We start from the raw sequence: 57,671 nt of genomic DNA, 5'->3' as shown, positions 1-57,671 counted from the left end.
ATTGGTGTTATTACCGCAAGCACATGAAGCTTGAAGGTTTCGGCCCGTTGAATCAGGACCGTATCGCCATCCAGCAAATCCGTGAACAACGGGCGTTTGCCTTTATTCAGTCGGGCCACCTGTCAGTGGCGATAGCCCGGTGCTCCAACATCTGGGCGAGTTTGCCGGGAAATCACTACGACCAGCATCAGGGATCCTTCAGCAGCCTCATCAGGGCTTATGAAAGCGCTGGCGGCACAAGGGTTTGATCGTGTCATGACCAGAGAGTGAGCTATTGGTCTTTACCACTTGCTAATGAGCGGGTGCGCTGCCATTCGCGCACCCGCCAGCAATTATGAGTGCATGTCAGATACGCACTGGGCGCGCCCTGAAACTGCATCGTCACGTTTTACCCGTTTCATCGCCGGCACCAGACTCAACAACCCCACAAGCGCCATCGCGGCACCGACCCAAAGGGGCGAGCGCAACCCATAACCGGCATCAATCACCGCACCGCCGGCCCAGCTGCCAAACGCCAGGCCAGCCGTGATGACCGAGGTATGCAGAATGTTGACCATTGCCGCAGGCTCCGCGGCCTTCATGACCCGCGCGACCATTGCCGGGTTCAAGGCGACGCCCGTCAGGCCCAGTGCGAAGAAACAACCCAGGTTCAGCCACGTATGGTCACCGGCCAGGGCAAAGCCGCCCAGTGCGAGCACCATCAGTGCCAGTCCCCAGGCAAGTGCCGGGAAGGTGTGGCGATCCGCGAAACGGCCGACGATCATGTTGCCCATCAGGTTGGCGACGCCGTAGACCGCGAGCACCGGCGCAACCAGGCTCGGCGCGATGCCTACTTCATGGATCAGGATCGGCGTGCAATAACTGAACGCTGCGAATGTGCCGCCGATGATCAGGCCGCTGGTGACATAGGCGCCCCACAGCGTGGGATTTTTCAAGCCCGCCCATTGCTGACTCAATGGCGGTTCACCGCCTTTTTGAATGGCAGGCAAACGCCTTGTGGCCAGAACCGTACACAGCAATGCGAGCGCAACCACCGCCCAGGAACTGGCACGCCAGCCGACATGCTGCTCCACCCAGGTGGTCATCGGCACGCCAACGACAGGAGAGAGCATCAGCCCGGCCAGCACCACGGACACCGCACGACCGCGACCTTCGGGCGCCACCAGCCCGGCGCAAATGGTCATGCACAAACCGATGCAGACGGCACTGGAAATGCCCATGATGATGCGTGCAACGGCCAGCACCGGATAGCTGGGTGCTGCCGCAGCAACGGCTCCCGCGATCACGTAACACGTCAGCAGCCAGACCAGCGCACGCTTGTTGCTGATACCTCTGGACAGCAGCAATACCGTGACAGGCGGACCGCCCAGCGCCATACCCAGCGCGTAATAGGCGATCAGATTGCCGACCTGCGCCAGGCTGACGGAGAACGCCTCCGCCAGCGCAGGCATCATTCCGGCAACCATGAACTCGGCAGTGACCAGAGAAAATATCGTCAGACCCAGCAGGTAGACGGTTGGAGGCAGTTTGGAGCGGGTAGTCATCAGTGTCTCGGGCTGGGGAAAGGGTCGGCCACGTTAGGGAATGTTGACCGGATGGTCAAATCAACATCAGGCATATTGTTATTCACCCGGCATCATACTGGTGCGATGGCCGGCCCGACGGCATGATCCATGCCTGCTGCCAGACGCATCCGGGCACTAACCGTCGAACCAGCCCTTCAATCGATCGCGAAAGCTCTGAATCAACGGCTCTCTCGCTCGTCCACGTCGCAAGGCCAGTGAAAAGGGTGCCTGATGACCGAATGTGGTGGGCAACAACACTTTCAGTCGCTTCTGATCCACCCAGAATTGCGCGTAATGTTCCGGCAGATAGCCGATGTAGGCACCGGACAGCACCAGAATCAATTGCGCCTCCATGGACTCCACGGTTGCGGCGCTGTCCTTGAAACCGTGACGAGCCAACTCAGCCTGGCTCCAGTAACCGCGCCCGACCATGCGCTGCTGGGTGATGACTTCTGCCGGGATGCGCCGCTGCTCGAACAGCTCGTGCCGGTCACTGCAGTACAGCCAGTGTTGCTCGCGATAGAGCGCTTGATACATCAAACCATTCATGCGGATCGAAAAGGAGCCGATGGCCAGATCCACGCGGTTTTCCAGTACGCCCAGTTGCAGTTGCGCGGGGCTGAGTACCGAAAGGTGCAAGTGCACCGCAGGATGTTCCTTGCTGTAGGCACCGATGACATCGGCCAGCGGCAAGGCCGGGTCGCTGACCGTCGAGTCGAGTACGCCCAGGTTCAGGGTGCCGCGCAGTTCGCCCTTGAGCGCGGCGCTGTAGCGTTCGAAACCTTCCAGTTCCGCCAGCAATCGCAAGGTTTCCTGGTGAAAAAGCTCGCCTTTGCTGGTCAGGTTGAATCCGCCACGGCCGCGATGACACAGTACAAGACCCAAGTGGGTTTCGAGCTGACTCATGTAAGTGCTGATCGCCGAAGTGGAAAGATTCAGTTCCTGTTGCGCTGCCGCAAAGCCTTGGTGACGTACCACGCAGGCAAAGATGCGCAGCAGCTTGAGGTCGGGCAGGGCAGAAGACATAGGCGCTCCAGGGGTTAGGTGTGCAGGCAGTCTATTGAAGGCGGCTGAGCTGGCAAGTGTTGTTTTGGCGGATGTCGGGCCAGCAACGCCGCAAAAGGGCGCTGCGTTCAGGTCGGCGCGCCGGACGCGATAGTTTAGAAAACTCTGAACCAAATATTTGCTGGCAGCGATTCTTCTGGCCACTTGCCCTCACCAGAATGGCCTCACATTTATCGAACAACGTGAGGCCACTCGTGGACCAGACTTTCCACCAGCCCCTGGGCGGCAATGAGATGCCCCGCTTTGGCGGTATCGCCACCATGCTGCGCCTGCCCCATGTGCAAAGCCCTGAAGAACTGGATCGCCTGGACGCCGCTTTCGTGGGCATTCCGCTGGATGTCGGCACCTCGCTGCGCCCCGGCACCCGCTTCGGGCCGCGAGGCATCCGTGCCGAGTCGGTCATGATTCGTCCTTACAACATGGCCACCGGAGCCGCGCCGTTCGATTCGCTGAACGTGGCTGATATTGGCGACGTCGCGATCAACACCTTCAACCTGCTGGATTCTGTGCGCATCATCGAAGAGGCTTACGACCGGATTCTGGGTCACGGCATCATCCCGCTCACGCTGGGTGGCGACCACACCCTGACCCTGCCGATTCTGCGTGCCATTCACAAGAAACACGGCAAGGTCGGGTTGGTGCACATTGATGCCCATGCTGACGTCAACGATCACATGTTCGGCGAGAAAATCGCCCACGGCACGACCTTCCGCCGCGCTCAGGAAGAAGGCTTGCTGGACAGCGAGCGCGTGGTACAGATCGGCCTGCGCGCACAGGGTTATACCGCCGAAGATTTCAACTGGAGCCGCAAGCAGGGTTTTCGCGTGGTGCAGGCCGAGGAGTGCTGGCATCAGTCGTTGGCACCGCTGATGGCTGAGGTGCGCGAGAAAGTCGGCGGTGGCCCGGTATATCTGTCGTTCGACATCGACGGTATCGACCCTGCCTGGGCACCGGGCACGGGCACGCCGGAAGTGGGTGGCCTGACGACCATTCAGGCGCTGGAGATCATTCGCGGCTGCCATGGCCTGGACCTGATCGGCTGCGACCTGGTGGAAGTGTCGCCACCGTACGACACCACCGGCAATACCTCGTTGCTGGGTGCCAATCTGCTTTATGAAATGCTCTGCGTGCTGCCCGGCGTGGTGCGCCGATGAACGCTCGGGCTGAAGTCCTTCACGCCGCCGAGCAGTTGGTAAAGGCATTTGCCAGTAATGACACCGCGCGCTATTTCGCCTGTTTCAGTGAAGACGCGACCTTTGTGTTCCATACCCTGGCAGCGCCACTCAATTCCCGCGCCGAGTATGAGGCGTTATGGCGTCAGTGGCAGGCAGACGGATTCGCTGTGCTGGCGTGTGAGTCGAGCAACGCCAGTGTCAGCGTGCGGGGGGATGTGGCGGTGTTCATTCATGATGTGGCTACCCGCGTGCGAGTGGCTGGCGAGGAGCTGGATCTGCAAGAGCGAGAAAGCATTGTGTTCCGCCACGAAGGTGGGCGTTGGCTGGCGTGGCACGAACATTTATCGGTGGCGACGTCGGCTTGACGTCCCCCGCAGGCGGATGTAACCGCCGACGCGCAATTCGCATGGGATTGTGACGACACAAGAAGAATCAGATCGACCCTCCGCCCGGGGTTAACGGGCGGCCATAAAGGGTCAGCGTGCCTGCGCTGGCCTTACAACAACCGTGACAGGTGCTGGAGCAACACATGAGCCATTCGACGCATCCCGAAAACCGTGCTGCAACCCGCGTGCAAACGCACATCGAGACCTGGGGTGTCGAGCAGATACCCGACAGCCAGCGCAACGCCCGCCCGCTTGATCTGTTCCGTCTGATCTTCGGCGGTGCCAATACGTTTTCGACTGCCGTGCTGGGCAGTTTCCCCGTGCTGTTCGGGTTGTCGTTTCAGGCTGGACTCTGGGCGATTGTGCTCGGGGTGGCCGTAGGTGCTTTGATCCTCGCGCCGATGGGGCTGTTCGGCGCACTTAACGGCACCAACAACGCAGTGTCTTCCGGCGCACATTTCGGGGTCCACGGGCGCATTATCGGATCGTTTTTGTCGCTGCTGACGGCCGTGGCGTTCTTCTCTCTTTCTGTGTGGAGCTCAGGTGATGCACTGGTTGGTGGCGCACAGCGCCTGGTCGGCCTGCCGGAAAACGACTTCAGCCTGGGGCTGGCCTATGGACTGTTTGCCGTGTTGGTACTGGTGGTGTGCATCTTCGGCTTCCGCTTCATGCTGTGGGTCAACAAGATCGCGGTGTGGGCGTCCAGTCTATTGTTTCTGCTGGGCATCTTCGCATTTGCCGGGCCTTTCGATTCGGGCTATGCAGGCAGCGTCAACCTTCAACAGCCCGGTTTCTGGGCCGCTTTTGTCGGCGCAGCGCTGCTGGCGATGAGCAATCCGGTGTCGTTCGGTGCTTTTCTGGGTGACTGGTCGCGATACATTCCGCGTGAAACGTCGCAAACGCGAATCATGCTGGCCGTTTTGGCCGCGCAAGCCGGTACGCTGATTCCCTTTCTGTTCGGGCTGTGCACGGCGACGCTGGTGGCCAGTCAGGCACCGCAGTACATCGAAACCAATAATTACGTCGGCGGTTTGCTGGCCATTTCACCGGGCTGGTTCTTCCTGCCGGTGTGCCTGATTGCCGTGATCGGTGGACTCTCCACCGGGACCACGGCGCTGTACGGCACGGGACTGGACATGTCGAGCATCTTCCCGCGCCTGCTGAGTCGCGCCGGGGCGACGTTGTTGATCGGTGTGGCCGCCATCGCCTTTATCTTCGTCGGTCGCTTCACCTTCAATCTGGTGCAGAGCGTGTCGACCTTCGCGGTGCTGATCATTACCTGCACCAGCCCATGGATGGTGGTCATGATCCTCGGTCTGATCAGCCGCCGTGGTTTCTACCACTCGGATGACCTGCAAGTCTTCACCCGTGGTCAACGCGGCGGGCACTACTGGTTTCAGAATGGCTGGAACTGGCGCGGGCTGGGTGCCTGGATTCCCAGTGCGGTCACAGGCCTGTGCTTCGTCAACCTGCCGGGGCAGTTCGTTGGCCCGCTGGGCGATCTGGCAGGCGGCATTGATATCAGCCTGCCGATCACGCTTGGCCTGGCAACGCTGCTGTACCTGACCCTGCTGCGCACGTTTCCCGAGCCTGCCGGCGTGTACGGTCCCAAGGGTGCTCACCCGATGCTCGGCCACAAGGCCATGAGCAACGCCGCGCAACCGGCTCCCGTCCATTCGTGATCAGCGCTGTGCCCGATCGGGCACACATGGTGAGGTGAACCCATGAAACTGGAAATATTTCGTACGTTGTGGGGTTATCGCGGAACGTGGCAGCAGGCGCTGGACGAGGCCCACGAGGCAGGCTTTGACGGGTTCGAAGCCCGTATCCCCGAACAGGATTCAGAGCGTGCCGCGTTCGCCGCGTTTTTGCGTGACAACCGTGTGCCCTACATCGCCATTCTGTTCACCTCGACACCTGTGCTGCCGCTGCAATCTGCAACGCCTGCCGAACACCTGGCAGATTTTGCCCGCAAATTGCAGCTGGCGACGGAGCTTGAGCCGCGTTTCGTCAACGTGCTGGCTGGCAACGATCGCTGGCCTTTGGCGCAGCAAGTGGACTTTTTCGGTGAGGCGCTTCAGATCGCCGCTCGCAGCGGCTTGATGTGCAGCTTCGAGACACACCGGGCGCGTTCGCTGTTCAATCCCTGGCTGACACTGCAGTTGATCGAGCAAGTGCCGGACCTGCGTTTTACCAGCGACATCAGCCATTGGGTGGTGACGTGCGAGCGCCTGTTGAATGACCCGGCCGACGATCTGCGCGCCTTTGTCGAGCGTGTGCACCACATTCAGGCGCGAGTCGGTTATGACCAGGGCCCTCAAGTACCGCATCCGGCAGCGCCCGAGTATGCCGGGGCGCTGGCGTTCCATCAGCAACACTGGGCCGATATCTGGAAATCCCAAGCGGCGCGTGGTTACACCGGCACGACCCTGACCCCGGAGTTCGGCCCTGATGGCTACCTGCATCACTTGCCGTTTACCGATGTGCCGGTGGCCGACCTATGGAGCCTCAACGCCTGGATGGGACGCACCGAACGCGAGGATTTCAACACCGTCTTCCATCAAACCGTGAGGCCGCAGTCATGAGTGAACGTCCCGCTTTCACCCGTATTCCGGTGGTCGATATCCAGGGCTTGTTCAGCGAACGCCTTGAAGATCGCCTGGCCGTGGCTCAGGCGTTGGGCGAGGCTGCCCGCCAAGTGGGTTTTTTGTACATTACCGGTCACGGTGTCGAGCCTGCGCTGATCGACAACCTGCACCGCGCGGCCGAACAGTATTTCGCCCAGCCGATCGACGCCAAGATGCGTCACTACATTGGCTCCTCGCAGACCCACAAAGGTTTCGTGCCGGAAGGGGAAGAGGTCTACGGCACTGGAAAACCTGACCACAAGGAGGCGTTCGATATCGGCTTCGAAGTGCCCGCCGATAACCCTTTGGTCCTCGCAGGCACGCCGTTGCTGGGGCCGAACGACTGGCCGACCTTGCCTGGATTCAAGGTCGCCGTGCAGGCCTATTACCAGGCGGTGTTCGCCTTGGGGCATCAGCTGTTTCGCGGCTTTGCGCTGGCCTTGGGCCTGAACGAGCATTACTTCGATGAGATGGCCTGTTTCCCGCCTTCAAAACTGCGCCTGATCCATTACCCGTTCGACGCCACGGCCGAGGACGCTCCGGGCATAGGCGCGCACACCGACTACGAGTGCTTCACCATTCTCAAGGCCGATCAGCCCGGGCTTGAAGTCATGAACGAACGGGGCGAGTGGATCGACGCGCCTCCGCTATTGGACGCCTTCGTGGTCAACATCGGCGACATGCTTGAAGTCATGACCAGCGGCACGTTCGTCGCCACTGCGCATCGAGTGCGCAAGGTCCGACAAGAGCGCTATTCCTTCCCGCTGTTTTACGCCTGCGACTACCACACGCTGATCAAGCCCCTGCCGCAGTTTGCCGCTGCCGGGGAGGGCTACGAGGAAATCGCCATCGGCGAGCACATGTGGGCCCAGGCTTTGCAAACCTATCAATACCTTCGCCAGCGCGTCGCCAGCGGGCAACTTGCCCTGCCGGAACGGGCCAGAAAGCCATCAAGCTTCGGGCACCTGAAAAACCAGAGCGTGACTTCGTGACCTGCCGTTTCCCTCAATCTGGAATGACTACTATGCAAAACACCACGCTTTCGCGCCTTGCCACTTCGGTTCTAGGTCTGGCCCTATTCGCCGGTGCCGTTCATGCAGCACCCACCGCCACACCCGGCACGCTCAAGGTGGGTATGGAGATTTCCTATCCGCCGTTCGAATCCTACGATGGCGACAAGGTCGTAGGCTTCGACCCGGAGGTTTCCACGGCGCTGGCCAAGCAGTTGGGTGGCCTGAAGGTCGAGTTTGTCGATACCCGTTTTCCTAACCTGATCCTGGGGCTGAACGCCAACCGCTTCGACACCATCATTTCCGGTATGTACATCACCGATGAGCGTACCAAGCAGGCCGACGCGATTCCGTACGCGCAAGTCGGTGCCGCCATCATGGTGCGCAGCGACAACACCAGCAAACCGCAGCAGCCGGAAGACTTGTGCGGTATGAAAGTCGGCCTTCAGCAAGGCACCAACTGGATCAACCAGCTAAAAGCGGTGTCTGCCGATTACTGTGCAAAACAGAACAAGGGCGAGATCGCAATCAGCGAATTCCCGACCACCGCCGAGGCGTCCCAGGCGCTGATGTCCGGCAATATTCAGGCACACCTGGAAATCTCCGCCGCCGCGCAGATGATCATTGATAAAGCCCGCGGCCGCATCCTGATCAGCTCGCAGAAATCGCTGTATCCACAAACGCTGGGTATCTATGTGAAGAAGGGCAATGCGGAGTTGGTGGAGCACATGCGCAGTGCAGTGGACGCCTGGAAGAAGAGCAGCGAATACACCGAGCTTCTCAAAAAATACAACCTTGAGCCTGCGTGACTCAGTAGCGCTGTGGTCCTGAGACAACCAGGTCGCACAGCAAACACCCACTGTGGGAGGCGGCTTGCCGGCGATGCAATATTGAAAGCGACTTTGCAGTGACTGGACTGACGCCATCGCCGGCAAGCCGCCTCCCACGGGAAATGCGTTTGCACAGTGGATTACGCATTGTCAGCTGAGCAGCAATCTTGCGCTCGACGCGACATTCGCTCCTTAACGCCACAGCTACACCGGCCATCACCTTCACCCGCTGCACCGAGGTCAACATGGCATTCGATTGGGCTTATTTTTTCTCACTGTTTTCGTTCTCCGCTTTCTGGAAAGCCTGCCTCACCGTGGTTCAGTTGAGCACGCTGTCGTGGACGCTGGGGCTTGCGCTGGGCTTCGTGCTCGCCAGCGCCAAACTGTCCAGCCACGCCTGGCTGCGTTTGCCGGCAAGTTTTTATATCTGGCTGTTTCGCAGCATTCCGCTGTTGGTGTTGCTGGTGTTCGTCTACAACCTGCCGCAGCTGTTTCCATCGGCGGGCAGCGTGCTGTCTCAGCCTTTCTATGCAGGGCTCATCGCGCTGGTGCTGACGGAGACGGCGTACATGGCCGAAATCCATCGCGGCGGATTGCTATCGGTGCTCAAGGGGCAGCGTGAGGCCGCCAAAGCCTTGGGTGTGCGCGGGCTCGGCGCGCAACGGCTGGTGATCATTCCGCAGGCGATTCGCATCGCCTTGCCGACACTGACCAACGAATACGTGACCATCGTCAAACTCACCTCGCTGGTCTCGGTGATTTCCCTGAACGAACTGTTGCTGGTCGGTCAGCGCCTGTACGCGCAGAACTTTCTGGTGCTCGAAACCCTCGCCGCCGTGGCCGTGTATTACGTACTCATCGTCACGGTGTTCGGTTGGGTGCTTCAGTGGGCCGAGCGGCATCTGGACCTGGCGCGCAAGAACGCCCAGACCATGAATGACAGCGAGGTCGCTGCGTTGCGTCAACCGGCCGCACAGGGCAAACCGCGTGCGCAAAAGATCGCAGGCCAGGCCGACGCCTTGTCGCTGCGCTGCATTCACAAACGCTACGGGAGTCATGAGGTGCTCAAAGGCATCGATCTGTCCGTACGTCCAGGTGAGGTTATTTCCATTATCGGCCCCTCAGGGTCCGGCAAGACGTCGCTGATTCGAACGATCAACACCCTTGAGAGCATCGACAAGGGCGAGATTGTGTTATTCGGCAATGACTACATCGCCGCTGGCAAGCACCCAGACTCGCCTGTCATCCGCCAGGGCATCCGACGCATCGGCATGGTGTTCCAGAACTTCAACCTGTTCCCGCACCGCACCATTCTCGACAACGTGATTCTGGCCCCGCGTTACCACGGGCTGGCCAGTACCCGGGAGCTGCGCCGCAAGGGGCATGCGTTGCTTGACCGGGTCGGCCTGCTGGCCCATGCCGACAAATACCCGCATCAGTTGTCGGGCGGCCAGCAACAACGCGTTGCCATCGCCCGCGCGCTGGCCATGGAACCGGACATCATGCTGTTCGACGAGCCGACCTCGGCGCTTGATCCTGAACTGGTGGGCGACGTACTCAACGTCATTCGTGACCTGGCAGAAGAGGGCATGACCATGCTGATCGTCACCCACGAGATGGATTTCGCACTGTCGATTTCCGACCGCATTGTGTTCATGGAAAACGGTCACGTGGCCGCAGATGCATCACCCGCCGACATCCGTAGCAAGGGTCACGAGCGGGTGCGGCGCTTTATCGGTCTGGAACAGGAGGCAACTGCATGACCACCTGTGGAGAGTTTCTCGTCAAACAGTTGCAAGCCTGGGGCGTCGAAACAGTGTTCGGCATCCCCGGTGTGCACACCGTTGAGCTGTATCGAGGTCTGCCCGCCAGCAGCATTCGCCATATCACCCCGCGTCATGAGCAGGGCGCAGGGTTCATGGCTGACGGTTACGCCAGGGTCAGTGGCAAACCCGGCGTATGTTTTATCATCACCGGGCCGGGGATGACCAACATTCTCACGGCCATGGGGCAGGCCTACGCCGACTCGATCCCGATGCTGGTGATCTCCAGCGTAAACGAACGCGCAAGGCTCGGACTGGGCAACGGCTACCTGCACGAACTACCCGACCAGCGCGCAATGGTCGCGGGCGTCAGCGCCTTCAGCCATACACTGATGAACGTCGACGAACTGCCCGATGTCCTGGTCAGGGCGTTTGCGGTGTTCGACAGCCAGCGACCGCGACCGGTACACATTGAGTTGCCGCTGGACATCATCACGACGGCTGCCGATCACCTGCAGGTGCGCCCGCGCCAGGTGATTGCCCGCCCAACACCCGACCCGGCAGCGATCCAGGAAGCGGCCACTCGCCTGCAGAACGCCAAACGACCACTTTTGCTACTGGGCGGTGGTTGCGTGGAGGCCACGCACGAAGCGCGCGAGCTGGCTATTCGTCTCGATTCCCCCACGGCGCTGACCATTAATGCCAAGGGGGTGTTGCCGAGTGATCATCCGTTATTGATCGGCAGCAACCAGTCGCTGATTCCCGTACGACAACTGGCGCTGGACGCCGATGTGGTGCTGGCAATCGGCACCGAGCTGGGCGAGACCGATTACGACGTGGTGTTTGACGGCAACTTTCGCTTGGGCGGCGAGCTGATTCGTATCGACATCGATGCGACGCAACTATCCCGCAACCATACGCCGAGCCTTTCGATTGTCAGCGATGCCCGGCACGCCATGCAGGCACTGCTGGACGCTTTGCCACCGCGCACCGCAAGTGCCGACAGCCCTGGCGCGCAACAGGCCGCCGAGGTGCGCAGGCAATTGGCCGAAGACTTCGGGGGGTGGGCGCATTACCGGACGTTGTTCGACTGCATTCTTGAGGTGTTGCCCGAGGCGCGCTTTGTCGGCGATTCGACCCAGACCGTTTACAGCGGTAATCACCTGGTCGACCTCGACGGCCCGCGACGCTGGTTCAATGCATCGACCGGCTACGGCACGCTGGGTTACGGCCTGCCTGCGGCGATCGGCGCGAAACTTGCCGACCCGACGGTGCCTGTGATCAGTCTGATGGGGGATGGCGGCATTCAGTTCACGTTGCCTGAACTGGCCAGTGCGGTGGAAGCGCAGGTGGGAATCATTGTGCTCCTGTGGAATAACCAGGGGTATGGCGAGATCAAGCGCTATATGGAGCGTCGCGCTATCACGCCGCTGGGCGTAGACATCTACACACCGGACTTTTTGACCATCGCCCGGGGGTTCGGCTGCCTGGCCGAGCGCGCCCGCGATCATGCGCACCTGCAAACGCTGCTGCGCGAAGCACCGAGCGACCGGCCGCTGATCATCGAAGTCAACGAAGCGCCACCCTTTGCCCCATAAATCCTGAGTGACAGAGCCTTGTAGAGGCCTAAATCGTTGTTTCGAGGAGCACAGCTCGATGAACACCCCGCATTACATTAACGGTCAATGGCTGGCAGGCGAGGGCAGTGATGTTCTCACTGTGTACGATCCGTCCCTTGGCGAGCCCTTCGCAGAGCTGGTTTCAGCCAGCACGGCGCAGGTTGATCACGCCGTGGCAGCCGCGCGTGCTGCGCTGCCTGACTGGAAGGCGACGACAGTGGCCCATAGGGCTGCTGTACTGCGCAGCTTTGCCGCACAGCTCTTTCAGCGCCGCGAGGCATTGATCGTGCTGCAGATGCGCAACAACGGCAAACCGCGCCATGAAGCCGAAGTGGATCTGGACGATGCTGTGGCGACTTTCAACTATTACGCCAACCTGATCGAAACCCAGGCCTCGCAGCGCAACGTTGAACTGCCGGTGCCCGGCTTCATCTCTCGCACGCGCCTGGAAGCGGTGGGCGTGGTCGGCTTGATCGTGCCGTGGAATTTTCCATTGGTGACCAGCGCCTGGAAGCTCGCACCGGCCTTGGCCGCAGGTTGTACGGTGGTGCTCAAACCATCGGAAATCACGCCACTGATCGAGCAGACCTATGGCCAGATCGCCGAACACGTGGGGTTGCCGTGCGGTGTGCTGAACATCGTCAATGGCAAAGCCCAGATCGGCGCGGCGCTGAGCAATCACGCGGGCCTGGACAAACTGTCGTTCACGGGGAGCAATGCCGTCGGCACGCAGGTGATGCGCAGCTCGGCGGCCCACTGCCGGCCGGTGACCCTTGAACTGGGCGGTAAATCGGCGTTCATCGTGTTCGATGACTGCGACCCGGATCAGGCCGTGGAATGGATTGTGGCGGGCATCTGCTGGAACGCCGGGCAAATGTGCTCGGCCACCTCGCGTTTGCTGATTCAGGACGGCATCGCGGAAGCGCTGATCCCGCGTCTGCAGGCCGCTTTCGAGAACCTGCGGGTAGGTAATCCTATGGTCGGTGAAGTGGACATGGGGCCGCTGACCAGCGAGGCGCAGTTGCACAAGGTGCGCGAGTATTTCGCCGTCGCTAAAGAGGAAGGCCTGAATTGTCTGGCAGGCGCACGTACCGAACCGCAAGGTCAGGGCTGGTTCGTCAGCCCGACGCTGTACACCGATGTGCCCGATGGCAGTCGGTTGTGGCGTGAGGAGATCTTCGGGCCGGTGCTATGCACCCGACGTTTCAGCACTGAAGACGAGGCCATCGCCCTGGCCAATGACAGCTGCTTCGGTCTGGTGGCCACCGTTGCCAGTGCGGACATTGAACGTGCCGAACGGGTCGCTGATGCACTGGACGTCGGCCATGTGTGGATCAATTCGATTCAGGCGGTTTTCGTCGAAACGTCCTGGGGCGGTACCAAGGGCAGCGGCATCGGACGTGAGCTGGGGCCTTGGGGGCTGGCTGCCTATCAGTCGGTCAAGCACGTGACGCGGTGTGTGGGGCAGTAGGTCAGCGCACAACGCCAGCACAAGCGCGAAAGGTTTCAGGAACGCCGACGCTCGAAGTTCGCGCGCAGCAGCTTCGTGCTCAAGTCTTCCCAGTGCTCGACGAACGCTGTGCGAGCGGTTTCGAAATCCCTGCTGCGAAGGCACTCGATCAAGTGCTCGTGATCGGCAATGATCTGCTGGGGGTCTTCGTAGCAAGGCTGCTGCAGAACGAGCAGCAGCTCAATCTCGCTTTCCAGCATCGCGTAGCTTCGCTGCAAGCGCGGACTGCCACTGGCGCGGATGATTGCCCGATGGAAATCGCCATCTGCCGTAACGATTTCTGAACGTGGCGCGTCAGCGCGCGCGCTACGCAGTTTCTCCACAGCGCTCAGGGCGTCGGCTGGAACGACGCCATTGAGGATGATCATCCGTACCGCTTCTGTTTCCAGAACACCTCGCAACCTGGCGATATCCACGATGTCGTTCGGCCCAAATTCAGGGATACAGAACCCGCGATGAGGCACCTTCAGCAGTAAGCCCAGCGCGACGAGCAGTTGCGCGGCGCTACGGAAGGTGTTGCGCGCGACCTCGTACTCGTCGGCCATTTTCACATCACGCAAAAATTCGCCTGGCTCGAAGTCGCCGTTCAGGATTCGGGCTTTCAGCTTTTCGGCCAGCGCCTCGACCGCCGAAGGCCTGGGCGAGTACGTTTCAATGGGTTCGTGAACAGACGTCATTTTATACAAGACCAAAGTGGAGGCTCTGCCAAGCGCCGATTCTAATACGGTTTGACAACGTCGTGCCAGATGCCGGCCTGATCATTTGAATAATTGTCCAACAATCTACAAGCTCGATCTAAAAAAATGAAAATATTTTCCCCATATAAAACAGTTATATATCAAGCTTTTTGAGCTTTATTCATACGAATCCCGTAAAAAATCTGCTTGATCATCTTTCAATTTAAAAAGTTGTAGCACAATATCTAGGCATCGAGAGCCGCAGTACAGGGCTTGCTCAAGGCCTGGAGTTCAGCGATGCAAGTGATTCGGAAAGATACAATCAGCGATGGCCTCAAGAGCCTGCAAGGAGACCTGGCGGCTCCTTTCACGGCGGTTTCGCAGGAAGAGGGAGGGCGAATTCTCAAGAACCTGTTCGGGATCGATGCTGTTCTGACACGATTTGCGACGGAGAAAGACGATACGTTTCGATGCGACACTAAAAGCGGCCAATCCTGCGTTCTTAAAATCGCCAACCCTCAGGAGGCAACGCAGGAGCTTTCCCTGCAAATCGAAGTGCTGCGGCATATCGAGCGCAAGGCTCCGCAGCTTCCGATCTCTCGGGTTTATCAGTCGCTTGATGGCCACTACCTGACGCAGGTGACAACGCAGCACGGAGAGTCACGGCACGTCCGGCTGATGAGCTTCCTTCCGGGAACGCCGCTGGATAAAACCACGATGAATGCGCAAGGCCGCGAGCGCATTGGTGAACTGCTGGCTCACCTGCGCCTGGCCACCGCAGATTTTTCTCATCCGGCAGAGTCTCGCAAGGTGTGTTGGGACGTCCAGAATCTCGGCATGCTTGAACCACTGATGAGGTGTGTCGCCGAGCCGCAACGCCGCCAACACCTGGAGAAGGGGCTGGTGCGTTTTTTCGACATCGAGGAACGCATCGCCGGCTCTAGAAAGCAGGTGCTGCATAACGATTTCAACACTTCAAACATCGTGGTCGATGCGCACCAGCAGCAGTGTGTCAGTGGAATCATTGACTTCGGCGATACGGTCAAGACCGCCATCGCGATCGACGTATCTACGGCCATGATGAACCAGCTGGCCATCGTAAGCGTGGATAACGAGGCCGATATCTTCGCGCCGGCCAAAGATCTCTTGACGGGGTATCTGCGCGTCGCCGACCTGACCGCTGAAGAACTCTCCCTCATCCCGCACCTGGCCATGGCACGCCTGGTGGCCAGAGCGTTGCTCACCACATGGCGATCGCAGCTCTTCCCGCAAAACAGTGCCTACATTCTGCGGAACGCAGCGCCAGGCTGGGCGCAGCTCGACTGGATGCTCAGCCGTTCACCGTCGCACCTGTCAGAACTGCTGATGTCGTTCGCCGATTAATTCACACAAGTGAGTGAGTATTAAATGAGCAATGTAAAAATCGAGGCTGTCCGTGGTGACATGCCCAACGGATTCAATCCTGCCCATCTTGATCACCTGGATGCCGCGGCACGCGAGCACATTCAGCGAAGGGCCAACCTGTTGGGTCCGGCCTACCGATTGTTCTACAACGAGCCCGTGGGTGTGGTGCGCGGCAAGGGCGCTTACCTTTACGACAAGCAAGGCAATGAGTACCTGGACGCCTACAACAATGTGGTCTCGGTCGGGCACTGCCATCCTCGGGTGATCGCAGCGATAACCGAGCAGATGGGCATTCTGTGCAGCCACACACGCTACATGCAGGACGGCATTCTGGATTACGCCGAGCAGCTGCGTGCCACGGCTGACGGTGAGATGGGGGCTGACGGGCACCTCATGTTTACCTGCAGCGGTTCGGAAGCCAATGACCTGGCCATCCGTATTGCACGTCATCACACCGGTAACACCGGCGTTATCGTGACCTCGGAGGCTTACCACGGCAACTCTGCAACCGTGGCTGCGTTTTCACCTTCGCTGGGAGCCAATGCCAGGCTTGATCCCTACGTTCGCTGCGTGCCAGCGCCCGATTCCTATCGTATCCCGCGTGAAGCGCTGGGTCGCTACATGGCGGATCAGGTCTCGGCGCAGATTCAGGACATTCAACGTCATGGCGGCGGGGTGGCGGCGTTCATTGCCGACTGCCTGTTTTCGTCCGACGGCGTGTTCTGTGATCCGGTGGACCTATTCGCCCCGATCGCCGAGGTCGTGCGCAAAGCCGGTGGTCTGTTTATCGCCGACGAGGTTCAGTCGGGGTTTGGCCGTAGCGGAACACACTTCTGGGGGCATCAACGTCACGGCGTCGTACCGGACATCATCACCATGGGCAAACCGATGGGTAACGGCTACCCCGTGGCAGGCTTGATGGTGCACCCCGAAGTGGTTGCCGGATTTGGACGCGACATGCGTTATTTCAATACCTTTGGCGGCAACAGTGTCGCGATTGCTGCGGCACAGGCAACGTTCGACGTTATCCAGGAAGAGCAGCTCATGCTCAATGCCAACCGGATCGGAGGCCTGATACTGGCCGGCCTGAAAGACCTGGCACGTCGATATGAACAGATCGGCGATGTGCGCGGCACCGGTATGTACTTCGCAGTGGAACTGGTCACTGACCGGGCGAGCAAGATCCCGGACATGAAGACTGCGCTGCAACTGGTCAACCATTTGCGCGAACAACGCGTGCTGATCTCCGCCACCGGCCCGCAGGCGAGCATTCTGAAGATCCGTCCTCCCTTGATATGGACTGAACGAGAAGCGGGTCGCCTGCTCGATGCGCTGGAAAACGCGTTCCGCGCACTGTGAAAACACCGGCCTGCCTCGTCAGCAAAGTCTGCCGGGGCAAGCCTGTTAAACGGTGTTTCGTACCAGAAAGTCCGCACTTTCAACCGTTTATGCATGGCTTCATGGTGGTGTAATAAATCCATGCAGCACAGGCGCTCTGGTCCCCAGTCGTTGCTTGCCTCGTTATGACTTCACTCTTCACTCAGGACTGCATTCATGAGCTTTCTTCGCCCCAAATACATTACCTTCGACTGCTACGGTACCTTGACCAACTTCAAGACGGCAGCCCTGACGCGAGAGTTGTTTGCCGACCGCGTCTCCTCTGAGCGGATGGATCAGTTCATCAAGGACTTCGCCGCCTACCGTCTCGATCAGGTCATGGGCGACTGGCAACCTTATGGCGAGATCCTCAAGACTGCCCTGGCACGCACCTGCAAGCGCTGGGGCATCGAATACCGGGGCGAAGGTCAGGTGTATTACGATGCTGTGCCGACCTGGGGCCCGCATGCCGACGTGCCGGCCGGGCTTGCGAAAATTGCCGACAAGATTCCGTTGGTGATCTTCTCGAACGCCATGGACGAGCAGATCATGTCCAACGTCGACAAACTGGGGGCTCCCTTCCATAAAGTCTTTACCGCCCAGCAAGCCCAGGCGTACAAGCCGCGCCTCGCTGCTTTCGAGTACATGCTTGATAGCCTCGGCTGTGGGCCAGAGGATGTCTTGCACGTGTCTTCAAGCTTTCGTTACGACTTGATGTCGGCCCATGACATGAAGATCAAGCACAAGGCTTTTGTTGCCCGTGGGCATGAACAGCCCGCAAACGCCGCCTTCGGCTATCACCAGATTCCCGACATTGGCGGACTGCCAAGTTTGGTCGGCCTCTGACGCCTGCGGACTTTCAACGCTACAAGCAGGCAGGCCGGGTCGATATCAAACCTGGTCCTTCTTGATGAACATCGACTGTGCCTTTACCGTCCCGAAGGAATACCCAAAGCATGCCAGCGCCTTTAACTGCTGTAGAAACGTCGCCCGAACTGCCTGCGGACGCTGATGTGGTCGTGATCGGCGGCGGCATCATCGGTTCGTTTACCGCCTACTATCTGGCCAAACGCGGCATGAAAGTCGCCCTGGTCGAAAAAGGTCGTATCGGGGCGGAGCAATCGAGCCGTAACTGGGGCTGGTGTCGTCAGCAGAACCGCGATGCACGCGAATTGCCCATGGCCACCAAAAGCCTGGAGTTGTGGGAGCAGTTTGGTGTGGAAACCGGCGAGCAGACGGGCTTTACCCGATGTGGTCTGCTTTACCTCAGCAATGACGAAAAGGAGATCGCCGGCTGGGCGCGCTGGGGGGATTTTGCCCGTACGGTCGGTGTCGAGACTCATACGCTCACTGCACAACAGGCTGCTGAGCGAGGCCGGGCGACTGGCCGGCAATGGAAAGGGGGCGTTTTTTCACCCACCGACGGTATTGCCGATCCATCCCGCGCAGCCCCTGCGGTCGCACGAGCCATCATGGCGCTGGGCGGTACGGTGCATCAGGGCTGCGCGGTACGAGGTATCGAGACCCAGGCCGGTCGATTGTCCGGAGTGGTGACTGAAAAAGGTGTGATCCGCACACGGCTTGCGGTGCTCTCGGCTGGTGCATGGGCGTCATCGTTCTGCCGCCAGTACGGCATTCGCTTTCCACAGGCCACTATTCGCCAGACCGTGCTGTCGGTCACTGCACCCAACGATGAAATCCCCAGCGCGCTGCACACCACCAACGTATCCATGACACGCCGCTTTGACGGCAGCTACACGCTTGCTATCAGCGGGAGAGGGCGCGTCGACCCAACGCCACAACTGCTCCGTTTCTCCCCGCAGTTCCTGCCTATGTTTCATCGCCGGTGGCGAAACCTTGCACCCGGTGGGCTGGAGGGTATGCGTGCAGGCCATGAAGGCTGGAAACGCTGGAGTCTTGACCAACCGACGCCGATGGAAAAGATGCGAATTCTCGACCCCACCGCCGATGCGTCTGCTGTCGCGCTGACCTACAAGCGGGCTCAGGAGCTGGTTCCGGCGCTAAGAGAGTCGTCCATCAAGGCGGCCTGGGCGGGTTACGTGGACAGCACACCTGACGGCGTTCCCGGCATTGGCGAAATGGCCAGCCTGCCAGGCCTGATCCTTGCTGCCGGGTTCAGTGGACACGGCTTCGGGATCGGTCCAGGCGCAGGGCATTTGATTGCCGACATCGTCAGCGGCGTGGCACCTATCGTTGATCCGAAGCCCTATCATCCTGATCGGTTCAAACGTTCTGCGTGGGGGAAGGTGGCTGACTTTTGAAGCGACGCCAAGCGCAGAGGCTGGCGTATTCAGGGATGTGCAGGTCTGCGGATGCGGATACGGCTTTGGGATTTCTCGCAGTTTGCTATGCGATGGCGATGCCGTTATCGCGGTCCTGCCCCAAGAAAACATCTCGTGTAGGATGAGTCGTGAACACCTGGATCAGAGACTGCACTGTCGCCATATTTTTTGAAGTGCGACACGTGTCGTCCTCCGCACACCGATACAAGGACTCATGTGATGAAAGCTTTTCAGATCGGGAACCAGCAAGGCCTGGGTTCGCTGACCGCAACTACCCGTCCCGAGCCGTTGGCGGGGCCAGGAGAGGCCATCGTTGCTCCGCGCCTGGTGAGCCTCATAAGTCGGGATGTTCAAATCCTGCGTGGGGTTTACGGTGCCCTGCAGGCACCTGATCGTATTCCTATGTCAGAAGGCGTGGGAGAGGTTATCTCGGTAGGCGAGGGTGTGAGTGAAGTCAAAATAGGCGACCGGGTCATCTGCGGCCATTTCCCTGGCTGGCTGGAGGGTGAGTTTCGTGGCAGCGTCTTTGCCCATGACGTCGGCGTCACTCATGACGGCTGGCTGGCCGAGAAGGTTCTATTGCCTGCCAACGCATTGATCCGCGTACCTGACGCCTTGGCCGACAAAGACGTTGCAGCACTGGCATCAGCGGGCCTTACAGCCTGGAATGCGCTCTTCGAAGTCTGCAAGGTCAAGCCTGGCGATCTTGTCCTTTGCCTTGGGACGGGTGGGGTGGCGTTGGCTGCGTTGAAATTAGCCAAGCTTCACGGTGCGCGAGTGGCTATTACCTCATCGAGTGATAAAAAGCTGGAAATCGCACGTGAGTTGGGTGCCGACATCACAATCAACTACAACCGGTATCCTGACTGGGCGGCTCAGGTGATGGCCCTGACGGGTGATGCTGGTGCCGACATCATCATCGAAACCGGTGGTCAGGATACGTTGGGGCAGTCCATTGCAGCCAGCGCCGTGAATGGTCGTATTGCAGTGATCGGTGTGACACCGGGTCAGCATTCGCCCATTCCTGACTACCTGTCGCTCATCATCAAAAACGTCACCATCAGGGGGATCGCCAACGGCAATCGCACGATGTTCGTCGACCTCGTCCGCGCGATAGAAGCGAACGGGATCGAGACGGTGATCGCCAAGACGTTCAAGTTTGATGATGCCCCTGCTGCCTATGCGTATTTCGCGGCTGCCGAGCATGTCGGTAAGGTACTGATCGAGTTCGACTGATCATGAATTCGCGAGCTTTTCGGCGAGACTGAAAAGCTCGCGACATAACTGCCTACCCCTCACCACTCAATCGACTTGATTGAAGCGCGCTGAAACCAGGCGCATACGGGCGGCTTGATCATGTTGTTGCCGGATTCACCCCGCCAGAACACGCTCGTGGAAAATCCTCGGTCCGTGTTTGTTATCTATCCTTCGGGTGAATCCCATGCTCGTGGCCAGACCGTCCATGGCCAGGTTGGCCGAGGCGTCCATTGACGAGATTTTGCTGAATCCCTTGCGGGCTGCTGTCTCCATAAGATGGTGCATCAGGGCTGTGGCGACACCCCGGCGTTGCCAGCGCTCACACACGGCTACAGCAAACTCGCAATGCGCGTCATGCTCAAAAGCCCCGTAGCGTGCTGCGCCGATTTCAACGAGCTTGGTGTCTTCGAGGACCAGCGCGATGTAGGCCACACGATTCTGCAAGTCGACGTCCATCAACTGATCGTGGACCTTCTTCAGTTCGCTGAAGGTTCCCAGAAATCGAAAGTGCGGAATGCCCTTACCCAGATTATTGAAGAAAGTGAAATCGCGGTCGCGATCCTTGTCCGCCAACTCGCGAATGAGCATCGTCGTTCCATCCCGTAAGGTCTCGATCCAGTAATCGCCGGTCAGGTCCTCGATTTCATCATTGAAGTGCTTGATGTTTGCTTTGTGGGACATAAGAAGAACTCCGGCTGAGCGATAGGCTTGCCCATTGCAGCCTAGCCCCATCAGCGCGAGGCAGGGTTAATACCCGTCCGCTGACAGGATTAAGAGACAGCCGGTCGCGTTAACGACTGACGGTGCTCAAGAAGAGAGACTGAAGCGAAACCGCAGCAAGGTCATCCACAGGAAAACCGACTCTATAACCCGTGCGCAATACCGTGCGGCGTCCCGTCAAGTGATCAGCAGATGGTTTTCTACGTGCTTGACGCCGGGTACCGCCCAGGCAATATGTTCGACTGCTTTGCGCTCACGCCATCGGTGAACGGTTCCTTCAAGCTTGACCTGATTACCGTCGGCGCAGACGCGGATTCTGGTGGGGTCCAGTTCCGAACTTCTCGACAGCGCTTCCTCGATAAGCCTCTTGATGTCTTGACTGTCGACTTTGGGTTTTATGACCAGCAGATTGTCGAGGCCCACGACGCCGTCCAGTTTCTGGATCGCGTTTTGCGCCGCTTCTTTCTGGTATTGCCACTCGACGTCGCCCTCAAGCGTAACCCAGCCCTGCTGCACTTTGATCTTGATCTGTTCGTCGGGAACCACACTGTTCCAGCGCATCAGCTCCAGGCATCGCGAGGCGATCACCTCGTCATCGAGCCCCTGTACACGGTTTACCCGCACTTTCAGTTCTTCGGCGATGGCCCGCACGCCTTTGACGCGCTTGACGGCCCGTTCTGCAGCGATTTTTTCCGCGTAGGTACCCACATGGCCATGCAGGATGACAACGCCGTTCTCAATGCTGACGCCAATAGCAGCGGCATCTATGTGCGGTAAAAACTCAAGTTCATCCAGAATGCTTCGGCGCAACGTCAAGTCACTCATGGTCAATCCCTTTGGCTGCAGGCAATGGCGAGCGGCCCGATCACCCTGAGCCACACCTTGATCATTGAGCGCTCGCTGGGAAATCAAACATTGAGGTTTGTCAGGTAAAGACGCTTTAGGCACCAGTCGATGCGACTTTCCAGACGAATCATTTGGGTGCACTTGAGAAGGCAATGCCTTGGTGCCCCAGTACTTCTGCATCTCGATGAACAGAAACGAGGCGGTCCAGGTGATCAGCACCAGCCCGGTAAGCGCTTCCAGCCCGGTCAGGTACTTGAGGGGACCGCTCGGGGTGATATCGCCAAAACCAATGGTGGTGAAGGTGGTGAACGAAAAATATACCGAGTCCATGAAGCTGCCGTCGAACTCGCCGTCCAGACGCCCCAACGTTTCAGAACGGTTCATCAGGTAGTAACCCAGCGCAAATATCCAGACTTCAATGGCATGGGCGATCAGGGCCCCCAACACCCCGAAGACCATTCTGAAGCGATGCCAGAGATTGAGCCGGGGCATCAGCAGGTTCAGGCGCAGCAGGCATTCGTAATGAACGACCACCGCCGTGGTAATGATCAGGGTGTTAATCAACGTGATGGTGATCATCGGGGTCTCTCCGCAGAGGCTTGATTGTGCATCGACGCTGCGAGGCGGCGTTTGATACACGTCACTGCATTGCACAGTACGCCCAGCGGCAACCTCTGATCTGCATCAGATTCACGGTGTGATGAACGTTCACACTCCACCCAAGGCACAAAGCCCTGGCAGATCGCCCATCGCGCATCAGTGGCAGCCTCTGTCCAGCCCACGGAGAGATGAGTGAGGTCCATGTGAAAGACTCTGCGTACCTTTTATTGATTGCCTCATCGAGGCACGAGCGTACGCCTGCGTTCGAGCGCGCCATTGCATTGGCCAAGGCCTGCGGCGCTCGATTGCGTATCGTTGCTTTGGACCACGTGAAACAGTTGGAGGTGATGGGCGTTTTTAATCCTGCGTCTCTGGCGATGCTGCGTGATGGACACCTGCAGGCTCATCAGCGCTGGCTCGATGCGCAGGTGGAACAAGAGCGTAGTAAGGGCCTGGATGTTTCTGTGCATGCGCTATGGACAGACCATGTGTTCGACGAAATACAGCACCACGTCAGAACACTCCGACCGATTATGTTGATCAAGGATGTTCATCATGAACCCTCGCTTCAGCGACTGTTTTCGACGCCTCTGGACTGGAAGCTGTTACGCCATTGTGCGTGCCCCGTCCAACTGGTGACCCGCTCCACGCATCCCTTGCCAGTCAAAATGCTGGCCGCAGTCAATCTTTATCGTTCCCACGACGCCGACCTGCGCCTGAACGACCAGATACTCAGCGCTGCGACCCGTCTGGCCGCGCAATGTCATGCCATTCTGCACGTGGTGTATGTCTACAATTGGGCCGCGATTTATGCTTCAGGGACGACCCTGTCGGGGTCCATGCCTGTCGAGTTCGGGTTCCAGGAAGCCCTGAGTGACGCACACGAAGAATCGTTTTCGTTGTTATGTGCCAGGCATGGGATTGAGCAACAGCGTCGCCATTTCATGACCGGCACCCCACAGCCCACGCTTGAAGCATTCGCCCGGCAACACGACGTTGATCTACTGGTGATGGGAACATTGCCGCGCCACGGTCTGGAGAGGGTCATGGGTGACACGGCAGAAACGGTGCTGACCCACGCGCCTTGTAGCGTATTGGTGATCAAGTCCGATACGGTCGCAGTGGCGTGATAGCCAGCCGATTCAGAGCGTTTTTGGCCCGCAGCCGCACCCGTTTATCAACGCTTGCAGGCGTTTTAGGTCGAGAATCTCAACAGCGCGTCCCGAGATTCTGACAATGCTGTGATCGCGCAGATTGGCGATGGCACGACAGATCGTCTCCAGTCGAAGCCCAAGGTATGAACCAATGTCTTCTCGCGTCATGCGCAGCACGAAGGCGGTGGGGGAGTAGCCTCGGTTGGCCATTCGACCCGAGAGATTGAGCAGGAACGCAGCCATGCGCTCATCCGCGTTGAGATTGCCCATCAACAGCAACATCTCATGATCACGAACGATTTCTCTGCTCAGGACGCGATTGAGGTTGTGCTGCAGCGAGGGCAGGTCACGTGATAACCGTTCCAGGTGTGTGAAGCGGATAGGGCAGACCTCACTGTCTTCCAGTGCGATGGCATCACACACGTGGCGACTGTTGCTGATCGCATCACAACCCAGCAACTCTCCGGACATCTGAAACCCCGTCAGTTGATCGCGCCCGTCTTGCGAGGAAATCGTCGTCTTGAAAAAACCATAGCGCACCGCGTAAAGCGATCGCAGCGGATCACCCGCGTGATAGAGCGCCTCGCCTTTTTTGACCTTCAGGGGCTGGGGAATGATGGCGGACAGACGATCGGTATCAATGACACTCATACCCATCGACAGGCACAGCCCACTCACACCGCAATTGGCGCACTCAGCCTTGAGAAACAGATCGGGGGCAGCGGCCAGATGGGCGCTCATAGGGATCTCCTTATTCAATTCAGCATAGGCGCACCGGGATAACACTAACAGCGGGCATTTCGAATGTGGATGAGCGGGGCTGTATTTATGGATAAAGCCGGCAATTTTCCAGCCGTTCCACGCGAACGGATAGAAGTTGCTGGCTAACAAGCGACGCATGTACGTCTTTTCAGATCTCTGCACCATCCTTGATGTAAATCAAGCCCGCTTCTGATCGACCAACGAGAATCAAAAGACTATCGCCCATCACACCTTCAACGAGAAGGCTCTCAGATGGTGAGCACGATGTATCGCAATCGCTTGAGTGAGCGACCGGGAAGCACCGCAGAACAAGTGGCCGGTCACGTGACCGGCGGCCTGCTGGCGGTTAATCCGTGCAGTACCCGGCCCCAGGCTCGGGTCCCCATCGAATAACGCATCCAACGGAGTCACCATGTATCGGTTCAATGCACAACTTTCCAGTGCTGATCTTTCAAGTGCTTCGTTATCCGAAATGGCCCCCGACACCCACCAGGTCGGGCCTCTGAACGCGGAACTGCTGTCACGTTTGCATCGATACTGGAGCGCGGCGAACTATCTGTGTGTCGGGCAGATTTACCTGCAGGCCAACGCTTTGCTGCGCGAACCGCTGCGCCCAGAGCACATAAAACCCAGATTGCTGGGGCACTGGGGCACGTCGGTGGGGCAGAACTTTATTTATGTGCACCTGAACCGGCTGATCAGCGAGCGTAGTATTGAGGTCGTATTTATTTCCGGGCCGGGGCACGGCGGTCCGACCATGAATGCCTGTGCCTGGCTTGAGGGGACTTACAGCGAGGTTCATCCTGATATCGGCCGCGATGAAGCCGGGATGCTGCGCTTTTTCCGCAGCTTCTCGACGCCCGGCGGTATTCCAAGCCATTGTGGACCGCATACGCCTAACTCAATGCACGAAGGCGGGGAACTGGGTTATTCGTTGTTGCATGCCTTCGGCGCGGTGTTCGATAACCCGGATTTGTTGGTGGCGTGTGTTGTCGGTGATGGCGAGGCCGAGACCTGTCCGCTGGAAGGCAGCTGGAAGAGCATTCATTTTCTGAATCCGCGTCGTGACGGTGCGGTACTGCCGATCCTGCACCTCAATGGCTACAAGATTTCCGGTCCGACGGTCGAGGCACGGTTGCCCGACGAAGACTTGATCGCGCTCTATCGGGGTCGTGGTTACCTGCCTGTGATTGTGTCTGGCGATGACGTGCCGGGCATGCACCAGCGATTTGCGGCTGCACTGGATGCCTGTCACGACGAGATCGTGGGGATACAGGCCCAGGCCAGAAACGAAGCTGCCCCGGTCCGTCCTCGCTGGCCGATGATCATCCTGCGCAGCCCCAAGGGCTGGACCGGACCTAAAATGGTTGACGGCCTGCCAGTGGAAGGTACGTTCCGGGCGCATCAGGTGCCCTTGGCGAACGTCAGAAACAACCCCGAACATCTTCAGCAGCTGGACATCTGGATGCGCAGTTACGCGGTAGCCTCGCTGTTCAGCGAGGCTGGGGAGTTGCTGCCGGATCTTCAGGCCCTGACTCCGCCGACCCATTTACGCATGGGCGCGGTACCGCATGTGAATGGCGGGCGACGGCTGGTCGCGCTGGATCTTCCGAACTTTGCCGATTACGGGCTGCAGGTGCCGGCCCCCGGTCAGGTCATTGCCGAAGCGCCCCGCAAGCTGGGCGAGTACCTGCGTGACGTGATGCGCTACAACCCTCATGACTTCCGCGTGTTTGGCCCCGACGAAACCAACTCGAACCGCCTCAATGCGATATTCGAAGCCAGCGATCGCTTCGCACCCGGACCTTGTCTGTCGATCGACGATCACCTGTCACCAGAGGGCCGAGTCATGGAAGTGCTCAGCGAGCACCTGTGTGAAGGCTGGCTGGAGGGCTATCTGTTAACCGGCAGACACGGCATGTGGTCCACCTACGAGGCGTTCGCCCAGGTGGTCGACTCGATGGTCACTCAACACGCGAAATGGCTGCAGCAAAGCAAGGAATTTGCCTGGCGTCGGCCGCTGGCGTCACTGAATATCCTGATCACCAGTCATGCCTGGCGTAACGATCACAACGGCTTCAGTCACCAGTCCACCGGTTTTGTCGATAACGTTCTGCAACGTCGCTCGGACGTGGTGCGTGTGTATTACCCGCCTGATTCCAACTGCCTGGTCAATGTTTTCGATCACTGTCTGCGCAGCCGCAATTACATCAACGTCGTGACCTGTGGCAAGCAGCCAGATTTTCAGTGGCTGGATTTCGATGCCGCGCTCAAGCATTGCTCCCAGGGTGCATCGATCTGGTCTTTCGCGAGCAATGACCAGGGCCAGCCACCTGACGTGGTGCTTGCCTGCGCAGGCGATGTACCTACCACCGAAGCCGTCGCCGCCAGCTGGCTGTTACAGAAGCATGTTCCTGGCATCCGGGTAAGGCTGGTGAATGTGGTCGATCTCGGCATTCTCAGCGCCCCGCAAGATCGCCCGCACGGCATGGACCATCTGTCGTTCGAAGCGCTGTTCACCCATGACGCGCCGGTGATGTTCGCCTTTCATGGCTCAACGTGGGTGATCCATTCCATGGTCCATGGGCGCGCCAACGAAGCTCGCTTTCACGTGCGCGGTTTCAGTGACCGAGGCACCACGACTACGCCGTTCGACATGGTGGTGCTCAACAACATGAGCCGCTACCAGTTGGCGATCGATGCATTGAGTCACCTGCCGCGCTTGCGCGACCAGAGTCAGGAAGCCATGCGCTTTTTCGAGAGCCAGCTGCGTCGGCATCACGTCTGGATTCGCGAGCACTTCGAAGACTTGCCCGAGATTCGCAACTGGCACTGGACGACTGATTTCAGCGAGCCGCAAACACCGCCGCTGCTGGCAGAAGGTCATGTCAGGGGGCAGGTCTTTACCGACGCCTGACGGCGGTCAATTCATCCTCATGACATCTACGTTTCGGTTCAATAAGGAGCATCCCATGAAAGGTAAAATGCAGGCAGCCGTGGTTGAAGCATTCGGCAAGCCTTTGGTCATGCGTCAGTTGGACATTCCCGAACCGGGTCCTGGCCAGATATTGATCAAGACCGAGGCGTGCGGCGTGTGTCACACCGATTTGCATGCGGCGCGGGGCGACTGGCCGGTCAAGCCTTCGCCACCGTTTATCCCGGGGCATGAAGGCATCGGCGTGGTGGTCGCCCTTGGCGCGGGTGTCACCAGCGTGCAGGAAGGTGAGCGCGTCGGCGTGCCATGGCTCTACTCCGCCTGTGGTCACTGCGAGTATTGTCTGAGCGCTTGGGAGACGGTCTGCGCCAGCGCACAGTTTGGTGGTTATACCCAAAATGGCGGATTCGCGGAGTACATTCTGGCCGACCCGGACTACGTCGCTCACATCCCGGCAGGGCTTGACCCTCGTGATGCGGCACCGATCATTTGCGCCGGGCTTACCTCTTACAAAGGCATCAAGGAAGCCTCGGTCAGGCCGGGACAATGGATCGCCATTTCGGGTGTCGGCGGGCTCGGGCATCTTGCGGTGCAGTACGCCAAGGCCATGGGGCTACGAGTGTGCGCCGTTGATATCGATGACGGCAAACTGGCCCACGCCACCCGGCTCGGTGCCGACGCGGTGGTCAATGCCCTGCATGGCAATGCCATTGAAGCGGTGAAAGAAGCCACCGATGGAGGAGCCCACGGTGTGCTGATCACTGCGCCTTCATTGAGCGCTTTCAAGCAGGGCGTCGGCATGACGCGCAAGCGGGGGACCTGCGTGCTGGTGGGCTTGCCTGCGGGCGAGTTCCCGATACCGCTGTTCGACGTCGTTGCCAACTGCATCACCGTGCGTGGCTCCTTTGTCGGCAACCGCCAGGACATGGCTGAAGCGCTGGCGTTCGCTGCTCAGGGCAAGGTCAAGGCTGACATTGAGTTGCAGCCGCTGTCAGCAATCAACCAGATCTTCGAACGACTTGAGCACGGCGAGGTGCCCGCGCGCGTGGTGATTGATTTCAGCGCGAGCTAAGGGCTGTGCAATACGGGCGTCTCGGCCGTGCGAAGGACGATGATCACAAAGAGAGGTATCGGAAAGCCGAAGACCGTCGCGGCGTTTTGATCCAGATCAATAGCGCCCGTGCGTGGCGGATCAAACTGACGCCACTTGATTCGCCTTGATCAGGACAATGCTCAAACGGATATCAAGCCATTATCGGAGCACTGCATGAACGATCAATCGCCGGCTTTGCTTCTGGTCCTCAACGCGGGGTCTTCCAGCATCAAGTTTTCGTTGTATGACGCATCCAGGCACGTGGTGGGCCTGCAATGCGTTGGCAATGGCACTTTTGAGGTGCGTGAGGACACTGAGCGCTTGATCTTCCGTCACAGCGGCCACGATGCGGAAAAACGCGAGGAGTGGCCGCGTAACGATTCTTCTCCGGACAGCGGAACGTTATTCAATCTGATGGACTGGGTCGAACGCCATATGGGCGGCGAGATTTGCGCCGCCGCCCACCGGATCGTTCACGGCGGCAACCGCCGCGAGGTGGCGATGCAGGTCACTCACTCACTCATGGATGAGATGCAGGCATTGGTACCGGTCGCTCCCTTGCATCAGCCGATGTGCCTGGCGCCCATCACCTATCTGGCGCGGGAACACCCCGACATGCCGCAGTTTGTCTGTTTCGACACTGCGTTTCATCACAGCCTCGACCCTCTGGAAACCCGATTCGGACTGCCCCTGGCGTTGACCCGACAAGGCCTTCGCCGGTATGGATTTCACGGCCTGTCGTACGAATACATTGCTGGCGTGCTTCCTGAATACGATCAACGTGCAGCGACGGGGCGCACGATCGTCGCTCATTTGGGTAACGGCGCAAGCCTTTGCGCACTGCATGATCGCGTCAGCCGCGGTACGACGATGGGCTTTAGCACGCTGGACGGGGTGCTGATGGGCACGCGTCCCGGACGTATTGACCCCGGCCTTTTGCTTTACCTGCTGCGCGAGCGCGGCATGACCACGCAGGCGTTGGAGCACATGCTGTATCACGAGTGTGGATTGCTTGGCGTATCCGGCGGGATTGCCAGTGATATGCGCGCACTGTCCGCCAGTGACGCGCCCGAGGCCAAAGACGCCATCGCGTTGTTCGTGCGCAGCGTGGTGCGAGAGATAGGAAGTCTGGCGGCTGTGCTGGGCGGCGTCGATGCACTGGTCTTCACGGGCGGCATCGGCGAACACTCGGTGGCCGTGCGCAACGCCATTCTCGACGGCTGCGCCTGGCTTGGGCTCGAACACGAACACGCTGATCTGGATAACGGAGAGGCACGCTTGTCATCACCGGGTAGCCGCGTCTCGGCGTGGGTCATTCCCACGGATGAGAACGCGGTCATCGCCCGGCATGCCTTGGGGTTACTGCACGGCAGCCCTTGAAACAACCGCTCACTGAACAGGCTCGTGCGTTGACTGATGCATGAAGCGCGCGCCTGCCTGCATTCCTGTTGCTACAGAAGGATCATTGCAATGAAAAGACTCAAAGTCGCCGCAAGCCCTGGCGCTCGAAGCAGCTTTCTGACCGACCGCGAAGTCGTGGACTTCAGCGCCACCGACCTGACTGACGTCGCCGCAGTGGTGATCACGGCTGCTGACTGGCGTGAGGGGCGGGTGGACGATATCAGCCGCTCAGGCTTCGACATTCCGGTCTTTTTTGCGGTAGAAAAACACGATGAGTTGACCCGCGAAGCGATTGCCGACATCGAAAAGGTGCTGCTGCAGATCAGCGGGGTATTTGACCTGGGCGCCGATAACGCAGAGTTTTATGGCCACAAGCTGGAGCGGGCGGCGACGTTATACGAAGAAGCCTTGTTGCCACCGTTTTTCGGCGCGCTCAAACACTATGTGGAGCGCGGCAATTCCACGTTCGCCTGCCCGGGGCATCAAGGCGGTCAGTTCTTTCGCAAGCACCCGGCGGGACGACAGTTTTTTGATTTTTTTGGCGAAACGCTGTTTCGAGCAGATCGCTGCAATGCGGACGTTGAAATGGGCGATCTGCTGATCCATGAGGGCGCGCCACTGGAAGCGCAGAAGCGTGCCGCCAAGGTCTATAACGCCGACAAGACTTACTTCGTGCTCAACGGTACGTCGACCTCTAACAAGGTAGTCACTCAAGCACTGCTCACCCCTGGAGACGTGGTTCTGTTTGATCGAAACAACCATAAATCCATCCACCAGGGCGCGCTGTTTCAGGCAGGAGCGACACCGCTTTATCTCGAGACTGCGCGTAATCCCTACGGCCTCATCGGCGGTATTGACGCGCATTGTTTCGAAGAGGCTTATCTGCGTGAGCAACTGCGCGTTGTCGCGCCTGCCAAGGCCGATGACGCGCGGCCGTTCCGGCTGGCGATCATCCAGTTGGGCACCTACGACGGTACGGTCTACAACGCTCGCCAGGTCATCGACCGCATTGGTCATTTGTGTGACTACATTTTGTTCGACTCGGCATGGCTGGGTTACGAGCAGTTCATTCCGATGATGAGAGATTGCTCGCCACTGCTGTTGGAGTTGGGCGCGGACGATCCCGGCATCTTCGTTACCCAGTCGATTCACAAACAGCAGGCCGGGTTCTCCCAGGCCTCGCAGATTCACAAGAAGGACCGCCACATCAAGGGGCAGGCCCGCTACTGCAACCATTTACGCTTGAACAACGCATTCATGGCCCAGGCGTCGACCAGCCCGTTCTATCCGTTGTTTGCCTCTCTGGATGTCAATGCCCGCATGCACAGCGGTCGTAGCGGCCAACGGTTATGGGATGAATGTGTTCGCGCCGGCATCGAGGCGCGCAAACTGATGCTGGACAACTGCACATTGGTCAAACCCTTCGTTCCGCCCACAATCGATGGCCGCTACTGGCAGGACTATCCCACCGACGAAATCGCCAAAGACCTGAGGTTTTTCCGCTACCACCCGGGCGAGCGTTGGCACGCATTCGAAGGCTATATCGAGAATCAATACTTCATCGATCCGTGCAAGTTGCTGTTCACTACGCCAGGCATTGACGCAGAGACAGGCAATTACATGGACTTCGGCATCCATGCCGGCGTGCTCGCGACATTCCTGCGTCAGTACGAAATCATCCCGGAGAAGAACGACCTCAATACCATCCTGTTTCTGCTCACGCCCGCCGAAGGCAAAGCAAAAATGGACCATCTGGTGGCGCAGATCGGACGATTCGAGCGTTTCATCAAGGATGACGCGCCCTTGGCGGACGTGCTGCCAGGCGTCTACAACGCCCATTCGACGCGCTATCGCGATTACAGCATCCGGCAACTGTGTCAGGAAATGCATTCGTTGTACGCACGTCATGACGTCAAGCAATTGCAGAAAAACATGTTCCGCAAGGCAGGTATGCCTGCAGTAGCCATGGATCCGCGGGAAGCCAGTCTGGAGTTTGTGCGGGGCAGGGTAGAGCTCATTCCCTTGGAAGACGCACGGGGACGCATGGCAGCAGAAGGGGCATTGCCTTATCCGCCAGGAGTGCTGTGTGTGGTGCCAGGCGAGATCTGGGACGGCGCGGTGCTGGATTACTTCCTCGCGCTGCAGGATGCGATAAACCGTTTCCCGGGATTCAATCCTGAGCTTCAGGGTGTGTACCTGCGCACTGAGGACGATGGCCGCATCCGAGCGTATGGCCACGTCATCAAGCCTTGAGCACTACCCGGTGACGCTGGATGCGCCGTGCATTATCAATTTCATCAAGAGCCACCAGAGATGGCAGGCTTTTGGAGCACAAGATGGCCACTGACACAAAGAAAATGAGCGTGCTGCAACTGACCGTGCTGACGGGCATCAACATGCTGGGCTCGGGCATCGTGCTCCTGCCGGCGAAACTGGCCCAGGTCGGCACCATTTCGATCGTTTCCTGGATCGTGACAGCTGTGGGTTCACTGGCGTTGGCGTACGCGTTTGCAAAGTGCGGGCGTTTCAGCCGCAAGCCTGGCGGCATGGGCGGCTACGCCGAATACGCGTTCGGCCGTTCAGGCAACTTCATGTCCAACTACACCTACGGCGTCTCTCTGCTCATTGCCAACGTCGCCATCGCCATAACGGCAGTGGGTTACGCGACGGAGCTCTTTAATAGGCCGCTGTCTCCCATGGGCGTTGCGGTGGCTACCATTGCCTTGCTCTGGTTAACGACCGTGGCCAATTTCGGCGGCCCGCGCATCACCGGGCAGATCGGCAATATCACCATTCTGGGAGTGATCGTTCCTGTTGTTGGCGTGTCATTGCTGGGTTGGTTCTGGTTCAAACCCGCTCTGTATATATCGGCATGGAACCCTCATGACATGCCGTTTTTTCAGGCCGTTGGAGCCTCCATTTCGATCACGTTGTGGGCGTTTCTGGGGCTTGAGTCGGCTTGCGCCAACACCGACGCGGTGGACAATCCCGAGCGCAACGTGCCGATCGCAGTCATGGGAGGCACCATTGGCGCCGCCGTCATCTATATCATCTCAACCAATGTGATTGCAGGGATCGTCCCGAACGCCGAACTGGCCGCCTCGACTGCGCCTTTCGGGCTGGCATTCGCCATGATGTACACACCGCTGGTGGGTAACATCATCATGGCGCTGATGATCATGGCCTGCGTCGGTTCATTGCTGGGCTGGCAGTTCACCATCGCTCAGGTGTTCAAAAGTTCTGCAGATGTCGGCTATTTCCTGAAGGTATTTGGAAAAACGACTAAGGGCGGTGTGCCGGTTTTCGGCATGCTCATCCTGGTCGCTTGCCAGACGGCCTTGACCTTGATGACCATCAGTCCAGATCTCAGCAAACAGTTCAACATGATCGTCAACCTGGCGGTGGTCACCAATCTGGTGCCTTACCTGATGTCGATGGCCGCGCTGATGACGATCCAGAAAGCAGCGGGTATCACCCCGCGAAAGGCATTGCCGACCAATGCAATTGCCTATATCGCAGCGGCCTACAGCTACTACGCGCTTTACAGCTCAGGGGCTGAAGCCATGATGCTCGGCGGTATCGTGACCATGCTGGGATGGACGTTGTACGGCACTGTCAGCAGACGGTTCATGCCTGTGACTGACAGTCCGCCGGTGGCACTCGTTGCTGCGGGTGTGACGAAGGATGCGCACCCTGAAGTGCGTCGGGCAGGATAAGCACTGATTCGAGCTGTGCTGGAGATACCAGGAGAGTCGATTGCAGGACTCGTGACACGTTGCAACGACGTGGCAGTGGTGTCAGTCAATCCAGCACGCCTTGATCAACCTGGCTTCGCGGAACACGCATGACCATTGCGAGAAGTGATGGCAAAGAGCTTTATCAAGGTGTCATAAAGTTCAATTGTTGTACAAAAATAAAAGCATGTACAACCTTTGCTAAAGTTCTTAGCATCCCCCCGCAGATTGATGACATAGAACGGTAAATCGTGGGCAATGCCCTCGATTTACCGTGTGAGCGATGCTCCCGTTGATACGACCCGGTCGCGCGTCAGTTTCGCGCAGTGCCTGCGTAAGCGCTTCGTTAAGCTGGGTAAGTTGGAACTGACCCTAAAACCTCGCCTTGGATGACAACCCTTGACTCTTCAAGGCAACCACGGTTGCCAGAACTATTTGTGCCTCGCGGATTGATCACGTGAAGGCGTTTGAGGCTTAAAAATGGCAGTGACAGTGGGATATTTAGATAATTTTAAAGTGTCCAGGAAACTGGGGATCGGCTTCGGTGTTCTTTTGCTGGCTGTGCTGGCCGTTGCTTTTGTCGGTTATAGCAGTAACAACATTCTCATTGACCGTTTGGAAACGACACGCCTGATCGGTACGCTCAATGATGCGGCTCAGGATATGCGTCTTTCGGAGAAGCAGTACGAAGCATCCGCCGACCAAGCGGCCCTTGAGGTTTACCGGACGCAACTAAGCGCCCTGCAAGGACTTATCTCCAAGGCGTTGATTTCACTTGTCCGTGCGGAGAATCAGCAAGCGCTGACGCAGTTGCAAGCCAGGACCGCGTCCTATGATCAAAAGGTCAATCGTCTCGTCGACACGGACAAGTCCACCAGTGGCGCGCTGAAACCGCTGGGCGCTTTGTCCGATAAGTTCGTCGCTACATTTTCTCAACTGCTTGAAACCACCACGGCCACTGCCTTGGAGCAACCAGGGCCTGAGCGTGTGGCTGAACTACGCACGGTGTCTGACTTGCGAAATGGAATAACCATGTTTCGTCTTGTGCTGCGTCGCTACATCGCAGTTCCTGATTCGGCCAACAAAAAGTTGCTGATGGACACAACGGACGGGTTCCTGAGCGAAATCACCAAAGCGCGTGCCAGTCTGCCCGCAGCACTGTCTTCCCAGTTGGAGGAGGCCTACGCTGGCATGCGTCAGTACCGCGATGTGCTTGTTCAGGTCTCTGCTTTGTTTGAGCAAAAACAGAGTTTGCGGCAGCAGGTGGACCAGGAAAGTGAAGTCATGGATAAAATCATGACGGGCTTGATGGACACCCAGCAAAGACTGGCACGTGCCGATCAGCACGATGCGTTTATCCAGGTGGCTATTTTGACTTTGGTCGCCTTGGTCGTGGGGCTGTTTGCCTCCGTCGTCATCTCCCGCCAGATTACCTCGCCACTCGCGCTGACCGTCGAACTGGCTCGCCGTATCGCCAAAGGCGACCTCACCGTGCAGGCCAAGTCGACTCGCCGTGATGAGCTGGGTGACCTTCAAAATGCAATGCAAGAAATGGCGCAGAATCTGAACACCTTGGTGCAAGGCATCGGCAGCGGTGTCACGCAGATATCGATGTCTGCTGAAAAGCTGTCAGCCATGAGTGAACAGACAAGCGCAGGTGTTCGTCAGCAGAAAATCGAAGTTGATCAGGTGGCCACAGCCATGCATGAGATGGCCTACACGGTTCAGGAGGTGGCGCGCAACACCACGGATGCATCGGCTGCCGCAACTTTGGCCGAAGAGCAGGCACGTCATGGTGGTGCAGTGGTCAAGCAGGCCACAATGCAAATCAGCGATCTCTCCGTGGCCATCGAAGAGCTGGGGGCCGCCATGAACGTATTGACTCAGGACAGTGAGCAGATTGGCAAAGTCATTGACGTGATCAAGGCCGTTGCCGAACAAACTAACTTGCTGGCTCTTAACGCCGCCATCGAAGCCGCACGGGCAGGTGAGCAAGGCCGTGGTTTTGCTGTGGTCGCGGACGAAGTGCGCTCACTTGCTCAACGTACGCAAGACTCCACCAAGGAAATCGAAACACTCATCCTTGCCTTGCAGGAAGGTACCCAAGCTGCCTCGACCCTGATGGTGTCAAGCCGCGAGCGTACATTGGACACCGTCGAGTTGGCGCATAAAGCCGAGCAGGCAATTACCCAAATCAACCACTCAATTGGCACGATTCAGGAAATGAGCCTGCAGATATCCGCTGCAGCGGAGCAGCAAAGTGCCGTGGCGGATGAAATCAATCGCAGCATTTTGAGTGTTCGTGACGTGGCCGATCAGTCCGCGACAGCCAGCGAGGCGAGCGCCACTGCGACGATTGAGCTGGCATCCTTGGGGCATGATTTGAAAAAAATGACATCGCACTTCAAGACATAAAATGGCGGGCTAATATAGTCGCGTTCAAACGGTTGGGTTGCGCAAGAGGGGGGGCGTGCTGGAAGCGAGCTGAGCGATCTCCGCGCGCGTGTTCAAGCGGCCACGATCACCCCTTGAGGTCAGCGATACGCTGTGCCAACCGAGCTTAGCTGTATTCCCTGACCCTTCAGCACACACCGCAAGGCGCCCAGTGAAACTGGCTCCGGCGTGGGCCCAACAGGAGTATTAGAGATGGCCATCCAGTCGCGACTCAGTCCACTGTCTGAAGAACAGATGGATGAATCACAGAGAGCGGTCCTCAGCGATATTTTAAGTGGCCCACGAGGCAACCTGGACGGCCCGTTTTTAGCGTGGATTCACAGTCCCGAGCTTGCAAACCATGCCCAAAGGCTTGGCGCATTTTGCAGATACGGTACTCGACTGGAGCTTCGGTTAACCGAACTGGCTATCCTCTTCACTGCGTCCTGGTGGCAGTCCCAGGCGGAGTGGCAAATTCACGAGCCCATTGCCCGCAGTGCCGGTGTGTCAGACAGCGTCATAGCGTCTCTCAAGCAGCAACTCTTGCCGGAGTTTCAGAGCGATGACGAACGTATTGTCTATCGTCTTGGGAAGGCACTTTACGAGCATCGTCGTGTGGATGATGCTTTGTACGCCGAAGCCATCACTATGCTTGGCGAACCCGCTGTTGTTGAGTTGATCGGTGTCTACGGGTACTACGCGTTGGTGGCAATGACGCTCAATGTTTTTTCCGTGCGGCGGGATGGAAATACGCCACTGCCATTCCCGGAGCCATAGCGGTTGCCCGGTTCGTGCACGTGATGGAGAGTATCAACTATCGTTGATAACGCCTTTTTGGAGACCAGAACGGGTATCAAGCCTTGAATTCGCTTAGCGCAGCCTTGCCAGCAATCGCTTGTCGTATCTCGCGCACGTCGCGGGCTGGCGAAACACCGAATTGCCTTACGTATTCGCGGCTGAACTGTGATGCGCTTTCATAGCCGACAGCAAATGCCACATCTGACGCGCGATGTTCGCCAGCAAGCAATAGCTGGCGGGCTTCCTGCAATCTAAGCTGCTTCTGATACTTGATTGGACTCAGGCCAGTCATCGACAGAAAGTGGCGATGCAGGCTCGCGCGGCTCATGCCACTTGCATCGCACAACGCCTCGATGCGAAGTCGAGTGTTGTAATTGTCCCTGATCCAGGCAACAGCACGACGGATACCGCCAAGTGCGCCATCGGGTTGCGCAATCTGCCGCAGCAGCCGCCCCTGAGGACCCAGCAGAAGACGATAAAGCAATTCCCGTTCAATCATCGGGCCTAGGACCGGGATATCGGCAGGCGTGTCGAGCAATGACAACAGGCGCAGCAACGTATCGCGAACCAAAGCGGTCATCGGATTAATCGTGATGCCAATTCCTGTCTGCGAACTCTCGCGAACCTGTGGCATGTTCGCTGCCAGCTCCGCCAGTATGGCGGGATCAAGCACGAGCGATACCGCGACATAGGGTTGCCCGTCTTCATCATCAAGAATCTGGCCGATCAGAGGCAGATCCAGAGCGCTGATGAGATAGTGTTCACTGTCGTAGCTCAGAAGATGTTCGTTAAGTGCGACCCGCTTCGAGCCTTGCAGGATGAAGCAGATCATCGAGCGATATAGGCACGGTGCCTTGTCTGTAGAGCCTTGTCCGATACAGATATCGACGCGCGGGATCGGTGTCGCAGTCAAGCCCGGTGGCGAATTGCGCAGAGCGATATCAAGGTGCGGAGCGAGATGTTTGTTCATAAAGTGATTATGCCGACGGCCGCTCACCACGCAAACTGATTGATACAATCAGGCAATAAATTGAGATTATTGGGCGTGGGGTGCAAACCGGTTATTGCTTATCTTGGGCAGGTCAACAGAGCGCCAAAAGGCGTGCCTGAATTAGCAGAGACAGCCCATGACCAATCAGATCGCACTCATAACCGGCGCCAGCCGTGGCCTTGGCCGCAATATGGCTCTTCACCTGGCCAAACGCGGCATATACATCATTGGTACCTATCGCAGCGGCGCAGCAGAAGCGGAATCGCTTATGCGGGAAATCGAAGCGCAAGGCGGCAAAGCCGTCATGCTTGCGCTCGACATCACCGATACCGCCAGCTACCAGGATTTTTCGAGCGCATTATCTAATGTCCTGAAGAGCGACTTCAGTCGCGAGCGCTTCGACTTCCTCGTCAACAATGCGGGTAATGGTCTGTTTTCGAACTTCATTGACGCGACCGAGGAGCAGTTTGCTTCACTGGTCGCCACGCACCTTCGCGGCCCGGTTTTCCTGACTCAGAAGCTGTTACCGCTTCTGGAGGATGGCGGTCGCATCCTGAACGTTTCCTCCGGCTTCTTGCGTTTTACGTTGCCGGGGTACAGCGTTTACGCGGCGGTAAAGGCCGCCGTTGAAGTGCTCACCCGTTACATGGCAGTAGAACTGGGTTCGCGCCAGATTCGGGTGAATGCAATCGCACCGGGTGCCATCGCAACCGACTTCGGCGGTGGCGCAGTGCGCGACAACAAGGATGTGAACGCCTACGTGGCACAGGGCATCGCACTTGGGCGTGTGGGCCTGCCAGACGATATCGGCGGTGCGGTAGCCGCCATCCTTTCCGATGACATGGCCTGGGCTAACGGGACGACTTTTGATGTTTCGGGCGGGCAACTGTTGTAGCCAAAGCCGGACTCACTCTACCCGTCGCCGCCCAACCGAGAGCCCTCCCATGCCGCACGCTCAACTGACACTCATCAGCCATCCTCTGTGCCCTTTCGTTCAACGAGCAGCTATCGTGCTCCTGGAAAAACAGCTGCCCTTTGAGAGGATCAGCGTCGACCTCTCTGCCAAGCCAGACTGGTTCCTGGCGCTGTCGCCAATGGGAAAGGAGCCTTTACTCAAGGTGGAGCTGCAAGACAGAGCAGACACGATACTGTTCGAGAGCACTGCCATTTGCGAATATCTCAACGAAACGCAGGGTGGCGTTAGCCTCTATTCCGACGACGCGCTTGTACGCGCACAACAGCGTGCCTGGGTGGAGTTCGGAGTGGCGGTGCTCGCTGATACCTGGCAATTTCTCAATGCCCAAGAGCCTGTAATGGCGGGTGTAAAAAAGGCTGCCCTTCGACATAACTTGCATCAGCTTGAGAATAAGCTAGATCAAGAGCCTTATTTTTCAGGATCAGCGTTCAGTATGGTCGATGCGGTGTTTGCACCTGCTTTTCGATACTTTGACTTGCTGAGCCCTGTCATATTCCAGCCTATCTTTGACGACTTTCCTCGCGTATCGGCGTGGCGATCGTCATTGGCTGAGAGGCCAAGTGTCATGTCTGCCGTGGGAGACGATTACGCCAATCGACTCCACCAGCATCTCGTTAATCAGCAGGCACTGCTCTCAGGGTCAATACGTAACCACCCCGTGGCGGGTTTGAATGGATAGGCTCTCTGGCCGGTTCAAGTTATGAAGTCCATGATGGTCTGGCTCCCGCTCAATTCGGGAAAAAACCTGATGCTGTGTCTGGAGTCAGTTGATCACTACAGTGCGCCAATGCTGATTTCCGGCGAGCACGAGGCTGTCCTGATCGATGGTGCTATTGCGCGCACGATGGCAAAACGCTTCCCGAAACGACAAGCTCAGTGAGAAAGCGCTGACGACGATCTATATCCGCCTGCTGCCGTCCCCCGTATACACATCTACGTGTGCCAAAAATTCAAAGCAGGTGTGATTTTCTAGCTATATCAATCAAATCTCGTCGAGCCTTAATCTTTCGCGCAGTGGCTGCGAGTACTTTCATTGTTCAGTAGCCACCTGCAAACCCGACGATATGAGTGCTCTGCAACCATCATCAGTAGGGACAATAAAAATAAAATTCAGCGGGAGATAGTCCTATGGGCCTCGCTCAAGAAAAAGCTGGTGCCGTTCCCTCGTTCGCGCGGGTTTCCAAAGGAGCTGGAGGCGCTTCGTGGGGAGCCATGGCGTTGCTATGGCTGGTCTATGCCATGGACGCGAACTCACGTCAGATGTTCTTCATGCTTTTACCCTCAATTACGAGCGAATTCAAAACCAGCGCTGAGCTGACAGGTTTGCTCGCAGCCTTCATCACCATTGCTACGTCGTTGATCGCCGTGCCTTGTATGATCTGGGCAGACAAGGGCGGTCAGGGCTGGATGAGGAAGTATCGCCACCTGCCGATCGTCATTGCCTACACGCTTTTCACCTTTTTGACGGGGTTGAATTTCCTGACCGCATCACTGGGCATGCTCGTTGCCTTACAAGTGATTTCCCACGCCTTCGGTGGCGCCGGTGAAGCTATCGAAGTCACTTCATTATCCGAGTGGTGGTCTCGCGAGCGACGCGGTTTTGCACTAGGGCTTCATCACACGGGATATCCATGGGGCACACTGATCGGTGGTCTGGCTATCAGTGCGTTACTGAATGCCTATGGGCCTGAAAACTGGCGTCTGGCGTTCCTGTGGTTCCCGGTCCCGATGATCATCATTTTCTCGATCTATTGGTTGTTCTGCACCAAAAAACGCTATCAGTCTTTCGTCGATCATGTACGTGATGCAGGCGAAACCGTGCCGGCTCTGAGTGCCGCGGAAGGAACAGTAGTCGCTCCGGAAGGTGCGTTTCGCTCCGCCATCCGCAACCCCAATATCAGCACCATCGCGTTGGTGTCGATGCTCGCCATCGTCGGCTATTTCGGGATCAGTTTCTGGTTGCCGCAATATCTGGCGTTCGTGGCCCATTACAACTTCGCAGAAGCGGCTGCGTACTCGGTGCTGTTTACCATCACTGGAGGGCTCGGTCAGATAGCTTGGGGTTGGATCTCTGATCGGCTGGGTCGCAAGTTATGCCTGATCGTCGTGTTCGCTTGGCTGGCAATCGGCATGTACCTCTTCAAATTTTCGTCTGTAAGCCTGACCTGGCTGATCTGTATCCAGCTGTTTGCCGGGTTTGCGATGAACGCGCCTTATACGCTGCTGTATGCGATTGCCTTTGATTCGGCCAAGCCCGGCACCACGGGCATCGCGGGTTCCATTGTCAACGTGGGCATTTACGCAGGCGGCTTCGGCCCCTTTGTGATTGGCATGTTCATTGGTGCCGGTGGCGGTTTCGATCAAGTGTCAGGCTACAACTACGCCCTGTATTTCATTTCCGGGCTGATGATCGTCGCAGCGTTTGTGACGGCCTTCTTCACTCGTGAAACCACGGGCTGGTTTCTTAAGCATGATAAGGCGTTGGTTTCCAAAGTGTCTTGCAACATGGCGAGCTGAGATCGTCGGTCAGGCTGAAAATGTCACACCTGCAACTTATAAAAAATTCCCTCGCGGGGATGTCTAATGTCAGGAGAATCAACATGCAACACGTCACCAATTCGCACGGTAAAAATATCCAGGTCAATGGCACGACTCTATGGGTCGAAGACACAGGTGAAGCTGACCTGCCAGTCGTTCTTTGCCTTCACTCCTGCTTTCTTGATGGGACGATGTTTGATGGTCTGGTCCAGGCCGCGGCTGGCAAGTATCGGGTAGTACGACCCGATTTTAGAGGGCAGGGCAAAAGTGCCCTACATGATGTCGACATCATCACCATGGATGAGTGTGCTGATGACATGGCGGCATTGATTGAAAAGATGGGGCTTAAGAAAATCAATGTCATGGCGCAATCCATGGGCGGCGATGTGGCATTTAGACTCATCGCCAGGCAGCAGGATTTGTTTCGCTCCCTGGTGGTCGCAGGGTCCTCAGCCTGCGGCGAACCGCCTGAGCAAGGTGCGCGTTTTGCGCAGTGGGTTGTCGATGCTGGGAAGCAGGGTTTTACGGGCGAAATTCTCGACATGACCATGGAAGTGATGTTCGGCAAGAGCACGCGCAACAACCCGGGAAAGCAGGAATTGGTGGCTTACTGGCGTGATCGCATTGAGGCGTTGCCAAAAACACTTCGCCCTGCAATGAAAGGGGTTATGCACCGCGACAGTTCAGTAGAACTGCTGTCATCGATCAGCATCCCGGTGCTGATCATCAACGGTGAAGAGGACATGCCGCGGCCTCCAGCATGGTCCGATGAGATGAAGCGAGAACTGCCGAATTCGAAACTGATTCGGCTGAGCAAGATAGGGCATAGCCCGACCCTGGAAGCGCCCGAACAGGTACTTCCTGTCATCATCGAGTTCTACGCAGATCCACGCGTATGAACGAAAAGTTCTCTTTCGTGCATAGGGCGTGAAGTCGCACGCTTTTCACGAGAACGAACAGTCTTTATCCCTCGTCTGAGGCGCCTCTGTATCGCAGGCACCTTGAGGTTTTTTCGCGCCTGTTTGCTAAGAAAAAGCTGAGGTTTTACCGGTTGTCGATCCTTATATAGGCGCTTGACAGCGTTAATAATTTTGCGATAAATATGAAGCGCTTCATAAATGAGCTTGACCAATAATAAATCTAAAATTGGAGGCTTCATTTCTACAAGCACAATGACCTACACAAAGGTTGAGGTGAAGATATGAAGCGATTCAATAGGTGTCCCAGTGCGCTGGCGCCAAACCAGGAGATAACAATGAGTACAAAAAACTGGGTTAAAACCGCCTCCGTCATGCTTTGCCTGAGCACTTCAATTGCCGCACACGCGGACATCAAGATCGGTGCGCTCTATCCCCTCAGCGGCTCTCTGGCTTTACTCGGCGATGAAAGCTATCGCGGCGTCGAAATAGCGGTTGCAGAACGTAACGCTGCCGGAGGTTTGAAAGGCGAGCAGATAAAACTACTCAAAGCCGATGCTGTTGACGCAGGGCAAGCTGTAGGTGCCGCTCGCAAACTGACGTCTGTTGAAAATGTCATCGCCGTGTTCGGCAGCTATTCCTCTGCGTTGTCGTTCGCTGCCACGCAGGTCACCGAACTGGCCGGCGTGCCTTATTTCGAGCTGGGTGCGGTCTCCGACAACATTACCGAGCGGGACATGAAATACGTCATGCGAAGCAATCCAACCGCCAGGAATTTCGCTGAAGGCACCATCTCCGCGATTACTCAAATCGTCGGGCCCTCGCTCAAGATCGACCCCAAGCAACTCAAGATTGCCATCATCCACGAGGATGCGTTGTACGGTACAACCATCGCCGGGTTCCAGAAGCAGCTGGCGCAAGAGCAAGGGTTGAATGTGGTCGAAGTGCTTCCCTATTCAGCCAAAGCTGTGGACCTCTCGTCGCTTATTCTTCGCCTGAAAGGTGCACAAGCGGACGTGGTATTGCAGACCAGTTACCAGAACGATACGACGCTGTTTTTCCGCCAAATCCGTGAAGCCGGTTACACACCTAAAGCGGTGATCGGCGCAGGTGGCGGATATTCCATGCAGGACACAGTAAAGGTTGTCGGCGTTGAAAATATGGAAGGCGTTCTGGATGTGGACTTTCCTCAATTTCAAACAAATGAAAAGGGCGCTCCAGGTATCAGTGCGTTCGCCAAAGCCTACAAAGACCGTTTCGGCAGCGAGCCGCGCTCAGGTCACAGCTTGATTAACTATGTCGGTGCGAAAGTCTTCCTCGATGCCATGGAAAAAAGCCAGTCACTGGAGGGTGATGCGATCCGCGCATCGGTGGCGAGTGTGGATATTCCTGTCGGCGCAACGGCTGCCGGCATTGGGGCAAAGTTCGGTGAGAACGGTCAAAACCAGCGAGCCAATACGGCAATCATGCAATGGCAGGATGGTGTGTTGAAAACCGTCTACCCCGAAGCCGCTGCGGTGACAAAAGCCCGCTTTTCCGACCAACCCTGAAGCCAATAGTCCAGTCGGGGCTCGATCGCTGAGTCTCGCGGATTCGTTCGCTCGCAAAGAGGGCGCAAACCTTGGAAATTTTCATCCAGCTCATTTTGAACGGCCTATTGCTCGGTGGCACGTTGGCCATTATCAGCATCGGCCTAACGCTCATTTTCGGCATCGTCAGGGTGGTCAACTTCGCCCATGGCGAGTTTTTGATGATCGGTCTGTATGCGGTGTACTTGATGAACGCTCACTTTGGGATTCATCCCTATGTGGCGATCATTCCCACAACGGTCATTTTATTTGCTGCCGGTGCCGCAATGCAGCGATTCATCATTCAGCCATTGCTTAGTGCCGAAGGGCATATCCAGATTTTTGCGACAGTGGGTGTCTCAATCGCTTTGATGAATGGCGCTCTATTGATATTCGGTGCCGACGTCATGACGGTGCAGAACGTCAATTTTGGCACCGGCACGGTAAGCCTTGGCGCCTTTCGCGCAAGCAGTGGCCAGTTGATCACTTTCGCGATGTCGCTGGTTCTGGTCGCGGGGTTGCAGTGGTTTTTGCAAAACACCTTCCTGGGCCGAGCCGTGCGGGCCACCGCGCAACATCGCAACGCGGCGCAGTTGATGGGCGTCAACGTGAAGAATATCTACATCTTCGCATTCGGTTTGGGCTGTGCCTGCCTGGGCGTTGCGTCGGGCCTGATCGCGCCTCAATACCCGGTCTTCCCTACGGTAGGCACGTTCTTTGTCCTGACCGCCTTTGTGATCGTTGTACTCGGCGGTCTTGGAAGTCTGTCGGGGGCTTTGATGGGTTCAATGCTGATCGGAATCGTGGACAGCCTTGCGGGCTACTACATCGCTCCAGACCTGAAGGAAGTCGTTTATTTTTCGATCTTCCTCGGCATTTTGGTGTTCCGTCCGACAGGTCTATTCGGTGCCGGTCGCGGGTCTGAATAAGGAGAAGGTCATGAATATTCTGCATCCGCGTGTTTATGTCAGTGTGTTGGTTCTGGCGTTGCTGTTGGTCATTCCGCTGACGGCGGGCTCTCCTTTCGTTTATCACTTGTTCATCTTGATTTGCAGTTATGCGGCGCTCGCGAGTGCGTGGAACATTGTCGGAGGTTTTGCCGGTCAGCTCTCACTGGGTCATGCGGTGTTTTATGGCGCGGGGGCTTATACAACCACGCTGCTGATCATCAACTTTGGCATCAGTCCCTGGATCGGGATGTTCGTTGGCGCGATCCTGTCGTCAATTGTGGCCGTGTTAATCAGTTGGCCTTGTTTCAGATTACGCGGACCGTTTTTTGCCTTGGCGACGATTGCGGTCCTCGAAGTTGTGCGGTTGATGGCCATCAATCAACATGACGTCACCGGCGGTGCTGCCGGTTTGGGTGTACCCCTCAAGTTGGGCGTCGAGTGGATGTTGTTTCGCCCGCGCTGGCCCTATTTGCTGATCGCCTTTGGCTTTCTGATCATTAGCCTGGCGGTGTCCTGGAAAATCAAAAATTCGCGATTGGGTTATTACCTGATTGCTGTTCGCGAACGCGAGGACGCCGCGCACGCGGTCGGCGTGAATTCGGTCAAAGTCAAACTGATTGCGGTCGTCTTATCGGCATTCCTTACCAGTCTGGTGGGCAGTTTCCATGCGATGTACCTGACCTTTATTGAGCCCGGTTCAATGTTCTCGCTGGATATGTCGATTCAGATTGCGATGTTCGCTCTGATTGGAGGACTGGGGACTGTCTCGGGGCCGTTGATTGGTACGTTATTGGTATTGCCACTGGCGGAGCTTGCGCGCGGTTGGCTGGGCGATATGGGCAGTGGTGTTCATGGTCTGGTCTACGGCATTGTGCTGGTCGTCGTGGTACTCACTATTCCGCAGGGTTTGGTGGGGCGATTTGGGGCACGTGTATTTGGCTGGATCGACTCATTACCCGGTGGACGTCGGCCCGTTACGGTTGCTACCCGGTCAATTAAATCCCAAGCGCCTGAACCGCAATCGGTAATGATCGGCGAGCCTATTCTGGTTTCTGAAAATCTCCACAAATTCTTTGGCGGACTGCATGCGACCAACGATGTGTCGCTGAGCTTGGCCGAAGGTGAAATTGTCGGTGTGATCGGTCCAAATGGCGCGGGTAAGACCACGGTATTCAATCAGCTCTCTGGTTTCCTTTTGCCCTCCAAAGGCCAGGTCAGGGTTCGCTTGCGCAATGGTGAATGGGTTACCCCGAGCAGCCCGGCCGAGTTCGCGAAAGCCGGTATCGGACGCACCTTTCAGATTGTTCAACCGTTCGCTGATCTCAGTGTCTGCGAAAATATCATGTTGGGTGCCTTCATGCATACGGCTGATGCAAAGGAGGCGAGAGCGGTCGCGGAGCAAGTGGCGGAACTGACCGAACTCTCCAGCCTGCTGGACACTCGGGCACGCAACCTAACCGTTGGCGGGATGAAGCGACTTGAAATGGCCCGTGCTCTGGCAACTCGTCCACGAATTTTGTTGCTGGATGAAGTGATGGCCGGACTCAACCCAACGGATGTGGCCAAGGCGATAGCTGTTATTCGCAGAGTCCGCGATTCAGGGGTCAGTGTTTTGATGATCGAACATCTCATGCAAGCAACGATGAGCCTGTCGGACCGGATCATCGTGATCAGCTCCGGAACCGTTCTCATGCAAGGCGCGCCGAAGGATGTCATCAGCAATCCACAGGTCATCGAAGCCTATCTCGGCAAGGAGTACAGCCATGCTTAAGCTCAACAACATCCATTGCGGCTATGGCGGTACTGAAATTCTTCGTGGGGTCTCTTTCGAGGTCAATGCCGGTGAGGTCGTCACCATCGTCGGTGCGAACGGAGCGGGTAAAACCACGACCTTGCGCAGCCTGTGCGGAATCGTTACTCCCTCCCAGGGCACTATCGAGTTCGAAGGGCAGCGCATTGACGGAAATCGCCCGGATCAAATTGTCGATGCTGGCCTGACGTTGATACCGGAAGGGCGTCAGTTGTTTCCGTTCATCAGCGTGCGCGACAACCTATTGATGGGCGCCTACAAGCGCAGCGCTCGCAAGGGTTACAAACAGCGTCTCGACGATGTTCTTGATCTCTTTCCACGGGTTCGTGAGCGCCTGGATCAGAACGCGGGAACGCTCTCGGGTGGTGAGCAACAGATGGTTGCCATTGCACGTGGCCTGATGGCCGAACCCAAGCTTTTGATGTTCGACGAACCGTCCCTGGGTTTATCACCCCTCTTGGTTTCACAGGTTTTCGAGATCATCAGCAAAATTCTAGAGTTGGGAACAACCGTGCTGATTGTCGAGCAAAACATCGTCCATACCCTGCGTATCGCGCATCGAGGCTACGTACTTGAAAACGGCGAGGTGGTGCTGAGCGGCACGGGCCAGGAGCTTCTCGATAACCCGCATGTCAAGCGCGCCTACCTCGGGCTCTGATCGAGTCGATTCTTGGCTGTGCACTTATTAAATCCGCAACAACGATGAGAACTTGCTATGACAAATTCCAGACACTCCGGGCGCGTCGTTTTGGTCACTGGCGCTGGTGGCGGCATTGGTGCTGCCATCGCTGAGTTGTATTGTCAGGAAGGCGCCGCTGTCGCCTTGATCGATTCCGATGCAGTGAAGGTGCAGCAACAGGCTGAGCTACTGCGTGAGGCCGGGTTTACCGTCGGGTGGGCAAAAGCCGATGTGGGTGATTACCAAGCCTGTGCAGAAGCCTGTGAGCGTTTGAGTCAGGAGTTGGGCCCGATCGACACCTTGATCAACAACGCCGGGATTTCGCCAAAGCACGACGGTGCTCCCGCGCCGATTTGGGAAATGACGCCTGAAGAATGGCAGCGAGTGGTCAACATCAACCTCAATGGTTCATTCAACCTTGTTCGGGTTCTGACGCCTGGCATGGTGGAGCGTGGCTTTGGCCGCATCGTCAATATGTCCTCAGTGGCAGGTAGCGCATTTTTACCGATTGTGGCTGCTCACTACAGCGCTACCAAGGCCGCCATCATTGGTTTTACCCGTCATCTGGCCGGTGAACTGGGGCCGTTCGGGATCACGGCTAATGCATTGGCACCCGGTCGGATCGAAACCCCGTTACTCAAAACTGTCTCAGCGCAAGCCAACCAGGCGGTTGTCGATGAGACGCCATTACGTCGGCTGGGAACACCGCTTGAAGTAGCCAGGGCGGCGTGTTTTCTCACGTCGAATGAAAGCGATTTCATTACAGGCCAAGTCGTTGATGTAGCGGGCGGTTGGTTGATGCGGTAACGACGGGGTCGTCAGAAAATATGCGCCTGATCAAGAACGTTTGATCACTTGGTTTCAAGCAGTAATCACTTGTTTAGAGGGCGTCGGCCATGGTCAAAACGATGGGGTTCCCAGGGCGGTACGAGCAAGGGCCTGGCGCGTTGAATCAGTTGGGCAGAGTACTGACCGACATGGGGCGGTCTCGTCCGTTGGTAGTGTGCGATGAATATGTCGCCAGGCATTTGTGGCCTGATGTTGGCGATGCCTTAAAGACGCATGGCTTCGAGCCTTTGCATATTGAGTTCCCAGGTGAGTGCACTCACGCCGCCATTGCACGGTTATCTGGACAAGCATTGACCCACTCGCCTGACACAATTATTGCGCTGGGTGGAGGAAAGACGATTGATACAGCCAAGGGGCTGGCGGTGAATCTAAACGTTCCCATCATCGTGTGCCCGACCATTGCGTCGAGTGACGCGCCGACCAGTCGGCTGATCGTGCTCTACAATGAGCATCACAAAGTGGTGGGGGTGGAGTATCTGAAGATGAACCCTTCAGCGGTCATCGTTGACACCCATGTCATCGCTCAGGCTCCGGCTCGGTTCTTTGCTGCGGGCATTGGCGATGCTATCAGTAAAAAATTCGAAGCCCACCAATGCCATTCCGCAGGCGGCAATAATTCCTTTGGAACACCGGCGTTGCATACCGCGTTAATGCTGACCGATATGGTTTTTGACACGCTGATGCAATACGGCGTGTCGGCATACCAGGCGGTTTGTCGTAACGAGGTGACTGACGACGTCGAGCGGGTAATAGAGGGCACCGTCTTGATCAGTGGTGTGGGTTTTGAAAGTGGCGGCCTGTCTCTGTCCCATGCGCTGGTACGTGGATTGACGGCCATTCCAGCCATGGCCTCAATGCTTCACGGTGAGTTGGTTGCCTTCGGCACGCTGGTGCAGATGGCGGTAGAGGGGCGTCCTGTTGAGGAGATCAATAAGGTTGCCCGTCTGTTGCATGACGTAAAGCTGCCCGTGACGTTCGCTGAGCTTGGCCAGATCGTACCGTTTACCACGGCGCAAATCAGCACCGTGGTTGACGCCACCTTGTCAGCTGCCTACGCCAAAAATATGAATCCACCGTTGGACTACGAACGCCTGGTTAATGGTTTGGCAACGGCTGACAACATCGGCTCACGCTTGACTAGCGTGAGGTCCTACGCCTTGTGATTCGGCTTTAATCGACGGCCGCCGGGCTGTTTTACAAATACAAAAAAAGTGAGATCGAAAAAATGAACGAAAAAACCGTGCCTCATGTTCACGAACTGCTTAAAGACTCTCCTAAAAACTGGGGCAAGTGGGGCCCGGATGACGAGGTAGGCGCTCTTAACTATTTGACTGGCGTTGAAGTGCTCAAGGGTATTGCCGAGGTCAAGCAAGGCAAGACCTTCACTTTGCAGGTCCGAATGGCCGATCCAAAAGGCGATCCGATCTGGCCTGGGCGTTCGCAGCCCAAACGCATGAATATTATGGACAGAGGTCATTACAACTGCGGCAAAGGCCCACACTTTCCTGGCTCTTATGAGTTTGCTGATGACGTGATGTTTTTCCATCTCCAAGGATCGACTCAATACGATGCCCTGGGTCACGTTTGGTATGACGATCAAATCTGGAACGGCTATGACGCCGATACCACGATCGGTTCATTGGCCAAGGCCAGCGTTGCACCGATCGGAGAACGAGGTGTTGTCGGGCGAGGCATTCTGATCGACATGGCGCGTTATCGTGGCAAAGACGTCCTTGACCCTGGCGAGACGTTTAATCATGTGGACTTGATGAAGGCCGCTGAAGCTCAAGGCGTGACGATTCAGAAGCGCGACATCCTGATCATCAGAACCGGCTGGATCGGGTCCTTTTACTACCGGGATCCAGAAGAGTTTTATAAGGATTTCATCGAGCCGGGTCTTACCTACAGCCCTGAGTTGGTCAGCTGGTTCCACGAGATGGAAACTCCTAACCTGGTCACCGACACCATCGCCAACGAAGTGACAGTCGATCCCGTCTCGGGTGTGGCACTGCCTCTGCACAATGCCCTGATGCGTAACCTGGGCATCACGCTGACCGAGATCGCGCAGCTGGATCCTCTTGCAGCGGATTGCGCCGCCGACAATCAGTGGACGTTCCTCTATACCGCAGCGCCTTTGAAAGTGGTTGGCGGTACTGGGGCGCCCGTCAACCCGATCGTTATCAAATAGTAACGACGCTTTAGGGGATCTTCGGATCCCCTCTTTTTAGTGCGCTCGGATCATCCCCTCCAATTTAAAAAATTGTTAGCATGGCGATCGGTCCTACCTCGACAAACCGAGGCCTGGACGCCGATTGGCGGCGATCGTCAATCACCGTGCCGATCCAGGAATGCTGACCCTCTGATGAAAAACAATGAAAAGCCCAAACTTAAAGACGTTGCCGAATTGGCGGGTGTATCCATTGGCAGTGCATCCCGAGCGCTCTCAACTCCTCATTTAGTAAAAACCGCGACGCTCGAAAAAGTTGTCGCGGCGGTCCGCAAGCTTGGTTATGTCCGAGATGGCGCAGCAAGGGCACTCGCGTCGCGTAGAACCTACAGCATTGGGGCGATCTTCCCCACGTTCAACAACCCGGTCTTCGCCGAAGCGGTTCAGGCCCTTCAGCAACGCCTCAATGCGTTGGGTTATCACCTGATCATTTCGGCCCATGAATATGATCAGGAGCGGGAGCTGGTCAATGTGCGCAACATGATTGAGCGCGGTATTGAGGGATTGCTGCTAGTAGGTACGGAGCATAGCCCCGCGGTGTATGACACGCTTGATGCCTCGCAGTGCCCCTTCATTCTGATGTGGTCACTGGACGGCGCTCATACTCATCATTGCGTTGGTTTTAGCAATGAAGAGGGGGGGCGTATGGTGGCTAAGCATCTTTTGGATCTGGGCCACAAGGACATTGCAATGATCAGCGGGGTTGTTGCCTATAACGAGCGGGCTCAATACCGACTCAAGGGGGTTACAGAGGCGTTGAGGGAGGCGGGGATCGAGCTTGCAGCCCACCAGATCATTCAACAACCGTTTACGCTAGAAGGCGGCCGGGCAGGACTCAGGATGGCGATGGAGCTGACACCACAGCCGACCGCTGTTGTCTGTAGTACAGACGTAACCTGCATAGGTGCTATTGCGGAGGCGCGATTATTAGGTCTCCGTGTGCCCACAGAGTTGTCTATTACCGGTTTCGATGACATCGATTTCGCGGCGGTCTCGGTGCCCGCTCTCACGACTGTATCTGTGCCCTCAACTGACATTGGCATCAGTAGCGCTAATAATATTGTTGCCATGATTGAAGGTCGCCCGATTGCCAAGCGTGAGCGAGTTCAAATCGACCTTATAGTAAGGCAGAGTACCGCCCCCGTTAAGACCTGATATCGACGGCTGGCTGCCTAGCGGAAAAATTTCTATCCCTGTGACTGTGCGTCACAGGTGGTGTGAATGCGTAGCTATTTTCATCGAGGGGGCACTGCCATAATCTTTCAGTGAGCCGAAATCAGAGCGCAATCATCGTGCTGTGAGTTCGTGAATAAAAACTGAGAGGCCTAAGAATGAATACGCCTGTAAAGCCTGATGAGCTAGCAATTCCTTACCAGTTGCCCCAAGTTCCTTACATGACGCCAGACATGGTCCACCCTGGTGTAATGACCCAGTGGTTAGAAGATGATGAGTTGTGGGTTCCAGTAACCCAATCCGTTTCGTTCAAGCCGCTTCTGCTCAATACCAGTGGCGGTTACTACATTAACCTGCTGCGTGTGCGTCAATCTGGAGTGCTTTCTCGTCACCGCCACACCGGCGGAGTACATGCGATCGTACTCAAAGGTCGTTGGTACTACCTGGAGCACGATTGGGTCGCTGAAGAAGGCTCTTTCGCCTATGAGCCTCCAGGTGAAACCCACACGCTTTTTGTACCTGAAGACGTTGAAGAAATGATCACGTGGTTCCACGTCCAAGGTGGCTACACCTACGTCGATCCTCAAGGGGTCGCAGTAGGTTATGAGGACGTTTTCACCAAGCTTGAAGCCGCGCGTGCTCATTACAAAAAACTGGGCTTGCCAGACGACTATATTGAGCAGTTCATCCGGTAATTCCGGTCGTATGAAAAAGCGCGCTTCGGCGCGTTTTTTTATAGCCGTTCGGTGGGGGCGTAAGCCCCAACAATTTACGCTAGGATAGGCAATGGATAATTACTCACAGCTACTTGCGTTTATCTGGTCTACCGAGTGCGGAAGCTTCTCTGCGGCCGCTCGGGTCCATAAAATCACCCCCTCGGCGGTGAGCAAGTTGATCACTCGTCTGGAAAACAGGCTGCAGGTTCGGCTTTTTCAAAGGGGCTCACGCGTTCTCACGCTGACCGAAGAGGGCGCCGCTTACCTACTTAGCGCCAAAGCAGTCGTTGAGGCCATGAACGAAGCTGACTCTCTGGCAGAAGCCTTGCCCTCCAGGGTCAGTGGAACGCTTCGAATTCATACGATGACTTCTTTTGCCAAGCATCAAATTGTGCCTTGGCTGCATGAGTTTCTGGACTTGTATCCTTCCCTGGACGTTGAAATCCAGTTGGGCGCGCAATTTGTCGACCATTTTGAGCAGGGGCTCGATATTGCTATCCACAGTGGGGTACTGCCCAGTTCTTCGCGTATTGCCAAGCGAATTGGGGAGTGTGAATGGCTGATTTGTGCCTCTCCTGACTACCTCGCTGAGCATGGTGTACCTGCTGTTCCAGCAGACCTTTTGCACCACCGATGCTTTAACTTCAGCTTTGTAAGCCCGTGGAACAAGTGGTCGTTTGTTCAGGAGGGGGAGGGGGTGTCTGTGCCCGTCACGCCCAGTGCGTCGTTCACTCAAGGTGATCTACTACGAGACATGGCATTGTCGGGCGCAGGGGTCGTCAAACTGGCGGACTTCCACATTGGGCTGGACGTGAAAGCAGGAACGTTGGTCCCACTGCTAGAAGAGTTCAAGTCAGGGATTATTGAGCCGGTTTATTTGTTGTACTCAGACAGAAAACACCTCAGCCCACGCATTCGTGTGTTTATCGAGTTCTTTCAGAACAAGTGGCGTCTGAACCCTTGGAAGGTGACTTAAAAATTGTACTAGCGGTCGAATGCCGATATCGATAAATGCTGATGCTCAGCAGAACAGCGCTTTATTTATCGTTACCCTGCTGTGATTGTTCTTTACTGTCCAGAAGCTCGACAAAGGCGCATACCGTGTACGAGTTTTGACCTGACAGTCATGTTAATTAATATATTCTCTAGCATGACGCCCTCTTAAGATATCGTTGCTCAATAGAGTAGGGCGTTAGTCATGCCGGTCCTACATGCTTCATGTGCCGGCAGGGCCACAATAAATGTTAAGAAGAAAGGTTCTTTGCCTTCGTTTCTTAACCATCCCTTCACAGGCTCCAATTCAAATAGCCAACAAACGAAAAGTTCCATTTGATTTTTGTTTTTTCACGGCCGGCCCTATTAGCCGCGGTAGTGGGGGTAAGAGACCATTATCTGGGCGGTTGCGTTACAGAATCAAGGGATGCTGGCGAAACTGATCTCTCAAGGGCCAACGACCTTGGGACAGGTACACTCGGAATCCGCAAAAAATCCTCAAATCAACCCACTGAACAATAGCCGAGCCATAAACATGCGAAATAAACATTCTGTGCCTTGTTGTGATACTGAAATCACGCACGCTTAGGAATATAGCGGGCTGCTGTCCCCGTATTTCGATGTCAACCTGGTTCGAAAGCAGACTCATGATTATCGTGATTCCGAACTGCCAGCATTGCCTGTTTGGAGCATTTGTGTTGCGCAGAGGTAAAGAGCTTTAGGGGCGTTGGTATATTGCATACCTGCTTTTTTGGTGCACCAGCTCGAAGGTCATTGGTCACCTGCACTCATCAACGCTTATTCGGAAAAAGTATTATACTCGCCCAGACGCAACACAAGCCGTTGCCATCCAGCCTGAACGGACATCAGATGACCTCACCAAGCATGCGAATATCATTGTTGGAAGCTGCCGTTGAACAGTCATTCAACGCTATTCTAATTACGGATGCAGACGTTGCCGGCGGTGGCCCATTTATCGTCTATGCAAATCCAGAGTTTTGTTCGATGACCGGATACGCATTGGAGGCGTTGATCGGCCGCTCCCCGCGCATGCTTCAGGGGGCGGATACCGACCCCAAGGTAATTGCCCACTTGCGCAATTGCGTGCGTGAGAACCTGTTCTTTGAGGGGGCGACCATTAATTATCGTGCTGATGGCAGTGCCTACACGGTCGAATGGAAAATCTCGCCTGTTCGAGATGAGTCAGGCGTGGTTAGTCATTTTGTGTCGGTTCAACAAAATGTCAGCCGTCGAATACGAGCGGAACAGGAACAACACCTACTGGCACAAGCACTGAACGTTGCGCTGGATCCCATCTTTATCACCGATTGCAGTGAAGTTATTGTCTTTGCAAATAAAGCCTTCCAAAACGTAACCGGTTACGATGCTGCAGAGATCATAGGTCACACACCACGGATAATGCGCTCAGGCAAACATGACGGGGTTTTCTATGAATATTTCAAGGCGTCGCTTCGTAAGGGCAAACCGTTTCGAACCGAGTTCATCAATAAGCGGAAAGATGGGTCTATTTTCCATGCCGAGCATAGTATTTCACCTTTGCACAACGCCAACGGAGAGATTACCCATTTCGTCAGTATTAGCCAAGACCTTACCCAGCGCATAGGCCGTGAAAAGCAACTCATTGAAATCGCTCACCGCGACCCTCTAACCGGACTTCACAACCGGCGTGCGGCTGAACACGAACTTGAGCTCCATATACAGCGCGCTCGACAATCAGGAAAACCATTCAGTCTTATCATAGGTGATATTGATCACTTTAAATCTATCAATGATCGTTACGGTCACCCGATTGGCGATAGGGTACTTAAGAGCGTTTCTTCAGTTCTCCTTCATCGCATACGCGCTGGCGATCTCGCTGCACGGTGGGGAGGAGAGGAGTTTTTGGTGCTGGTTCCCGATATCTCTCTTGAACAGGCCAGTGATCTGGCCAACCGAATTCGTGAGGGGGTCGCCGAGCTGGTCATTGAGGAAGCTGATGCGGTAACCCTATCGCTAGGGGTTGCGGAACTCTTAAGCGGTGAAGCTGCGGGGGCGTTAATCAAGCGTGCAGACAGTTCACTTTACAAGGCCAAGCGTAATGGCCGGAATCGTGTAGAGCTGGCAGACAAGGCTTTACCGACATCCTGACTTAAACAAGGCAGGTGTCATCGCGCTTCACGCCGACATAGGGGGAGTGGCACGTTTCTCTCAGAAAGTATCCAGACTCATAATTACAGGCCTCAGAATTCAGCCGCGACGCAGCTGCTCTAGCGCCTCGTACAGCCCCTGCACCTGATCCAGAAGCGCCTGATCCGGTTCGGCACCGAGGATGAAGTCCGGCTGCGCATCGCCTTTGAATGGCTGATTGTCCTTGGCGTGACGACTTGCGCGCAGGATCATCTGCTCGCGCTCGGTGGCGCTGCATTGCAGGGCGAAACGATCCAGCAGCCGTTCGGGCATAACCTGGGGCAGTTCGCGGTAATTGAGCAGTTCCAGCTGTTGCTGTCGGGTCGCGTCGAGGGCGACCTGCATGAACCGGCTCAGCACCAGCAGACAGTAGATATCGAAGTCTCCAGGGGCATGCTCTGTGCTCGCATTCACCCAGTGAGAATCAAGCATGCCCGGCAGCATCTGCGGCCCGCGTTGGCGACGATGGGAAGCCAGGACCTGCAGCGGTTCGCGATAGAGAAAGAGCAGGGGCACTTCAGGGAAGGCTTCGCGGATCAGTTCGAGGTCCTGCAACTGCCAGCAGTCAAGCTTGATAAACAGGTGCGTCTGGCGTGGATCGCGTTGCTGGCCCAAGGAGCGGATCAGTCCGCGCAATACGTTGATGCAAGTCTCGCGGTCCAGGCCGCCCTGGCGATGCATGTGCAGCAGCGAATCGATCACCGGCGGTTCCGATAGGGCTACGCATTGCGGTAGGGTCGTGAGCATCTGGGTCATCAGGGTCGAGCCGCAGCGTGATACGTGCAGGATAAAGGCGCTCAGGGGCAAGCCTTCAGGCAACGCTTCAAGGGCGCTGAAACCGGTGAAGCAGCGCTGCCGTTGTTCGGCAGGCTGGTCTTGCAGGGTCTCGCTGAAAAATGCGTCGCTGAAGGGCTGTTCACCGAGGTAACGCCACCACAGACCTTGTGGCTCGGCGTTGGCCAGTATGGGATACCAGCCTTGCAGATGGGGCGGTTCGACCTCATCGGCGCGTAACAGCTTACGATGGGATGAAGCAAAAACCGCTCGGGTGAAATTGCTTTCAGTGGGCGTCATGAGCGGCTTCCAGCTTGGCGGCTAATCCCAGATTTATCGTACCGCCGCGGCTGCGCAACTCGGCGATGATGGCGTGGACGTTGCCGTCATGGATGCATGGGTCGTCATACCCTGCTTTTCTTCGCGGGACGAAGCCGGCCAGGGTGAAAACGTCCTGAAGCCAAGGATTGGGCAGGCAATCGAGCATCAGGTGGATGCGTGGCTGCGTGCTTCGGTTGTATACCGCATGAGTGCATCCTGCATTCAGATACCAGGTATGTTTAGGGTCGAAATGGACCGTCTCTTCGTCAATACAGAAAACTGCGTCAGGGTGAGTTATCAATGGGATATGCAAGCGTGCCAGGCCATCTTCAAACGTGGTGCCAGGGTCGCTGTGCGGCTTGATGACTGCGCCAGGCGCCAAAGCCATCAAACGCACCGAAGTTTTCTCGCAGGCAAAGCTGTCCAGTACCTTCCTGAAGTAAGGGCACTGCTCAAGTACTTCGGTATCCAGAAACTCTGCGTCGTTGAGGGGGATGATGTGATCGGCTTGCCCATTCATCGAGCGTAATGCCATGCAGCGCCAGCTCCCTTCGTAATCATTGGTGTTGAAATGCTCAACCCATTGGGGGGCGACAATGGCATTCAGTTCGTCAGCCAGTCGGGCGGTATCGAAACATATTGGCAGCTTCAGATATCGGCTGGGTGCGGGGGGAGATTGATCACTCATATTTCCGTGCTTCCCAGCGCAGGTAGAGGGATACCTCGTTTGAGGCTATTTCAGTAAAGCCCAATGCCAGATACAGGCGAAGCGCTCTGACATTGTGTCGCTGTACTTGTAGTTCCAGCGGCAACCGGGCATGTTCGGCCTGCTGCTGAGCCCAGCGTAATATCGAGGTGCCGATGCCTTGGCTTTGAAGGCTGGGCAGTACGGTAATGTCCACCATGTACAAGCGCTGTGAGGTGGTATCAAGCACTGCACGTGCAATCGCTTCACCGT

General features: G+C 56.9%; 49 protein-coding genes and 2 pseudogenes (2 of these 51 cut by a window edge). 40 read left to right on the top strand and 11 right to left on the bottom strand.

Features of this window, described 5'->3' with window-relative positions; translation table 11 throughout:
* A protein-coding gene (locus H8S56_RS01770) for a glycoside hydrolase family 24 protein (protein WP_187517686.1) crosses the window boundary here: on the top strand, nucleotides 1-248 show its 3' end. 256 nt of this gene lie to the left of the window's left edge; the window shows 248 of its 504 coding nt (coding positions 257-504); its start codon lies beyond the left edge, outside the window; the stop codon is at nucleotides 246-248.
* Nucleotides 249-332: 84 nt separating this feature from the next.
* On the opposite strand, the gene H8S56_RS01765 is transcribed toward H8S56_RS01770, so the two are convergent.
* Nucleotides 333-1,544, bottom strand: coding sequence for an MFS transporter (locus tag H8S56_RS01765; RefSeq protein ID WP_024687003.1), 1,212 nt, complete (start codon nucleotides 1,542-1,544; stop codon nucleotides 333-335).
* Between the two features lie 156 nt (nucleotides 1,545-1,700).
* On the bottom strand, nucleotides 1,701-2,591 hold the full coding sequence (locus H8S56_RS01760; RefSeq protein WP_024696286.1) for a LysR family transcriptional regulator: 891 nt from the start codon (nucleotides 2,589-2,591) through the stop codon (nucleotides 1,701-1,703).
* A 233-nt stretch (nucleotides 2,592-2,824) separates the two neighbouring features.
* Here H8S56_RS01760 and speB point away from each other — a divergent pair, with 233 nt between their 5' ends.
* From speB to H8S56_RS01715, 9 genes are all read left to right on the top strand, one after another.
* Entirely contained in the window at nucleotides 2,825-3,784 is a 960-nt protein-coding gene (gene speB / locus H8S56_RS01755; RefSeq protein ID WP_024687001.1) for an agmatinase, read from the top strand.
* Nucleotides 3,781-4,170 (top strand): YybH family protein, encoded by a 390-nt coding sequence (locus tag H8S56_RS01750; RefSeq protein WP_024696285.1) that lies wholly within the window; start codon nucleotides 3,781-3,783, stop codon nucleotides 4,168-4,170. Before speB ends, H8S56_RS01750 begins: the two co-directional genes overlap by 4 nt.
* Before the next feature lie 164 nt (nucleotides 4,171-4,334).
* Entirely contained in the window at nucleotides 4,335-5,873 is a 1,539-nt protein-coding gene (locus H8S56_RS01745; RefSeq protein WP_024696284.1) for a purine-cytosine permease family protein, read from the top strand.
* Nucleotides 5,874-5,915: 42 nt separating this feature from the next.
* On the top strand, nucleotides 5,916-6,776 hold the full coding sequence (locus H8S56_RS01740) for a sugar phosphate isomerase/epimerase family protein (RefSeq protein ID WP_187517685.1): 861 nt from the start codon (nucleotides 5,916-5,918) through the stop codon (nucleotides 6,774-6,776).
* Complete coding sequence (locus H8S56_RS01735; protein ID WP_024686997.1) at nucleotides 6,773-7,810, top strand: isopenicillin N synthase family dioxygenase; 1,038 nt, start codon at nucleotides 6,773-6,775, stop codon at nucleotides 7,808-7,810. Before H8S56_RS01740 ends, H8S56_RS01735 begins: the two co-directional genes overlap by 4 nt.
* A gap of 32 nt (nucleotides 7,811-7,842) precedes the next feature.
* Nucleotides 7,843-8,637 (top strand): transporter substrate-binding domain-containing protein, encoded by a 795-nt coding sequence (locus H8S56_RS01730; RefSeq protein WP_187517684.1) that lies wholly within the window; start codon nucleotides 7,843-7,845, stop codon nucleotides 8,635-8,637.
* A 266-nt stretch (nucleotides 8,638-8,903) separates the two neighbouring features.
* On the top strand, nucleotides 8,904-10,421 hold the full coding sequence (locus H8S56_RS01725; protein WP_187517683.1) for an amino acid ABC transporter permease/ATP-binding protein: 1,518 nt from the start codon (nucleotides 8,904-8,906) through the stop codon (nucleotides 10,419-10,421).
* Nucleotides 10,418-12,019 (top strand): 5-guanidino-2-oxopentanoate decarboxylase, encoded by a 1,602-nt coding sequence (locus H8S56_RS01720; protein ID WP_187517682.1) that lies wholly within the window; start codon nucleotides 10,418-10,420, stop codon nucleotides 12,017-12,019. The genes H8S56_RS01725 and H8S56_RS01720 overlap by 4 nt, the downstream gene beginning before the upstream one ends.
* 58 nt (nucleotides 12,020-12,077) lie before the next feature.
* Complete coding sequence (locus H8S56_RS01715) at nucleotides 12,078-13,511, top strand: aldehyde dehydrogenase family protein (RefSeq protein ID WP_187517681.1); 1,434 nt, start codon at nucleotides 12,078-12,080, stop codon at nucleotides 13,509-13,511.
* 35 nt (nucleotides 13,512-13,546) lie between these two features.
* On the opposite strand, the gene H8S56_RS01710 is transcribed toward H8S56_RS01715, so the two are convergent.
* Entirely contained in the window at nucleotides 13,547-14,227 is a 681-nt protein-coding gene (locus H8S56_RS01710) for a GntR family transcriptional regulator (RefSeq protein ID WP_187517680.1), read from the bottom strand.
* A gap of 297 nt (nucleotides 14,228-14,524) precedes the next feature.
* On the opposite strand from H8S56_RS01710, the gene H8S56_RS01705 reads away from it, so the two are divergent.
* From H8S56_RS01705 to H8S56_RS01685, 5 genes are all read left to right on the top strand, one after another.
* The gene (locus H8S56_RS01705; protein WP_187517679.1) at nucleotides 14,525-15,610 is read left to right on the top strand and encodes a phosphotransferase; all 1,086 of its coding nucleotides are present in this window, start codon (nucleotides 14,525-14,527) and stop codon (nucleotides 15,608-15,610) included.
* Between the two features lie 24 nt (nucleotides 15,611-15,634).
* On the top strand, nucleotides 15,635-16,990 hold the full coding sequence (locus H8S56_RS01700) for an aspartate aminotransferase family protein (protein WP_187517678.1): 1,356 nt from the start codon (nucleotides 15,635-15,637) through the stop codon (nucleotides 16,988-16,990).
* A 195-nt stretch (nucleotides 16,991-17,185) separates the two neighbouring features.
* Nucleotides 17,186-17,854 (top strand): haloacid dehalogenase type II, encoded by a 669-nt coding sequence (locus H8S56_RS01695; protein ID WP_187517677.1) that lies wholly within the window; start codon nucleotides 17,186-17,188, stop codon nucleotides 17,852-17,854.
* Nucleotides 17,855-17,964: 110 nt separating this feature from the next.
* Nucleotides 17,965-19,290: an NAD(P)/FAD-dependent oxidoreductase gene (locus H8S56_RS01690; protein WP_187517676.1), complete on the top strand. Its 1,326-nt coding sequence runs from the start codon at nucleotides 17,965-17,967 to the stop codon at nucleotides 19,288-19,290.
* Between the two features lie 240 nt (nucleotides 19,291-19,530).
* Entirely contained in the window at nucleotides 19,531-20,547 is a 1,017-nt protein-coding gene (locus H8S56_RS01685) for a zinc-dependent alcohol dehydrogenase family protein (protein WP_187517675.1), read from the top strand.
* Between the two features lie 135 nt (nucleotides 20,548-20,682).
* Here the strand turns inward: H8S56_RS01685 and H8S56_RS01680 are convergent, their stop codons facing one another.
* The 3 genes and pseudogenes from H8S56_RS01680 to H8S56_RS01670 form a co-directional block, all read right to left on the bottom strand.
* The gene (locus H8S56_RS01680) at nucleotides 20,683-21,249 is read right to left on the bottom strand and encodes a GNAT family N-acetyltransferase (RefSeq protein WP_024686986.1); all 567 of its coding nucleotides are present in this window, start codon (nucleotides 21,247-21,249) and stop codon (nucleotides 20,683-20,685) included.
* Nucleotides 21,250-21,465: 216 nt separating this feature from the next.
* The gene (locus tag H8S56_RS01675) at nucleotides 21,466-22,113 is read right to left on the bottom strand and encodes a BON domain-containing protein (RefSeq protein ID WP_187517995.1); all 648 of its coding nucleotides are present in this window, start codon (nucleotides 22,111-22,113) and stop codon (nucleotides 21,466-21,468) included.
* A gap of 177 nt (nucleotides 22,114-22,290) precedes the next feature.
* Nucleotides 22,291-22,713: pseudogene (locus tag H8S56_RS01670) on the bottom strand (potassium channel family protein); the annotation flags it as partial.
* Nucleotides 22,714-22,937: 224 nt separating this feature from the next.
* Between H8S56_RS01670 and H8S56_RS01665 the strand changes: the two are divergent.
* Complete coding sequence (locus H8S56_RS01665) at nucleotides 22,938-23,864, top strand: universal stress protein (protein ID WP_187517674.1); 927 nt, start codon at nucleotides 22,938-22,940, stop codon at nucleotides 23,862-23,864.
* Between the two features lie 12 nt (nucleotides 23,865-23,876).
* Here H8S56_RS01665 and H8S56_RS01660 read toward each other — a convergent pair whose 3' ends face one another.
* Nucleotides 23,877-24,629 carry a helix-turn-helix domain-containing protein gene (locus tag H8S56_RS01660; RefSeq protein WP_024696271.1) on the bottom strand — a complete coding sequence of 251 codons (753 nt, stop codon included), beginning with the start codon at nucleotides 24,627-24,629 and terminating at the stop codon, nucleotides 23,877-23,879.
* A 433-nt stretch (nucleotides 24,630-25,062) separates the two neighbouring features.
* Here H8S56_RS01660 and H8S56_RS01655 point away from each other — a divergent pair, with 433 nt between their 5' ends.
* From H8S56_RS01655 to H8S56_RS01625, 8 genes and pseudogenes are all read left to right on the top strand, one after another.
* The gene (locus H8S56_RS01655) at nucleotides 25,063-27,567 is read left to right on the top strand and encodes a phosphoketolase family protein (protein ID WP_187517673.1); all 2,505 of its coding nucleotides are present in this window, start codon (nucleotides 25,063-25,065) and stop codon (nucleotides 27,565-27,567) included.
* A 55-nt stretch (nucleotides 27,568-27,622) separates the two neighbouring features.
* Nucleotides 27,623-28,657 carry an alcohol dehydrogenase AdhP gene (gene adhP / locus H8S56_RS01650; RefSeq protein WP_024686981.1) on the top strand — a complete coding sequence of 345 codons (1,035 nt, stop codon included), beginning with the start codon at nucleotides 27,623-27,625 and terminating at the stop codon, nucleotides 28,655-28,657.
* Between the two features lie 195 nt (nucleotides 28,658-28,852).
* Nucleotides 28,853-30,058, top strand: a complete 1,206-nt coding sequence (locus H8S56_RS01645) for an acetate/propionate family kinase (protein ID WP_187517672.1) — start codon at nucleotides 28,853-28,855, stop codon at nucleotides 30,056-30,058.
* Between the two features lie 90 nt (nucleotides 30,059-30,148).
* A complete protein-coding gene (locus H8S56_RS01640) occupies nucleotides 30,149-32,332 on the top strand; it encodes an ornithine decarboxylase (protein ID WP_187517671.1) in 2,184 nt (727 codons plus the stop codon).
* A gap of 83 nt (nucleotides 32,333-32,415) precedes the next feature.
* Nucleotides 32,416-33,795: a putrescine-ornithine antiporter gene (gene potE, locus H8S56_RS01635; RefSeq protein WP_024686979.1), complete on the top strand. Its 1,380-nt coding sequence runs from the start codon at nucleotides 32,416-32,418 to the stop codon at nucleotides 33,793-33,795.
* Nucleotides 33,796-34,293: 498 nt separating this feature from the next.
* A pseudogene (locus H8S56_RS24760) lies at nucleotides 34,294-35,370 on the top strand (methyl-accepting chemotaxis protein); the annotation flags it as partial.
* Nucleotides 35,356-36,228, top strand: coding sequence for a methyl-accepting chemotaxis protein (locus H8S56_RS24755; RefSeq protein WP_408003767.1), 873 nt, complete (start codon nucleotides 35,356-35,358; stop codon nucleotides 36,226-36,228). The pseudogene H8S56_RS24760 and the gene H8S56_RS24755, both read left to right, overlap by 15 nt.
* 231 nt (nucleotides 36,229-36,459) lie before the next feature.
* On the top strand, nucleotides 36,460-37,023 hold the full coding sequence (locus H8S56_RS01625; RefSeq protein ID WP_187517669.1) for a carboxymuconolactone decarboxylase family protein: 564 nt from the start codon (nucleotides 36,460-36,462) through the stop codon (nucleotides 37,021-37,023).
* Between the two features lie 76 nt (nucleotides 37,024-37,099).
* Here H8S56_RS01625 and H8S56_RS01620 read toward each other — a convergent pair whose 3' ends face one another.
* Nucleotides 37,100-38,014, bottom strand: a complete 915-nt coding sequence (locus tag H8S56_RS01620) for an AraC family transcriptional regulator (protein WP_187517668.1) — start codon at nucleotides 38,012-38,014, stop codon at nucleotides 37,100-37,102.
* Between the two features lie 157 nt (nucleotides 38,015-38,171).
* Here H8S56_RS01620 and H8S56_RS01615 point away from each other — a divergent pair, with 157 nt between their 5' ends.
* The 16 genes from H8S56_RS01615 to H8S56_RS01540 all read left to right on the top strand — a co-directional run bounded on the left by H8S56_RS01615 (nucleotide 38,172) and on the right by H8S56_RS01540 (nucleotide 55,579).
* On the top strand, nucleotides 38,172-38,930 hold the full coding sequence (locus tag H8S56_RS01615) for an SDR family NAD(P)-dependent oxidoreductase (protein ID WP_187517667.1): 759 nt from the start codon (nucleotides 38,172-38,174) through the stop codon (nucleotides 38,928-38,930).
* A 49-nt stretch (nucleotides 38,931-38,979) separates the two neighbouring features.
* Nucleotides 38,980-39,690 carry a glutathione S-transferase family protein gene (locus H8S56_RS01610; RefSeq protein ID WP_187517666.1) on the top strand — a complete coding sequence of 237 codons (711 nt, stop codon included), beginning with the start codon at nucleotides 38,980-38,982 and terminating at the stop codon, nucleotides 39,688-39,690.
* Between the two features lie 21 nt (nucleotides 39,691-39,711).
* Nucleotides 39,712-39,891 (top strand): hypothetical protein, encoded by a 180-nt coding sequence (locus H8S56_RS01605; RefSeq protein ID WP_024696263.1) that lies wholly within the window; start codon nucleotides 39,712-39,714, stop codon nucleotides 39,889-39,891.
* Nucleotides 39,892-40,139: 248 nt separating this feature from the next.
* Nucleotides 40,140-41,528: an MFS transporter gene (locus H8S56_RS01600; RefSeq protein ID WP_187517665.1), complete on the top strand. Its 1,389-nt coding sequence runs from the start codon at nucleotides 40,140-40,142 to the stop codon at nucleotides 41,526-41,528.
* An 83-nt stretch (nucleotides 41,529-41,611) separates the two neighbouring features.
* A complete protein-coding gene (locus tag H8S56_RS01595) occupies nucleotides 41,612-42,448 on the top strand; it encodes an alpha/beta fold hydrolase (RefSeq protein ID WP_187517664.1) in 837 nt (278 codons plus the stop codon).
* 356 nt (nucleotides 42,449-42,804) lie between these two features.
* Nucleotides 42,805-44,016, top strand: coding sequence for an ABC transporter substrate-binding protein (locus tag H8S56_RS01590; RefSeq protein ID WP_187517663.1), 1,212 nt, complete (start codon nucleotides 42,805-42,807; stop codon nucleotides 44,014-44,016).
* Between the two features lie 71 nt (nucleotides 44,017-44,087).
* Entirely contained in the window at nucleotides 44,088-44,963 is an 876-nt protein-coding gene (locus H8S56_RS01585; RefSeq protein WP_187517662.1) for a branched-chain amino acid ABC transporter permease, read from the top strand.
* 10 nt (nucleotides 44,964-44,973) lie between these two features.
* Nucleotides 44,974-46,755 (top strand): branched-chain amino acid ABC transporter ATP-binding protein/permease, encoded by a 1,782-nt coding sequence (locus H8S56_RS01580; protein WP_187517661.1) that lies wholly within the window; start codon nucleotides 44,974-44,976, stop codon nucleotides 46,753-46,755.
* Nucleotides 46,748-47,452, top strand: coding sequence for an ABC transporter ATP-binding protein (locus tag H8S56_RS01575; RefSeq protein ID WP_187517660.1), 705 nt, complete (start codon nucleotides 46,748-46,750; stop codon nucleotides 47,450-47,452). The genes H8S56_RS01580 and H8S56_RS01575 overlap by 8 nt, the downstream gene beginning before the upstream one ends.
* Before the next feature lie 57 nt (nucleotides 47,453-47,509).
* A complete protein-coding gene (locus tag H8S56_RS01570) occupies nucleotides 47,510-48,280 on the top strand; it encodes an SDR family oxidoreductase (RefSeq protein ID WP_187517659.1) in 771 nt (256 codons plus the stop codon).
* An 89-nt stretch (nucleotides 48,281-48,369) separates the two neighbouring features.
* Nucleotides 48,370-49,485 carry a glycerol dehydrogenase gene (locus H8S56_RS01565; RefSeq protein ID WP_187517658.1) on the top strand — a complete coding sequence of 372 codons (1,116 nt, stop codon included), beginning with the start codon at nucleotides 48,370-48,372 and terminating at the stop codon, nucleotides 49,483-49,485.
* A 62-nt stretch (nucleotides 49,486-49,547) separates the two neighbouring features.
* Nucleotides 49,548-50,510, top strand: a complete 963-nt coding sequence (locus H8S56_RS01560) for a cyclase family protein (protein ID WP_187517657.1) — start codon at nucleotides 49,548-49,550, stop codon at nucleotides 50,508-50,510.
* A 174-nt stretch (nucleotides 50,511-50,684) separates the two neighbouring features.
* Nucleotides 50,685-51,704: a LacI family DNA-binding transcriptional regulator gene (locus tag H8S56_RS01555; RefSeq protein WP_024696253.1), complete on the top strand. Its 1,020-nt coding sequence runs from the start codon at nucleotides 50,685-50,687 to the stop codon at nucleotides 51,702-51,704.
* Nucleotides 51,705-51,880: 176 nt separating this feature from the next.
* A complete protein-coding gene (locus tag H8S56_RS01550) occupies nucleotides 51,881-52,417 on the top strand; it encodes a 2,4'-dihydroxyacetophenone dioxygenase family protein (protein ID WP_024696252.1) in 537 nt (178 codons plus the stop codon).
* Nucleotides 52,418-52,508: 91 nt separating this feature from the next.
* Complete coding sequence (locus tag H8S56_RS01545; protein WP_024696251.1) at nucleotides 52,509-53,414, top strand: LysR family transcriptional regulator; 906 nt, start codon at nucleotides 52,509-52,511, stop codon at nucleotides 53,412-53,414.
* An 887-nt stretch (nucleotides 53,415-54,301) separates the two neighbouring features.
* Nucleotides 54,302-55,579: a sensor domain-containing diguanylate cyclase gene (locus H8S56_RS01540; RefSeq protein WP_187517656.1), complete on the top strand. Its 1,278-nt coding sequence runs from the start codon at nucleotides 54,302-54,304 to the stop codon at nucleotides 55,577-55,579.
* A 99-nt stretch (nucleotides 55,580-55,678) separates the two neighbouring features.
* On the opposite strand, the gene H8S56_RS01535 is transcribed toward H8S56_RS01540, so the two are convergent.
* The 3 genes in view from H8S56_RS01535 to H8S56_RS01525 are tightly spaced (each overlapping or abutting the next) and all read right to left on the bottom strand, a layout consistent with a single transcriptional unit that may run on beyond the window.
* Entirely contained in the window at nucleotides 55,679-56,692 is a 1,014-nt protein-coding gene (locus H8S56_RS01535; RefSeq protein ID WP_187517655.1) for a sulfotransferase family protein, read from the bottom strand.
* On the bottom strand, nucleotides 56,679-57,401 hold the full coding sequence (locus H8S56_RS01530; protein ID WP_187517654.1) for an aspartyl/asparaginyl beta-hydroxylase domain-containing protein: 723 nt from the start codon (nucleotides 57,399-57,401) through the stop codon (nucleotides 56,679-56,681). The genes H8S56_RS01535 and H8S56_RS01530 overlap by 14 nt, the downstream gene beginning before the upstream one ends.
* Nucleotides 57,394-57,671, bottom strand: the 3' portion of a protein-coding gene (locus H8S56_RS01525) for a GNAT family N-acetyltransferase (RefSeq protein ID WP_187517653.1). Its footprint extends 211 nt past the window's final position; 278 of the gene's 489 nt are visible here — the last part of the coding sequence; the start codon falls outside the window, past its right edge; it ends in the stop codon at nucleotides 57,394-57,396. Before H8S56_RS01525 ends, H8S56_RS01530 begins: the two co-directional genes overlap by 8 nt.

It is taken from the genome of Pseudomonas triticifolii, assembly GCF_014358015.1.
Classification (GTDB): Bacteria; Pseudomonadota; Gammaproteobacteria; order Pseudomonadales; family Pseudomonadaceae; genus Aquipseudomonas; species Aquipseudomonas triticifolii.
This window is presented reverse-complemented; position numbering and strand designations above follow the sequence as displayed.

Bases quoted from the DNA above. Each gene is read 5' to 3' on its own strand.
- H8S56_RS01680 (WP_024686986.1), bottom strand. From the start codon at position 21,249: ATGTCCCACAAAGCAAACATCAAGCACTTCAATGATGAAATCGAGGAC.
- H8S56_RS01605 (WP_024696263.1), top strand. From the start codon at position 39,712: ATGAAGTCCATGATGGTCTGGCTCCCGCTCAATTCGGGAAAAAACCTG.
- H8S56_RS01760 (WP_024696286.1), bottom strand. From the start codon at position 2,591: ATGTCTTCTGCCCTGCCCGACCTCAAGCTGCTGCGCATCTTTGCCTGC.
- H8S56_RS01685 (WP_187517675.1), top strand. From the start codon at position 19,531: ATGAAAGCTTTTCAGATCGGGAACCAGCAAGGCCTGGGTTCGCTGACC.
- H8S56_RS01740 (WP_187517685.1), top strand. From the start codon at position 5,916: ATGAAACTGGAAATATTTCGTACGTTGTGGGGTTATCGCGGAACGTGG.
- H8S56_RS01590 (WP_187517663.1), top strand. From the start codon at position 42,805: ATGAGTACAAAAAACTGGGTTAAAACCGCCTCCGTCATGCTTTGCCTG.
- H8S56_RS01530 (WP_187517654.1), bottom strand. From the start codon at position 57,401: ATGAGTGATCAATCTCCCCCCGCACCCAGCCGATATCTGAAGCTGCCA.
- H8S56_RS01675 (WP_187517995.1), bottom strand. From the start codon at position 22,113: ATGAGTGACTTGACGTTGCGCCGAAGCATTCTGGATGAACTTGAGTTT.
- H8S56_RS01695 (WP_187517677.1), top strand. From the start codon at position 17,186: ATGAGCTTTCTTCGCCCCAAATACATTACCTTCGACTGCTACGGTACC.
- H8S56_RS01640 (WP_187517671.1), top strand. From the start codon at position 30,149: ATGAAAAGACTCAAAGTCGCCGCAAGCCCTGGCGCTCGAAGCAGCTTT.
- H8S56_RS01710 (WP_187517680.1), bottom strand. From the start codon at position 14,227: ATGACGTCTGTTCACGAACCCATTGAAACGTACTCGCCCAGGCCTTCG.
- adhP (WP_024686981.1), top strand. From the start codon at position 27,623: ATGAAAGGTAAAATGCAGGCAGCCGTGGTTGAAGCATTCGGCAAGCCT.
- H8S56_RS01725 (WP_187517683.1), top strand. From the start codon at position 8,904: ATGGCATTCGATTGGGCTTATTTTTTCTCACTGTTTTCGTTCTCCGCT.
- H8S56_RS01545 (WP_024696251.1), top strand. From the start codon at position 52,509: ATGGATAATTACTCACAGCTACTTGCGTTTATCTGGTCTACCGAGTGC.
- H8S56_RS01690 (WP_187517676.1), top strand. From the start codon at position 17,965: ATGCCAGCGCCTTTAACTGCTGTAGAAACGTCGCCCGAACTGCCTGCG.
- potE (WP_024686979.1), top strand. From the start codon at position 32,416: ATGGCCACTGACACAAAGAAAATGAGCGTGCTGCAACTGACCGTGCTG.
- H8S56_RS01550 (WP_024696252.1), top strand. From the start codon at position 51,881: ATGAATACGCCTGTAAAGCCTGATGAGCTAGCAATTCCTTACCAGTTG.
- H8S56_RS01575 (WP_187517660.1), top strand. From the start codon at position 46,748: ATGCTTAAGCTCAACAACATCCATTGCGGCTATGGCGGTACTGAAATT.
- H8S56_RS01535 (WP_187517655.1), bottom strand. From the start codon at position 56,692: ATGACGCCCACTGAAAGCAATTTCACCCGAGCGGTTTTTGCTTCATCC.
- H8S56_RS01560 (WP_187517657.1), top strand. From the start codon at position 49,548: ATGAACGAAAAAACCGTGCCTCATGTTCACGAACTGCTTAAAGACTCT.
- H8S56_RS01600 (WP_187517665.1), top strand. From the start codon at position 40,140: ATGGGCCTCGCTCAAGAAAAAGCTGGTGCCGTTCCCTCGTTCGCGCGG.
- H8S56_RS24755 (WP_408003767.1), top strand. From the start codon at position 35,356: ATGCAAGAAATGGCGCAGAATCTGAACACCTTGGTGCAAGGCATCGGC.
- H8S56_RS01620 (WP_187517668.1), bottom strand. From the start codon at position 38,014: ATGAACAAACATCTCGCTCCGCACCTTGATATCGCTCTGCGCAATTCG.
- H8S56_RS01595 (WP_187517664.1), top strand. From the start codon at position 41,612: ATGCAACACGTCACCAATTCGCACGGTAAAAATATCCAGGTCAATGGC.
- H8S56_RS01700 (WP_187517678.1), top strand. From the start codon at position 15,635: ATGAGCAATGTAAAAATCGAGGCTGTCCGTGGTGACATGCCCAACGGA.
- H8S56_RS01580 (WP_187517661.1), top strand. From the start codon at position 44,974: ATGAATATTCTGCATCCGCGTGTTTATGTCAGTGTGTTGGTTCTGGCG.
- H8S56_RS01655 (WP_187517673.1), top strand. From the start codon at position 25,063: ATGTATCGGTTCAATGCACAACTTTCCAGTGCTGATCTTTCAAGTGCT.
- H8S56_RS01720 (WP_187517682.1), top strand. From the start codon at position 10,418: ATGACCACCTGTGGAGAGTTTCTCGTCAAACAGTTGCAAGCCTGGGGC.
- H8S56_RS01750 (WP_024696285.1), top strand. From the start codon at position 3,781: ATGAACGCTCGGGCTGAAGTCCTTCACGCCGCCGAGCAGTTGGTAAAG.
- H8S56_RS01625 (WP_187517669.1), top strand. From the start codon at position 36,460: ATGGCCATCCAGTCGCGACTCAGTCCACTGTCTGAAGAACAGATGGAT.
- H8S56_RS01765 (WP_024687003.1), bottom strand. From the start codon at position 1,544: ATGACTACCCGCTCCAAACTGCCTCCAACCGTCTACCTGCTGGGTCTG.
- H8S56_RS01730 (WP_187517684.1), top strand. From the start codon at position 7,843: ATGCAAAACACCACGCTTTCGCGCCTTGCCACTTCGGTTCTAGGTCTG.
- H8S56_RS01660 (WP_024696271.1), bottom strand. From the start codon at position 24,629: ATGAGCGCCCATCTGGCCGCTGCCCCCGATCTGTTTCTCAAGGCTGAG.
- H8S56_RS01540 (WP_187517656.1), top strand. From the start codon at position 54,302: ATGACCTCACCAAGCATGCGAATATCATTGTTGGAAGCTGCCGTTGAA.
- H8S56_RS01615 (WP_187517667.1), top strand. From the start codon at position 38,172: ATGACCAATCAGATCGCACTCATAACCGGCGCCAGCCGTGGCCTTGGC.
- H8S56_RS01735 (WP_024686997.1), top strand. From the start codon at position 6,773: ATGAGTGAACGTCCCGCTTTCACCCGTATTCCGGTGGTCGATATCCAG.
- H8S56_RS01705 (WP_187517679.1), top strand. From the start codon at position 14,525: ATGCAAGTGATTCGGAAAGATACAATCAGCGATGGCCTCAAGAGCCTG.
- H8S56_RS01715 (WP_187517681.1), top strand. From the start codon at position 12,078: ATGAACACCCCGCATTACATTAACGGTCAATGGCTGGCAGGCGAGGGC.
- H8S56_RS01555 (WP_024696253.1), top strand. From the start codon at position 50,685: ATGAAAAACAATGAAAAGCCCAAACTTAAAGACGTTGCCGAATTGGCG.
- H8S56_RS01645 (WP_187517672.1), top strand. From the start codon at position 28,853: ATGAACGATCAATCGCCGGCTTTGCTTCTGGTCCTCAACGCGGGGTCT.
- H8S56_RS01610 (WP_187517666.1), top strand. From the start codon at position 38,980: ATGCCGCACGCTCAACTGACACTCATCAGCCATCCTCTGTGCCCTTTC.
- H8S56_RS01745 (WP_024696284.1), top strand. From the start codon at position 4,335: ATGAGCCATTCGACGCATCCCGAAAACCGTGCTGCAACCCGCGTGCAA.
- H8S56_RS01565 (WP_187517658.1), top strand. From the start codon at position 48,370: ATGGTCAAAACGATGGGGTTCCCAGGGCGGTACGAGCAAGGGCCTGGC.
- H8S56_RS01570 (WP_187517659.1), top strand. From the start codon at position 47,510: ATGACAAATTCCAGACACTCCGGGCGCGTCGTTTTGGTCACTGGCGCT.